The 57279-nt window shown below is 51.2% G+C and carries 57 protein-coding genes (2 of these 57 cut by a window edge); 30 read left to right on the top strand and 27 right to left on the bottom strand.

Annotated features, from left to right (window positions below):
* Positions 1-1642, bottom strand: partial view of an alanine--tRNA ligase gene (gene alaS / locus DRJ53_RS10805; protein ID WP_114235648.1) — the 5' portion only. It extends 1025 nt beyond the left edge of the window; 1642 of the gene's 2667 nt are visible here — the first part of the coding sequence; it begins with the start codon at positions 1640-1642; the stop codon falls past the left edge of the window.
* A gap of 209 nt (positions 1643-1851) precedes the next feature.
* On the opposite strand from alaS, the gene DRJ53_RS10800 reads away from it, so the two are divergent.
* The 5 genes from DRJ53_RS10800 to DRJ53_RS10780 all read left to right on the top strand — a co-directional run bounded on the left by DRJ53_RS10800 (position 1852) and on the right by DRJ53_RS10780 (position 4583).
* Positions 1852-2823, top strand: a complete 972-nt coding sequence (locus DRJ53_RS10800) for a M23 family metallopeptidase (RefSeq protein WP_114235647.1) — start codon at positions 1852-1854, stop codon at positions 2821-2823.
* Positions 2824-2865: 42 nt separating this feature from the next.
* A complete protein-coding gene (locus DRJ53_RS10795; RefSeq protein ID WP_114235646.1) occupies positions 2866-3084 on the top strand; it encodes a hypothetical protein in 219 nt (72 codons plus the stop codon).
* 42 nt (positions 3085-3126) lie between these two features.
* Positions 3127-3345: a hypothetical protein gene (locus tag DRJ53_RS10790; RefSeq protein ID WP_114235645.1), complete on the top strand. Its 219-nt coding sequence runs from the start codon at positions 3127-3129 to the stop codon at positions 3343-3345.
* Positions 3346-3425: 80 nt separating this feature from the next.
* Positions 3426-3923, top strand: coding sequence for a MerR family transcriptional regulator (locus tag DRJ53_RS10785; protein WP_114235644.1), 498 nt, complete (start codon positions 3426-3428; stop codon positions 3921-3923).
* A gap of 141 nt (positions 3924-4064) precedes the next feature.
* Positions 4065-4583 carry a thioredoxin family protein gene (locus DRJ53_RS10780; protein ID WP_114235643.1) on the top strand — a complete coding sequence of 173 codons (519 nt, stop codon included), beginning with the start codon at positions 4065-4067 and terminating at the stop codon, positions 4581-4583.
* Here DRJ53_RS10780 and DRJ53_RS10775 read toward each other — a convergent pair.
* From DRJ53_RS10775 to rsfS, 5 genes are all read right to left on the bottom strand, one after another.
* Positions 4580-5392: a hypothetical protein gene (locus DRJ53_RS10775; protein ID WP_114235642.1), complete on the bottom strand. Its 813-nt coding sequence runs from the start codon at positions 5390-5392 to the stop codon at positions 4580-4582. The two genes, DRJ53_RS10780 and DRJ53_RS10775, sit on opposite strands and share 4 nt — an antisense overlap.
* Complete coding sequence (locus DRJ53_RS10770) at positions 5386-6180, bottom strand: UDP-2,3-diacylglucosamine diphosphatase (protein WP_241558520.1); 795 nt, start codon at positions 6178-6180, stop codon at positions 5386-5388. The genes DRJ53_RS10775 and DRJ53_RS10770 overlap by 7 nt, the downstream gene beginning before the upstream one ends.
* A 141-nt stretch (positions 6181-6321) precedes the next feature.
* Complete coding sequence (locus DRJ53_RS10765) at positions 6322-6945, bottom strand: LutC/YkgG family protein (RefSeq protein WP_114235641.1); 624 nt, start codon at positions 6943-6945, stop codon at positions 6322-6324.
* A 13-nt stretch (positions 6946-6958) separates the two neighbouring features.
* A complete protein-coding gene (ftsH, locus tag DRJ53_RS10760; protein WP_114235640.1) occupies positions 6959-9016 on the bottom strand; it encodes an ATP-dependent zinc metalloprotease FtsH in 2058 nt (685 codons plus the stop codon).
* 80 nt (positions 9017-9096) lie between these two features.
* On the bottom strand, positions 9097-9504 hold the full coding sequence (gene rsfS, locus DRJ53_RS10755) for a ribosome silencing factor (RefSeq protein ID WP_114235639.1): 408 nt from the start codon (positions 9502-9504) through the stop codon (positions 9097-9099).
* 96 nt (positions 9505-9600) lie between these two features.
* On the opposite strand from rsfS, the gene DRJ53_RS10750 reads away from it, so the two are divergent.
* On the top strand, positions 9601-10353 hold the full coding sequence (locus tag DRJ53_RS10750; RefSeq protein WP_114235638.1) for a biotin--[acetyl-CoA-carboxylase] ligase: 753 nt from the start codon (positions 9601-9603) through the stop codon (positions 10351-10353).
* Positions 10354-10363: 10 nt separating this feature from the next.
* On the opposite strand, the gene DRJ53_RS10745 is transcribed toward DRJ53_RS10750, so the two are convergent.
* On the bottom strand, positions 10364-11542 hold the full coding sequence (locus DRJ53_RS10745; RefSeq protein ID WP_114235637.1) for an amidohydrolase family protein: 1179 nt from the start codon (positions 11540-11542) through the stop codon (positions 10364-10366).
* 69 nt (positions 11543-11611) lie between these two features.
* Between DRJ53_RS10745 and prfA the strand changes: the two genes are divergently transcribed.
* On the top strand, positions 11612-12676 hold the full coding sequence (gene prfA / locus DRJ53_RS10740; protein ID WP_114235636.1) for a peptide chain release factor 1: 1065 nt from the start codon (positions 11612-11614) through the stop codon (positions 12674-12676).
* Positions 12677-12983: 307 nt separating this feature from the next.
* Here prfA and DRJ53_RS10735 read toward each other — a convergent pair whose 3' ends face one another.
* From DRJ53_RS10735 to DRJ53_RS10720, 4 genes are all read right to left on the bottom strand, one after another.
* The gene (locus DRJ53_RS10735; RefSeq protein ID WP_162303854.1) at positions 12984-13346 is read right to left on the bottom strand and encodes a VanZ family protein; all 363 of its coding nucleotides are present in this window, start codon (positions 13344-13346) and stop codon (positions 12984-12986) included.
* 69 nt (positions 13347-13415) lie between these two features.
* Positions 13416-13793, bottom strand: a complete 378-nt coding sequence (gcvH, locus tag DRJ53_RS10730) for a glycine cleavage system protein GcvH (protein ID WP_114235634.1) — start codon at positions 13791-13793, stop codon at positions 13416-13418.
* Positions 13794-13916: 123 nt separating this feature from the next.
* Complete coding sequence (locus DRJ53_RS10725; protein WP_114235633.1) at positions 13917-14639, bottom strand: peptidylprolyl isomerase; 723 nt, start codon at positions 14637-14639, stop codon at positions 13917-13919.
* The gene (locus DRJ53_RS10720) at positions 14639-14983 is read right to left on the bottom strand and encodes a hypothetical protein (protein WP_114235632.1); all 345 of its coding nucleotides are present in this window, start codon (positions 14981-14983) and stop codon (positions 14639-14641) included. Before DRJ53_RS10720 ends, DRJ53_RS10725 begins: the two co-directional genes overlap by 1 nt.
* Before the next feature lie 22 nt (positions 14984-15005).
* Here DRJ53_RS10720 and DRJ53_RS10715 point away from each other — a divergent pair, with 22 nt between their 5' ends.
* The 7 genes from DRJ53_RS10715 (at position 15006) to yidD (ending at position 19861) form a co-directional block, all read left to right on the top strand.
* On the top strand, positions 15006-15458 hold the full coding sequence (locus DRJ53_RS10715) for a GNAT family N-acetyltransferase (protein ID WP_114235631.1): 453 nt from the start codon (positions 15006-15008) through the stop codon (positions 15456-15458).
* Positions 15459-15522: 64 nt separating this feature from the next.
* Complete coding sequence (gene serS / locus DRJ53_RS10710) at positions 15523-16791, top strand: serine--tRNA ligase (protein ID WP_114235630.1); 1269 nt, start codon at positions 15523-15525, stop codon at positions 16789-16791.
* An 82-nt stretch (positions 16792-16873) separates the two neighbouring features.
* Complete coding sequence (locus DRJ53_RS10705) at positions 16874-17911, top strand: M48 family metallopeptidase (RefSeq protein WP_114235629.1); 1038 nt, start codon at positions 16874-16876, stop codon at positions 17909-17911.
* Between the two features lie 169 nt (positions 17912-18080).
* Entirely contained in the window at positions 18081-18719 is a 639-nt protein-coding gene (locus DRJ53_RS10700) for an outer membrane beta-barrel protein (RefSeq protein ID WP_114235628.1), read from the top strand.
* Positions 18720-18960: 241 nt separating this feature from the next.
* Positions 18961-19116, top strand: coding sequence for a 50S ribosomal protein L34 (rpmH, locus tag DRJ53_RS10695; RefSeq protein ID WP_114235627.1), 156 nt, complete (start codon positions 18961-18963; stop codon positions 19114-19116).
* A 126-nt stretch (positions 19117-19242) separates the two neighbouring features.
* The gene (gene rnpA / locus DRJ53_RS10690) at positions 19243-19647 is read left to right on the top strand and encodes a ribonuclease P protein component (protein WP_114235626.1); all 405 of its coding nucleotides are present in this window, start codon (positions 19243-19245) and stop codon (positions 19645-19647) included.
* A complete protein-coding gene (gene yidD, locus DRJ53_RS10685) occupies positions 19631-19861 on the top strand; it encodes a membrane protein insertion efficiency factor YidD (RefSeq protein WP_114235625.1) in 231 nt (76 codons plus the stop codon). Before rnpA ends, yidD begins: the two co-directional genes overlap by 17 nt.
* A gap of 586 nt (positions 19862-20447) precedes the next feature.
* Here yidD and DRJ53_RS10680 read toward each other — a convergent pair.
* A complete protein-coding gene (locus DRJ53_RS10680) occupies positions 20448-21053 on the bottom strand; it encodes a superoxide dismutase (protein ID WP_114235624.1) in 606 nt (201 codons plus the stop codon).
* A gap of 170 nt (positions 21054-21223) precedes the next feature.
* On the bottom strand, positions 21224-21664 hold the full coding sequence (locus DRJ53_RS10675; protein WP_114235623.1) for a nucleoside deaminase: 441 nt from the start codon (positions 21662-21664) through the stop codon (positions 21224-21226).
* Between the two features lie 122 nt (positions 21665-21786).
* Between DRJ53_RS10675 and DRJ53_RS10670 the strand changes: the two genes are divergently transcribed.
* The 3 genes from DRJ53_RS10670 to DRJ53_RS10660 all read left to right on the top strand — a co-directional run bounded on the left by DRJ53_RS10670 (position 21787) and on the right by DRJ53_RS10660 (position 22914).
* Positions 21787-21984, top strand: coding sequence for a hypothetical protein (locus DRJ53_RS10670; RefSeq protein WP_114235622.1), 198 nt, complete (start codon positions 21787-21789; stop codon positions 21982-21984).
* 32 nt (positions 21985-22016) lie between these two features.
* Positions 22017-22532 carry a GNAT family N-acetyltransferase gene (locus DRJ53_RS10665; RefSeq protein ID WP_114235621.1) on the top strand — a complete coding sequence of 172 codons (516 nt, stop codon included), beginning with the start codon at positions 22017-22019 and terminating at the stop codon, positions 22530-22532.
* Between the two features lie 136 nt (positions 22533-22668).
* On the top strand, positions 22669-22914 hold the full coding sequence (locus DRJ53_RS10660) for a hypothetical protein (RefSeq protein WP_114235620.1): 246 nt from the start codon (positions 22669-22671) through the stop codon (positions 22912-22914).
* Positions 22915-22935: 21 nt separating this feature from the next.
* On the opposite strand, the gene DRJ53_RS10655 is transcribed toward DRJ53_RS10660, so the two are convergent.
* On the bottom strand, positions 22936-24306 hold the full coding sequence (locus DRJ53_RS10655) for an aldehyde dehydrogenase (protein WP_114235619.1): 1371 nt from the start codon (positions 24304-24306) through the stop codon (positions 22936-22938).
* A 99-nt stretch (positions 24307-24405) separates the two neighbouring features.
* Positions 24406-24918: a DUF2911 domain-containing protein gene (locus DRJ53_RS10650; RefSeq protein WP_114235757.1), complete on the bottom strand. Its 513-nt coding sequence runs from the start codon at positions 24916-24918 to the stop codon at positions 24406-24408.
* 168 nt (positions 24919-25086) lie between these two features.
* On the opposite strand from DRJ53_RS10650, the gene DRJ53_RS10645 reads away from it, so the two are divergent.
* Positions 25087-25536 (top strand): cytochrome d ubiquinol oxidase subunit II, encoded by a 450-nt coding sequence (locus tag DRJ53_RS10645; protein WP_114235618.1) that lies wholly within the window; start codon positions 25087-25089, stop codon positions 25534-25536.
* 79 nt (positions 25537-25615) lie between these two features.
* Here the strand turns inward: DRJ53_RS10645 and DRJ53_RS10640 are convergent, their stop codons facing one another.
* Positions 25616-29272, bottom strand: a complete 3657-nt coding sequence (locus DRJ53_RS10640) for a hypothetical protein (protein WP_114235617.1) — start codon at positions 29270-29272, stop codon at positions 25616-25618.
* Positions 29273-29774: 502 nt separating this feature from the next.
* Here DRJ53_RS10640 and DRJ53_RS10635 point away from each other — a divergent pair.
* From DRJ53_RS10635 to DRJ53_RS10625, 3 genes are all read left to right on the top strand, one after another.
* Positions 29775-30368 (top strand): glutathione peroxidase, encoded by a 594-nt coding sequence (locus tag DRJ53_RS10635; protein WP_114235616.1) that lies wholly within the window; start codon positions 29775-29777, stop codon positions 30366-30368.
* Between the two features lie 82 nt (positions 30369-30450).
* Positions 30451-30780 carry a DMT family transporter gene (locus DRJ53_RS10630; RefSeq protein WP_114235615.1) on the top strand — a complete coding sequence of 110 codons (330 nt, stop codon included), beginning with the start codon at positions 30451-30453 and terminating at the stop codon, positions 30778-30780.
* Between the two features lie 123 nt (positions 30781-30903).
* On the top strand, positions 30904-31590 hold the full coding sequence (locus DRJ53_RS10625; protein ID WP_114235614.1) for a hypothetical protein: 687 nt from the start codon (positions 30904-30906) through the stop codon (positions 31588-31590).
* Here DRJ53_RS10625 and dusB read toward each other — a convergent pair.
* A complete protein-coding gene (gene dusB / locus DRJ53_RS10620) occupies positions 31572-32609 on the bottom strand; it encodes a tRNA dihydrouridine synthase DusB (RefSeq protein WP_114235613.1) in 1038 nt (345 codons plus the stop codon). The genes DRJ53_RS10625 and dusB overlap by 19 nt on opposite strands.
* Positions 32610-32870: 261 nt before the next feature.
* On the opposite strand from dusB, the gene DRJ53_RS10615 reads away from it, so the two are divergent.
* The 4 genes from DRJ53_RS10615 (at position 32871) to DRJ53_RS21790 (ending at position 35376) form a co-directional block, all read left to right on the top strand.
* On the top strand, positions 32871-33836 hold the full coding sequence (locus DRJ53_RS10615; RefSeq protein WP_123893504.1) for a CPBP family intramembrane glutamic endopeptidase: 966 nt from the start codon (positions 32871-32873) through the stop codon (positions 33834-33836).
* Positions 33837-33838: 2 nt separating this feature from the next.
* Positions 33839-34696, top strand: coding sequence for a phosphatidate cytidylyltransferase (locus tag DRJ53_RS10610; RefSeq protein ID WP_114235611.1), 858 nt, complete (start codon positions 33839-33841; stop codon positions 34694-34696).
* Positions 34697-34877: 181 nt separating this feature from the next.
* A complete protein-coding gene (locus tag DRJ53_RS10605; protein WP_114235610.1) occupies positions 34878-35126 on the top strand; it encodes a hypothetical protein in 249 nt (82 codons plus the stop codon).
* Positions 35127-35241: 115 nt separating this feature from the next.
* Positions 35242-35376: a hypothetical protein gene (locus DRJ53_RS21790; RefSeq protein WP_277749273.1), complete on the top strand. Its 135-nt coding sequence runs from the start codon at positions 35242-35244 to the stop codon at positions 35374-35376.
* A gap of 61 nt (positions 35377-35437) precedes the next feature.
* Here the strand turns inward: DRJ53_RS21790 and DRJ53_RS10600 are convergent, their stop codons facing one another.
* From DRJ53_RS10600 to DRJ53_RS10560, 9 genes are all read right to left on the bottom strand, one after another.
* A complete protein-coding gene (locus DRJ53_RS10600) occupies positions 35438-36367 on the bottom strand; it encodes an NYN domain-containing protein (RefSeq protein ID WP_114235609.1) in 930 nt (309 codons plus the stop codon).
* Between the two features lie 353 nt (positions 36368-36720).
* Entirely contained in the window at positions 36721-40311 is a 3591-nt protein-coding gene (locus tag DRJ53_RS10595; protein ID WP_114235608.1) for an efflux RND transporter permease subunit, read from the bottom strand.
* 223 nt (positions 40312-40534) lie between these two features.
* Entirely contained in the window at positions 40535-41692 is a 1158-nt protein-coding gene (locus DRJ53_RS10590) for an efflux RND transporter periplasmic adaptor subunit (RefSeq protein WP_114235607.1), read from the bottom strand.
* A gap of 55 nt (positions 41693-41747) precedes the next feature.
* Positions 41748-43151, bottom strand: a complete 1404-nt coding sequence (locus tag DRJ53_RS10585; RefSeq protein ID WP_114235606.1) for a TolC family protein — start codon at positions 43149-43151, stop codon at positions 41748-41750.
* The gene (locus DRJ53_RS10580; protein WP_114235605.1) at positions 43096-43773 is read right to left on the bottom strand and encodes a TetR/AcrR family transcriptional regulator; all 678 of its coding nucleotides are present in this window, start codon (positions 43771-43773) and stop codon (positions 43096-43098) included. The genes DRJ53_RS10585 and DRJ53_RS10580 overlap by 56 nt, the downstream gene beginning before the upstream one ends.
* 372 nt (positions 43774-44145) lie before the next feature.
* Positions 44146-45834: a RagB/SusD family nutrient uptake outer membrane protein gene (locus DRJ53_RS10575; protein WP_114235604.1), complete on the bottom strand. Its 1689-nt coding sequence runs from the start codon at positions 45832-45834 to the stop codon at positions 44146-44148.
* An 18-nt stretch (positions 45835-45852) separates the two neighbouring features.
* Positions 45853-49047 carry a SusC/RagA family TonB-linked outer membrane protein gene (locus DRJ53_RS10570; protein ID WP_162303853.1) on the bottom strand — a complete coding sequence of 1065 codons (3195 nt, stop codon included), beginning with the start codon at positions 49045-49047 and terminating at the stop codon, positions 45853-45855.
* Between the two features lie 303 nt (positions 49048-49350).
* Positions 49351-50472 carry a FecR family protein gene (locus tag DRJ53_RS10565; RefSeq protein WP_114235602.1) on the bottom strand — a complete coding sequence of 374 codons (1122 nt, stop codon included), beginning with the start codon at positions 50470-50472 and terminating at the stop codon, positions 49351-49353.
* 81 nt (positions 50473-50553) lie between these two features.
* Positions 50554-51147: an RNA polymerase sigma-70 factor gene (locus DRJ53_RS10560; RefSeq protein ID WP_162303852.1), complete on the bottom strand. Its 594-nt coding sequence runs from the start codon at positions 51145-51147 to the stop codon at positions 50554-50556.
* A 184-nt stretch (positions 51148-51331) separates the two neighbouring features.
* Here DRJ53_RS10560 and DRJ53_RS10555 point away from each other — a divergent pair, with 184 nt between their 5' ends.
* From DRJ53_RS10555 to DRJ53_RS10540, 4 genes are all read left to right on the top strand, one after another.
* The gene (locus DRJ53_RS10555) at positions 51332-51976 is read left to right on the top strand and encodes a DUF502 domain-containing protein (RefSeq protein ID WP_114235600.1); all 645 of its coding nucleotides are present in this window, start codon (positions 51332-51334) and stop codon (positions 51974-51976) included.
* 72 nt (positions 51977-52048) lie between these two features.
* Positions 52049-53014 carry a zinc dependent phospholipase C family protein gene (locus tag DRJ53_RS10550; protein ID WP_114235599.1) on the top strand — a complete coding sequence of 322 codons (966 nt, stop codon included), beginning with the start codon at positions 52049-52051 and terminating at the stop codon, positions 53012-53014.
* Positions 53015-53069: 55 nt separating this feature from the next.
* Positions 53070-53285 carry a hypothetical protein gene (locus DRJ53_RS10545; RefSeq protein ID WP_114235598.1) on the top strand — a complete coding sequence of 72 codons (216 nt, stop codon included), beginning with the start codon at positions 53070-53072 and terminating at the stop codon, positions 53283-53285.
* Positions 53286-53422: 137 nt separating this feature from the next.
* Positions 53423-55333 carry a CocE/NonD family hydrolase gene (locus DRJ53_RS10540; protein WP_114235597.1) on the top strand — a complete coding sequence of 637 codons (1911 nt, stop codon included), beginning with the start codon at positions 53423-53425 and terminating at the stop codon, positions 55331-55333.
* A gap of 356 nt (positions 55334-55689) precedes the next feature.
* Here DRJ53_RS10540 and DRJ53_RS10535 read toward each other — a convergent pair whose 3' ends face one another.
* Positions 55690-56280 carry a DJ-1/PfpI family protein gene (locus DRJ53_RS10535; RefSeq protein WP_114235596.1) on the bottom strand — a complete coding sequence of 197 codons (591 nt, stop codon included), beginning with the start codon at positions 56278-56280 and terminating at the stop codon, positions 55690-55692.
* 333 nt (positions 56281-56613) lie between these two features.
* Between DRJ53_RS10535 and DRJ53_RS10530 the strand changes: the two genes are divergently transcribed.
* On the top strand, positions 56614-57279 hold the 5' portion of the coding sequence (locus tag DRJ53_RS10530) for a hypothetical protein (protein WP_123893497.1). Its footprint extends 132 nt past the window's final position; 666 of the gene's 798 nt are visible here — the first part of the coding sequence; it begins with the start codon at positions 56614-56616; its stop codon lies off the right edge, out of view.

Raw genomic sequence — 57279 nt, 5'->3', positions numbered from 1 at the left:
CGAAATGTACAATCAGGTCGCCTTCGCGTTTGGTATCAATAACTTTTAATTCCTGGCTGCCGGCAACCAGCTTGCCCGTATCGCCCACCTGTCCGCCGCTTTCGGCATAAAACGGTGTGCGGTCGAGCACCACCTGGAAAGCCTCTTTGCCCTTGGCTTTTACCTTGCGGTAGCGCAGCACGTTGGCAGATGCTTCCAGCAAATTATAGCCGACAAATTCGGGCAGCCCGCCCTCCTGCAGCACTACCCAGTCGCCAGCATCGGTGGCCGAAGCTGCGCGGCTTCGGTCTTTTTGCTGCTGCATTTCCCGCTCAAAACCGGGCTCATCCACCGTCAGGCCCCGCTCGGAGGCAATGAGCCGGGTAAGATCGACGGGGAAGCCGTAAGTATCGTAGAGTTCAAACGTTTCTTTACCACCAACCAGGCCGCCGCTCAGGGCAATGATGTCTTCGATGCGGCGCAGGCCTTTTTCCAAAGTGCGGAGAAAAGCTTCTTCTTCCTCGCGGATTACCCGGGCCACAAAAGCTTCCTGCTGGGCAAGTTCGGGAAACACATCTTTTAGCTGTGCTGCCAATACCGGCACCAACTGGTGCAACAAGGGCTGCTGGTAGTTGAGATAAGAATAATAGTAACGCACCGCCCGGCGCAAAATGCGGCGAATAACATAGCCGGCGCCGGTGTTGGCGGGCAACTGGCCGTCGGCAATGGTAAAAGTGATGGCGCGGATATGATCGGCATTAACGCGGATGGCAATATCGGCCTTGCTTTGCGAGCCGGTGTACGGTGTGCCGGTGGTTTTCGAAATGCTATCGATCAGGCCACTGAACACATCGGTATCGTAGTTGGAAGCCTTGCCCTGCAGCACCCGCACCAGCCGTTCGAAACCCATGCCGGTATCCACGTGTTTTTGCGGCAGCGGCTGTAGCGATCCGTCTTTGAGGCGGTTAAACTGAATGAATACGTTGTTCCAGATCTCGATCACTTCCGGGTGGTCGTTGTTCACCAGCGTTTTGCCATCTACGCTCAGGCGCTCCACGTTGGGGCGGGTGTCCACATGTATTTCAGTGCAGGGTCCGCAAGGGCCGGTGTCGCCCATTTCCCAGAAATTATCTTTTTTATTGCCCAGCAAAATGCGGTCTTCGGCAATCCATTTTTTCCACGATGTATAAGCCTCTTCATCGCGGGGCAGGCCTTCTTTTTCATCGCCTTCGAAAATGGTTACATACAGGCGGTCCACCGGAATTTTGAGCACCGAGGTAAGCAGTTCCCAGCTCCAGGCAATGGCTTCTTCTTTAAAATAATCGCCAAAGCTCCAGTTGCCCAGCATTTCAAACATGGTGTGGTGGTAATGGTCCACGCCCACTTCTTCCAGGTCGTTGTGCTTGCCACTAACCCGCAGGCATTTTTGCGTATCGGCGATGCGGGGCGATGGCGCCGGTTTGTTGCCCAGGAAATAATCCTTGAACTGGTTCATACCGGCGTTGGTAAACATCAGCGTCGGGTCGTTTTTTACCACAATTGGCGCCGAAGGCACAATCTGGTGCTGCTTGGAACGAAAGAACTGGAGAAAGGCGGCACGGATATCGGCTGCCGAATGATTACTGCCTTCCAGGTTGCTGCTGGAAATATCGTTTTGGGTCATAACGCTAATTTTGTGTGCGCCGCCACCGGTGCGGGTTGTTGCATTTTGGGGCGGTATCCACCCCTATATTTGTCCATTCCCGCCACAGCGGGGCAGCAAAGGTAACGACTGGGGAATTTTGGATGTACGATTTACGAATTACGAATGCATACCACCGGGAGAAAACCATCGTTAATCGTAGATCGTAGATCGTAAATCCATTTACGCCGATGAAGAAAATCAAGTATTACTACAACACCCATACGCTGCGCTACGAAAAGCTGATCACGCCCCTGCGGGTAAAACTGCTGCGGATCTTTGGCTTCCTGGCCGCCGCACTGGTTACGGCGGTGATCGTTTCTTATTTCGCTTTCCAATTTGTGGGCTCGCCCAGCGAAAAACTACTCCGCGCCGAAAACGAACGTCTGAAAATAAGCTACCAGGATCTGCGGCGCACCGTAAACGGGCTGCAGCAGCAAATGGTGGAACTGGAACGCCGCGACAACAGCGTGTACCGCTCCATTTTTGAAGCCGAACCCATACCCGACAGTGCCCGCGCCGAAGCTTTGGAAAAACAAAAGCAGGTGGCTATGGTTGAAGGCATGCAGGAAATGGAACTGGTGCGCTCCATCCGTAAAGACCTGCAGGTGCTGAGCAACCGGATTCTGGCGCAGGACAAATCGTACAAGGAGCTGGATAACCTGTTGCTGAACAAAGAAAAACTGATTGCCGCCACGCCGGCCATTCAACCCGTAAGCAACCAGGACCTGAACCGCATTGCATCGGGTTTTGGTTTCCGCATCGATCCCATTTACAAAACCATAAAAATGCACGCCGGACTCGATTTTTCGGCGCCGCAGGGCACGCCTATCTATGCCACGGCCAATGGGCGGGTAAAAATTGCCGGCTTTTCGGATGGCGGCTATGGCAACCACGTGGTGATCAACCACGGCTATGGCTACGAAACGCTGTATGGCCATATGGTGCGCATCAAAGCACGGGCGGGCCAGCAGGTAAAACGCGGCGAGTTGATTGGTTACGTGGGCTCCACCGGCAAAAGCACCGGCCCGCACCTGCATTACGAGGTGCATAAAAACGGCAACAAGCTGGACCCGGTTTACTTTTTTTACAACGACCTGGGCCCCGAGCAGTTCAACGAGCTGCTGAAACGGGCAAAGGCATCGAACCAGAGTTTTGATTAACGGCGCTTTTTATTACTGCCATTCGACAGAATTTTATTTTCCATGAGCCAACCCAGCAAGAACAACCGCGTTTTTATCCTGCTACTGTACGCCGCGTTTATTGTGTATAAAACCATTGATGCAGTAAAAGCCTACCGGCAAAATGATGATTTCCGACTGTACTGGTCGGTGGCGCTGGTGGCCATACTTACGGTGCTGTTTGTTGTGCTGTTGCTGCGTTATAAAAAGCAATCCGACGCGAACCGCAACCCGTTTCAATAAAAAACCAAAACCTTTTGGTGCATTAATTGCATTTGTGCCCGCATGAAAAAGGCACTACTACTCACCGGAATTGTATTTACCCTGATGAGCTGCGGCGACAGCAGCAACGGCACTACCAGCACCGATACTTTGGGCACCAGCCCCGGAGCTATTGATGAAGAAACCCAGCATCCCAGCGGTGTTTCCAATCAAAACGTGATCAGCACCGACACATCGGCCATGAACGTGGAAAAAATGAGCGACACCACGGGGAAACAGTAGTTTGTTGTTGGTAGTTTTTAGTTTGTCGCTGGGAAAATCGACTTTGAACTGGAGACTCATAACTGATTACTTTTGCCTCCATGGCCGGCCCGCTTTCGCAAATTTTATTCGACTTCTCCAACGAGGAGCCACAGCAGCCCAAAGAGTTTCTTTCGGGGGCGCCCCTGCCTGCGCCAGAGCCGACCAAAAGAACCCGCGGCCGCAAGCCGTTAAAGCCTACCGAAGCAGGCCCCGACAAAGTGCTGGTGCCGGAAGACACCATTTTGTTTCAAAAACAGTATTGGGGTATTTCGGAGGTAGCGGCCATGTTTGGCGTGCCCATTTCGCAGATCCGTTATTGGGAAAATGAGTTTCCGCAACTCAAGCCGCGCAAAAACGGTAAAGGCGACCGCCTGTTCCGCCCCGAAGATGTAAAAACGCTGGTGCTCATTCACGACCTTATCCGCCGCCGCAAATACACGCTGGAAGGGGCCCGCGAATACCTGAAGCGGGGCGCCCAGGCCGAAGAACAATTTCACATGATACAATCGCTGCAAAAGCTGCGGCAGTTTTTGTTGGAGGTGAAGGCGCATTTGTGATGTCGGATTGACGATTTCGGATTTCGGATTTATAGCACAAAGACTTCTTCTACTTCAATCGTAAATCGTTAATCTAAAATCGTAAATCTTCTTTAACGTGCCATTGTCTACCAAAATGCTCAACTGTTTTATATTTGAGTCATGCGCACTTCTGTAAAACACCTGCTGGCTACTGCTTTGGTTCTTTGCTCCACCACCCTTTTTGCCCAATCCGAAATTGGCCGCAGCACGGAAGGACAGAAAATCATCAAAGGTTTTTTAACCCCGGAAGTACTGACCAGCGATACGGCATTCAACTGGTTTGCGGCCAACCAAAAAGGCTACACGCCACAATCGGCAGCGTTGAAGGCGCTGACGACACAGAAAGACTCTGTGCATTTCCTTGTATTTGCCGGCACCTGGTGCCACGATACGCAGTTTATTTTGCCTAAATTCTTTGCCTTCGCCAACGCCGCCGGCGTGCAAAAAGATCATATTACCACTGTTGGCGTAGATGAATCGAAAAAAAGCCAATACAACCTCACTACCATTTTCAACGTAGACCTGGTGCCCACTATTATTGTGCTGAAAGGCGGCAAGGAAATGGGCCGCGTGGTGGAATATGGCCGCTATGGCATGTTTGATAAAGAAATTGGCGAAATACTGGCCGGCAAGCTTTAAGGAGTGGCGCTAAACAGTTTTACCACGCCGCCACAGATGGCCAGCCAGCCCTTTTCGCTCCAACGGATGGGCGCACAATCTTGCAAAATTGGGGGCAACGGCTGCGTGGCTTGCATCAGCGTAGCCAGGTTGTATGTATGGAAGCCGCCTTCCGAAATGCCCAGTACCACACTATCGGTTACCTGCAGGTGGCGCCAGCCGGCCACCGGTATCTTCCGCTTGAACGATCCAAAATAGTCAAAGGCAAACAGGCCCTGCGCTGAATCGGCGAGGTACACCCAGCCGTTGTGGTCGATGATCTGCTGCGGCTGCACGCCGCCGGCAAACACCTGCCGCAGGTCGGGGGTTTCCAGCAAAACCTTCCCCGCGTCATCCAGCTTTTTCAGCTGGTTGGTAACGCCGTCAAACACCCACACTTTATTGTCAAAACTCATGGCAGCAGCCAGCGGCTGCGTAATGCCCTGGCGGCGCAGGTCCAATGTAGCCTGCACGGCAAGCAGGCGGTCGAGCAGCACCACCTGGCCATAATCGCGGTAAAAAAGTAGTGGCCGCAATGGGTTCGAAACATCGAGTGTTTGCAATTTGCCGTTGCGCTGCACACTGTTGTACACCGAAATAGAATCGCCTCCGGGGCCGTATTTTTTTACCTGCCCATTTTCCGATACTAGGTACAAATTGCCCAGGTTATCCAACGTGGCATCTGCTACCGGGGCTGGGTAGCTGCGCAACAGGCGCAGCCCGCTGCCGCTTTGCGCAGCCGCTGCCTGTAGCGCTAGCAGCAGGCCAATAGTGAAAAAAACCCTTACCAATTGCGTACTATTTTATGTTCCATACCGGTATAAGATTGAACCGACACATCCGCCCCATCAAAAGTGGCGTAAGTGAAGTAACGAATCCAGTCGCCGAGGTTAATGTATCGGCTTGTACTATTCAGACGAAAATCGATGGGCAGGTGTCTATGCCCAAACACAAAAAAGTCGAAGTTTTTTCCTGAAGCCATCAGCTCCTTGCAGTAAGTGATCAGCCATTCCCGCTCTTCGCCCAGCCATACTTCTTCTTTACCGCCGCCTTTTGCGCGGCTTTTGCGGCTAAAATAATCGGCTACGCCAATGCCAATGGCCGGCGGAATCATGCCAAACAGTGTTTGGCAAACAGGGTTGCGAAATACTTTTTTCAACGCTTTGTATCCACCGTCGCCGGGGCCCAGGCCATCCCCATGCCCGATCCAAAACTTTTTACCACCCAGCTCAAATGCCTTGGGCTCAAAATAAACCGGGATGTTCAGTTCCTGTTGCAGGTAGTTGTTCATCCACATATCGTGGTTGCCCACAAAAAAATGAATGGGAATGCCGCTGTCGGTAAGCTGCGCCAGTTTGCCCAAAATGCGGGTGTAGCCGCGGGGCACCACCTTGGTGTATTCATACCAAAAATCGAACATATCGCCTACGATAAAAATGGAGGCGGCAGTGGGTTCAATTTCGTTCAGGAAACGCACCAACAACTTTTCGCGCTGCAGGCTTTGTTCGGCGTTGGGGGCGCCCAGGTGAAAATCGGATAAGAAGTATATTTTTTTGCCGGGAGAAATATGCATGCTCATGTACCAAAGGCCGAAAATAGGCAGGAATGTTTATTTACCCGAAAAGCCGGGCTGCCGGCCGCCTTGTTGATGGTGTTTACAAAAATGGCCTGCTCCCCTATTCAAGTAAACGGGGAAACAGGCCATCGATATTTGAATAGGTTATAGTCCTTCGTCGTCGATCAAAAAGCAATACACTTCCTTCGGACCGTGCACGCCCACCACCAGCGTTTTTTCGATATCGGCTGTGCGGCTGGGGCCGGTAGCCAGTGTAATGAGCGAAGGCAGGTTTTGGCCGTATTTACCCTGCGTTACATCCAGCGCATCGCTTATTTCGTACACCATTTGCGAGGTGCGGGCAGCACACACATGCACCGGTGCATACACACTGGCCACACGCCCCGCTGCCGAACTAAGCAGCATGCTGCCGGTGCGGGCCACCAGGCGTTCGCAACTGGTGAGCGATACATCGCAGCTAGCCACGTGGGGGTGCCACTGCATGGCCGGGAACAGGGCCATTAAAGCGGGCTCGGCACAATACACCTTTTCCCACTTGTTGGCGGCACACAACTGCACAAAGCTGCTGGCAAACTCGGCATCGCTGAGGCAAAAGCTAAACTTGCCGCCCAGGCCGGTAAACTGCTCCGCAAAAAGCACGGTTGGGTCTTCGGGCGGTGCAGGAAACAAGGGTTTATCTACCTGCTCTTTAAAAGGCAAAGGCGTTGGTTTTGCCAACGCCGCCTTTATTTTATCCAAAATGTTCTTTCTAGCTGAAGTCTCCTTCATATTCCGGAACGGATTACTGATTCAACACATTAGGGTTGTAGGGCGGAACGCCTTCCGAAATGCCACCGTCGGGATGCTTTTCGCCGGGTTCCACATCCAGCAGGTGCTTGTCCTGGAAAGGACGCGGCCCGATGAGGGCTTCCACATCGCTTTGGAACAGCACTTCTTTATCCAGCAGGGCCTCGGCCAGCTTTTCTACGTCGGCTTTTTTGCTTTGCAGCAATTGCTTGGTGCGTTCGTATGCACTGTCAATTACGGCCCGAACTTCCTCGTCAATCAGCTTCGAAGTTTCTTCCGAATAAGGCTTGGTAAACGATTGGTCCTGCTGTGGATCATAAAAGGAAATATTGCCCACTTTATCGCTCATGCCGTACACCGTTACCATGGCGTAGCCGATGCGAGTAATCTGCTGCAGGTCGTTTTGAGCGCCGGTGGAAATTTTACCAAAGAAAATCTCTTCCGAGGCGCGGCCACCCAGCGTCATGCAGATTTGGTCCATCAGCTGGTCGGTATTGTACAGGTACTGCTCTTTAGGTGTGTATTGTGCATAACCCAAGGCTGCGGTGCCGCGGGGCACGATGGTTACTTTCAGCAGCGGGTAAGCATGCTCGAGGTACCAGCCGCAAATGGCGTGGCCAGCCTCGTGGTAAGCAATGATCTTTTTCTCGTCGGGCGAAATGATCTTGTTCTTTTTTTCCAAACCGCCAATTACCCGGTCCACTGCGTCTTGGAAGTCTTCCATGTCCACGCCCTGCTTGTTTTTTCGGGCAGCAATCAGGGCCGCTTCGTTACAAACGTTGGCAATGTCCGCACCGGCAAAGCCCGGTGTTTGTTCGGCAATTTTATGGATGTTGAGGGTTTCAGAAACTTTAATGCCTTTGAGGTGCACTTTGAAGATCGCTTCGCGACCTTTCAGATCGGGTTTGTCGATGGTGATTTGGCGGTCGAAACGGCCGGGGCGCAGCAGGGCCGCATCCAGCACATCGGGACGGTTGGTGGCTGCCAGGACAATAATGCCGCTTTCACCGCTAAAGCCGTCCATTTCCACCAGCAACTGGTTGAGGGTGCTTTCCCGCTCGTCGTTGCTCATCATCATGTTTTTGCCACGGGCACGGCCAATGGCGTCGATCTCATCGATAAAAATGATACAGGGCGATTTTTCGCGGGCCTGCTTAAACAGGTCGCGAACCCGGCTGGCACCCACGCCTACAAACATTTCCACGAAATCGGAACCCGACATGGAAAAGAAAGGTACCTGCGCTTCGCCGGCCATAGCTTTGGCCAACAGGGTTTTACCGGTGCCCGGAGGGCCCACCAGCAGTGCGCCTTTGGGAATTTTACCGCCCAGCGCCGTATATTTTTTGGGATTTCTTAAAAAGTCAACGATCTCCATTACTTCCACCTTGGCTTCGTCCAGGCCGGCAACATCAGAGAAAGTGATGTTTACACGGGTGCCTTTGTCGAACAGGGTGGCTTTTGATTTACCAATATTGAAAATACCGCCCGGGCCGCCGCCGGCACCGGCGCCACCGCCCATTTTGCGCATCAGCAAAATCCAGATGGCAATAAAAATGAGGATGGGTAAAAGGGTAGTAATGATGGGGCTAAACCAGTCGCGTTCCATTTCCACGCTTTCCTTGCTTTGCACCGTTGGGTTGTCGGTGTAAAACTTGCGCATATCGTCTTTAAACGAATCGCCGGAAACGATCTTGAAAAAGTAGTGCGGGCCGGCTTCGTTGGTGGCTGCGGTTTTGCCCAGTTTGTTGGCATATTTAGGCAGCGCCTCTTTATCAAGCGTTACCCGAACAAGGCTGCGGTTGGGCACAATTACGTATTTGTCCACCTCGCCCTGGCGCAGCATGCTTTCAAATTCATCGCGGCTCAGTTCTTTTGCCGGAGTGGAAAAGGGGCCAAATACCTGAAAGCCGATCAGTATGGCAAAAATGATGGCGTATACCCAGTAAATGCTGAAACGCGGCCCGCGACGAGGGTTGTTGTCTTCGTCGGACGACCGGTTGGAGAATTTAGGTAAACGGGGCTTGTTGTTGTCTTTATATGGTTCCTGTGACATTTTCCTTTCTTAAAAATGATGGCGAAAACGCAAATGTAAGCGAAACAGGAGGAGGCCTCCCGTACAATTAACAATTGCGGCTACTCCTGGTTGTGCTCCTGTGCAGCGGCATCGCTCCACATTTCTTCCAGTTTATAAAACTTACGGGTTTCGGGAAGCATGATGTGCACCACCACATCCACATAGTCGAGCAGCACCCACTGCATGTTCTGGCGGCCCTCCTGATGGTAGGGGCTGTCGCCGCATTTTGCTTTTACCTCTTCCTCCACATGATCGGCAATGGCCCGTACCTGCGGCGCACTTGTAGCTTCGCAAATAATAAAGAAGTCGGCAACGGCTTCGTTTATTTTGCGCAGGTCAAGCGATACCACATGCTCGCCTTTTTTATCGCTGATGGCTTTGAGAATGGTTTTGAGGATTTTCGAGTTACGGGTCAACCGGGTAACGGTGCTGCGTTTGCGGTTGGCTAAAACATCTAATGGTTCCAAATAATCAATAAGTTTTAGTAAAAAAATGGGTGTTGCACAGGTTAAGGTAAGCCCGGTTTTTGGCGTGTTGTTTACTTTTGCCCAAATTTAGCGCAATTGTCCACCATCGCAAAACCCATCGGCTCGCCTTTTATAGAACTTAATTCGGTTGAAAGTACCAACAACTATGCCATGGCCCTGGTGCATGACCGGGTGGCACAGCATGGTACCTGTGTGTTTGCACACGAGCAAACCAAGGGCAAAGGCCAGCGCCAGAAAACCTGGAATTCGGCGCCCGGCGAGAACATCCTGATGAGCATTATCGTATCGCCATACGAGCTGGCGCCGTCGCAGCAGTTTAGCCTGAGCATGGCAGTTATCCTGGGCGTTTACCAATTCTTTAACCATTATGCCCTTTCCGAGGTCAGCATCAAGTGGCCCAACGACCTGTATTGGCGTGACAGAAAGGCAGGCGGCATCCTCATTGAAAACAGCATGCAGGGCACTGCCTGGCAATGGTCGGTAATTGGCATTGGCCTCAACATCAACCAAACCGATTTTAAAAAGCTCAATAAAAAAGCTGTTTCCTTAAAACAGATCACCGGCAAAACCTTTGACCCTGTGGCTATGGCGCAGGAACTAGTTGGCTACGTGCAACGCTCTATGGAACTGCTGGTGCGCAACGAGCAGGAAGTACGCCAGCAATACCGAGCGGCGCTGTACAAACTCAACCAGCCCGTGCATTTCCGGCAGGGCAGCCGCAGCTTTACAGGCACCGTTGCCGACGTAACGCCTACCGGCGAACTGGTGGTACAATCGCCGCTGGACGAACGCTTTGGTATTGGCGAACTGGAGTGGGTGCTGGAGTAACCGGGTTTTACTAAAAATCCATCCTGCTGGATGTGCCGGTAATGCTACCGCCTTCGTTGGTGTGCAAAAGGGTAAGCCCCGGCCGCAGGCCCGCTTCCAGCCGTCCTAAGTCGGTCCAGTCGAAAGCAGCGGCGCCGTTGTCGGTGGCTGCTGCCAGCCAAATCTCCAGAGGTACTTCGGGAAAATGATCGGCCAGCGTTTTTATTTCGGCAGCAATGCTCAGTTGCCAGTTGCTGCTGTAGCTGTCGGTGCCCAGCAGCAGGCTGGCGCCTTTTTCCAAAAACATCGTTGCAGGCGGCAGGCTGTCTTCAATATAGCGGTTGGCATTGGGACATAAACAAAAATGAACCCGCAGCCCATGCCGGGTGGCATGTGCCTGTGCAAAGGCAACATCTTCGGGGCTTGTATAAGTATTGTGCACCAAAATGATGGTTTGCCCTTCGGTAAAATGGGGCAGCCATGTTTGCAAACTGCTCCGCCCCGCTGGACCGAGCGGCGCTGTGCCGGTGAGTGCATACAACTGGTCAAAATCGCTTTTCCCCGTTACAAACAGCGCATCTTCTGCAGGCGTTTCCTGGTTATGCACCGATATAATGTTACCCGCGGTGGCTTTGTTGATGGCGTCAAACGTGGCGGCGGTTACACTGTACGGCGCATGTGGCGTAAGGGTGCTGCTGGTAAGGCCTGCGGCCAAATGGTCATCGAGCACTTGCTGGTTGTGCGCCATGCGGGGCGCAAGGGTTTCATCGGTAAAATTGAGCACCTCTACCAGGTTGTGCCAGCGCAGGCCCGAAGCCCGCTTTGTTTCAATGGCGTCGGCTGTGTTACAGATGTCACCAATGCCTACAATCCCGGCGGCTTTCATTTCGGCGGCAGCATTCGCAATCTGATCCCTTTTCAACTGCTCACCCCAAGGCTCTTTTCTTTTTCCTACCACCGAAAGCAGGAACTTAACCAAGCCGCCGCCGGGCGGGATGATGCCTTTAAAATGGCTCAATTCCAGGTGGCAATGTGCATTGATGAGGCCCGGAAGCAAAATGCCCTGCAGGTGCTGAACATCGCCGCCAGCATCGGCTGCTGGCACCAGTGCTTCAATGGTTCCGGCACCGCCTACAACCACCACGGTGCCTTTTTCCAAAAACCTACTGCCGTCAAAAACAAGGTCTGCACTGAACTTTTGCCGCTCCATGCGGGCTAAAATACGTCCTTAACGTTTGCATTGGCCGCGGGTACTTAATTTTGCCCTCCAATTTTCATCATGCTCGACAAATTAGAATCGATAAAAGCCCGCTTTGACGACCTGGGCGTGGCCCTGACCAACCCCGAGATCATTGCCGACAATAAACAGTTTGGCGCCCTCAGCAAAGAATACCGCAGCCTCGAAAAAATTGTAACCGCATATAACGATTACCGCAAGGTGCTGGACGATGTTGCTTTTTACCGCGAGGCACTCAACGGCAATGACGAGGAGCTGCGCGAACTGGCCAAGCTGGAGCTGCCCGAAACAGAGGAGAAGCAAGAAAAAATGGAAGCGTCCATCCGGCAGATGTTGATTCCAAAAGATCCGCAGGATGAAAAGAATGCGATCCTGGAAATCCGTGCGGGTACCGGTGGCGACGAAGCTTCGCTTTTTGCCGGCGACCTGGTGCGGATGTACCTGCGCTATTGCGAACGCCGCGGCTGGAAAACAGCCCTGCTGAGCGAAAACGAAGGCGCCGTGGGCGGATACAAGGAAGTGCAAATTGAAGTAACCGGCGATGATGTGTACGGCACACTGAAGTTTGAAAGCGGTGTGCACCGCGTACAACGTGTACCCGACACCGAAGCCAGCGGCCGTGTGCACACCAGTGCCGCAACCGTGGCCGTGATGCCCGAAGCCGAAGAAGTGGATTTTGAACTAAAGGAGAGCGATGTAAAAATGGAAACCTCCCGCAGTGGCGGCGCCGGTGGCCAGAACGTAAACAAGGTGGAAACAAAGGTGATGCTGACGCACATACCAACGGGTGAAGTGGTGATCTGCCAAACGGAACGCACCCAGCTGGGTAACCGCGAAAAAGCGATGCAAATGCTGCGTACCCGCCTCTACGAAGCACAAGTGCGCAAACAGGAAGAGGAAATTGCCCGCCACCGCAAAAGCCTGGTGAGCACTGGCGACCGCAGTGCCAAAATCCGCACTTACAACTTTCCGCAGGGCCGCATAACCGATCACCGCATTGGTATGACGCTGTATAACCTGCAGGATGTGCTGGACGGAAACATCCAGGAGTTAATCGAAGCCCTTCAATTTGCCGAAAATGCTGAGAAAATGACCACCCAACAATAGGGGCTGGTGTTTCAACTTATTTAAAAGTAAATTGTTGGTATAGTAGATCGGGAATAATGCGTTTGGTTATTTTATGACCGATAAAGCCATCCGGAAAACGGTTTTTGAAATTGGCACCATTTTTTCTAATTAATCAGCAGTTCTTACAACAGTATCGATCTTTTCAAATCTTGGAAGTTCAGATGTCGTTAACGGCGCGTTCCAATTTTTGGCAGCATATTTGCCATTAAGAAATTGTTCTTCTTAATAGCAGTCAATTTTCTCATAAGCAGTTAGTTTTGGTTGCGACCCCTGTTTCCACAGGGGTTTATTTTTTTATATACTGCCACCAAACAAAAGCCGCTGCAATGCCCACTGCATCGGCCACCACATCAAACACATCCATACTGCGATTTGCAACAAACTGGTCCTGCGCCAACTCCACCAGGCAGCCATATAAAAGGGCTGCAAATGCCAGCACCAAAATTTGCTTTCTTGTAGTGATGTTCAGCGCAACAATCCACAACGCACAAAGCAGGAAAAAAATCCCCACATGTACCCATTTGTCCACCTGGAGTTTGCCCATCCACCCGGCTGCCGGCAACTTATTGCCCGGCAAAAAAAACAGCACGGCTGTAATGAGGGTAAACAAAATAGCTGCGGGTAATGCAAACCTTTTTATCCGATCCACATCGATTGTTTTTGGGTCAATAAAAAAGGCCTTCCGAAGAAGGCCAATAGTGTATTTTAAAATGCTTGTTTATCCAACCAGGGAGCCGTAAGCTGCGGCATCCATCAGGCTGTCTACATCAGCAGGATCTTTCAGTTTAACACGTACCATCCAGCCTTCGCCATAAGGGTCGTTGTTCACCAATTCGGGATTGTTGTTGAGGCTGGGGTTAACACTGGCAATGGTTCCGGAAACGGGCAAATACAGGTCACTCACGGTTTTTACCGCTTCAACAGTACCAAACACGCTGCCGGCTTCCAGCTCCTGGCCAACGGTTTCAATTTCTACATAAACGATATCGCCCAGTTCGCCTTGTGCGAAAGAAGTGATGCCGATCACGGCTTCGTCACCTTCCAGTCGTACCCATTCGTGCTCCTTGGTATAGCGCAGGTTATCCGGAAAATTCATAGCTAAGTTTTAGGGGTGCAATATAGAGAGAAGTCGGGAAAGACGGAAGTCCAAGGTTGGAAGACGGAAGACATGAAAAGGTAATTACTATCAACTACCAACTGTCAACTATCAACTTTTCCATCATCGCCTCCGCTTCACCAGCCTTGCCTTTACAATCCGCACATCCTGCTCGGGGCGGTTGCCCAATGTAGCTGATACCGGCGCAGAGGCAATGGCATCCACTACTTCCTGGCCTTTTACCACGTAACCAAACACCGTGTACTGGTTATCGAGCTGCACAGTGCCGCCGGTGGTTTTGTACACTTGCCGGTGCGCATCGGGCACTTTTGTCTTAATGCGGATGGTTTCCAATGAATCAATCTGCGCATCCGTCCAGGTACGGCCGTGCACAATATAAAACTGCGCTGCACTGCTCCTGCGTTCGGGGTTTACATCATCGCCCATGCGGGCCGCAGCCAGTGCGCCTTTGTGGTGAAACAGGTCGCTGCGGATTTCGGCAGGCACCGTATAGCCCGGTCCGCCCGAGCCCAATGCTTTGCCTGCAGCTGCAGTTTTTGAAGTTGGGTCGCCGGCCTGGATCATAAAATTTTTCATGACGCGGTGAAATAAAATGCTGTCGTAATAACCCGTTTTTACGAGGCGCAAAAAATTATCGCGGTGCAGCGGTGTGGCATCGTGCAGGCGCAGCCGGATGGTGCCCACAGTGGTTACCAGTTCCACATCCCGCTTACGATCGCGTTTGCGCAGCCGGATGCTGTCCTGTGCATCGGCCGGTATAAGTAGCATTAAAAAAGCAGCAAGGAAAATGCACCGCAACAGTGCAGGCAGGCGTGGGCACAACATTAAAAATCCTGGTTTTGGAAATACAGCAAAATATGGTCTTTTAAAAATGCTTCCTGTTCAAACGGCGCCAGCTCGGGCATTGGCTTCAGTTGCTTGAAATGCGGCCAGCCATCGGCATCTACACGGTCCAGTTCGTAGTATCCGCTGGGCGACAGCACGGTGCAAATGGCCACATGCATCAGGTCCTGCTTTTGTTCTTTCGAAAATTTTTTCCGTATATCGCCCAGTTCCTGCACGCCAATGAGGAACAAAACACTTTCCACATCGGGCTTTTTGCCAAAGCGCTCCATCATTTTTTGCTCCAGTGCAAACCAGCGCACCTGCAGATCGTCTCCAAAATTCATATTTGCAAAACAACTCCCTTTTATGACATGGACAAAAGATGATTTTACCATCACTACCAGCAAAGACCTGATTGATGTTCCGTATGTGCACCGCTTTTTAAGCCGGTCGTACTGGGCACAGGAAATACCGGCGGAGGTGGTAGCCCGCTCCATCGAAGGTTCTTTGTGCTTTTCTGTATTTCAGCAAAATAACCAGGTTGGCTTTGCACGGGTCATTACCGATGGGGCCACGTTTGCCTACCTCGCCGATGTGTTTATTGACGAAGCTTTCCGGGGATTGGGCCTGAGCAAATGGCTGATGGAAACAATCGTTGCCCATCCATCGCTTACAGGGTTACGCAGGTTTTTATTGGTTACCCGCGATGCGCATGGATTGTATGAGCAATTTGGATTTACCCCCATTGCCCACCCCGAAAATTTTATGTCCATTCACCGCCCCGGATTGTACAGCGCCGGTGCGGGCAGCAATTCCTGAAAATCATGTGGCTGCTATAACCAGCGGTTTATCTTTGCAGCCTTTACAACAAATTAACCGATATATGCTGCAGGTAGCTTACATCAAACAGAACACGGAAGAAGTAAAGCGCAAACTGGCAAAAAAACATTTTGCCGAAACAGGCCTGGTGGACCTTATTGTGGCCAAAGATGAAGAACGCAAATCGCTTACGTTCCGGTTTGATGAAACAAAGGCAAAGATCAATGCAGCATCCAAGGAAATTGGTGGCCTGATGGCCAAGGGCCAGAAGGAAGAAGCCGAAGGCCGCAAGCGGGAAGTGGAAGCACTGAAAGCCGAACTGCAACCCGTGCAGCAACAATTGGATGAAGCCGAAAAAGCCGTGCACGACCTGCTGATTAAACTGCCCAACCTGCCAGCCGATGCGGTGCCCGAAGGCCGCACTCCTGCCGATAACGAGGTGGTGCGCACCGGCGGCTCCAAGCCCGAGTTGCCTGCAGGCGCTGTGCCACATTGGGATCTGGCCAAAAAGTACGATCTCATTGATTTTGAGCTGGGCAACAAAATAACCGGCAGTGGTTTCCCGGTGTATAAAAATAGGGGTGCCCGCCTGCAGCGAGCCCTGATCCAATACTTTTTGGATTACAACACCGCCGCCGGCTACACCGAGTTTATGCCGCCGCTGATGGTCAACGAAGCATCGGCTTACGGCACCGGCCAGTTGCCCGATAAAGAAGGCCAGATGTACCACGCCACGGCCGACAACCTGTACCTGATTCCAACCGCCGAAGTGCCGGTAACCAATATTTACCGCGATACGATTTTAAAAGAAGCCGAACTGCCCGTTAAAATGACGGCTTATACGCCTTGCTTTCGCCGCGAGGCAGGCTCGTATGGCAAGGATGTTCGCGGATTGAACCGCCTGCACCAGTTTGATAAAGTGGAAATTGTGCAACTGGTGGCCGCGGAACGCAGCTACGAAGTGCTGGAAGAAATGGTGGTGCATGTAGAAAAGCTGGTGCAATCGCTGGGGCTGCCTTACCGTATTCTTCGGTTGTGTGGCGGCGATATGGGCTTTGCATCAGCGCTCACTTACGATTTTGAAGTGTACAGCGCTGCACAGGAAAAATGGCTGGAGATAAGCTCGGTTTCCAACTTTGAATCGTTCCAGGCCAACCGCATGAAAATTCGCTACAAGAACAACGACGGTAAAACCCAATTGGCGCATTCGCTCAACGGCTCTTCGCTGGCACTGCCCCGCATCCTGGCCTGCCTGCTCGAAAATAATCAGACCGAAAACGGCATCCTGCTGCCACCGGCTTTGCAGCCGTATTTTGGCGGAGAAATGATTTAAGCAGTAGACAGTTGGTAGTTGATGGTTGGTAGTAAAACGCCACTGTCAACTATCAACTGTCAACTACCAACTTTCCCTTTTTATGAACGCCACCTACTACTGCAACGGCATTGAATACCCGGCTGCCATCAGGCTGGATAAAAAGCGTTTATCCATTGCCGTAAGAAGCAACAACAGCAACGAAGTATTTTGGCAATACGATAAAATAAAGCCCGGCACGGCACCGCGCAGTTTTATCTACGACGACTATCCGCCCCAAACACTGGAGGTGTTGCAATCATCGCTTTCGGCCGATTTATCGGCAATAATTACTGCACAAAAAAAGGGTGCGGGCCGCAGGCGCCTGGCGCCGTTTATCCGCGTGGCTGCAGCGGTCGTTTTGTTCCTGGTGTTCATGTTTGTGGCAGTGCTGCCCTGGCTTGCCGGTGTGTTGGCCAACCGCTTTCCACCCAGCTACGAGCAGCAGTTGGGCGACCAGTTGTTTGCCCAAATGAAAACCCGGTTTGCTATTGATGCACCGGCCACCCGGGAGATCAACCGGTTTTACAATGCATTGCAAATTCCATCATCATACCCCATCCGCATTACGGTGGTAAAAGATAATGTTGCCAATGCTTTTGCGCTGCCCGGCGGCCATATCGTGGTGTACAGCAAACTGCTCAATGGCATTGGCAGCTACGAAGAACTGGCTGCGCTGCTTACCCACGAGGCGGTGCATATTACCCGCCGACATACGGTGCGTACGTTGTTCAGGCAAATGAGCAGTGCCGTTTTTTTATCGCTGCTGATAGGCGATGCCGGTGCTATAACGGGCATTATTTTAAACAACGCCAACGAACTCAAAAACCTTTCCTACAGCCGCAGCCTGGAAACCGAAGCCGATACCGAAGGAGCCCGGCTGCTGGCGCAACGCGGCATTAGCTGCAATGGTTTTGTGCGCCTGTTTCAATTGCTGGGGGAGCAAAGCAGCGGGCCCGAACCCTCGGAGTGGCTGAGCAGTCACCCCGATCTTAAAAAGCGCATCCGGCAGGTAGCGGAAAACAAGGCTTGCGCCAATATTAACGCCAACACCAATGAACAACTGCGCCACATTTTTTTACAAATTAAAACCGCGGAGTAGTGAACACGCTGCATGTCAGTGAAGGCATTTTACAAACAAAACAAATAGCCTTGTAGATCCTACCTTCTTTCTGTTAACGCTTCCTTCTGAAAAATTGCTGTTAATACAAAAGATGCCTGATGCATGCAATGGGTGTTGCCGGCATCTTCGTTTTCCAAACTAATTTTTTATGAGCAAGTGTTACACCCTCGCAATCATTGCCTGCATTTTATCCATAGCCGCACAGGCCCAAATCACCAAAGGATCCGTTTTGCTGGGCGGCAGCATCAGCTTCGAAAACACCAATGAGGAACAGCGACTGGGCATCAATGAAACACGCTACTTTTCGATAGCGCCACAGGTAGGTATTGCGATAAAAGACAACCTTGTGGCCGGTGTATCTTTTGGCTATGGCGGCTACAGAAATACGGTGAGCGATGCACGGCAAACACTGGATGCTTTTGATGCCGGTGTTTTTCTGCGCCGGTATTTGGAACTGGGCAAAAGCTTTTACCTGTTTGGCGAAGCGGCTCTTGCTTACAGCGGCAGCCGGCAAAACTCCGACGAGCACAGCGCCAACAATACAGTGATCAAAACAAGGGGCGGCGAGCTATCCTTAACGCCGGGTGTTGCATACGCCATTAACCGAAAGTTGCACCTCGAAGGTGCCATCAACAGCGTGGCATCGGTGGGTTTTAACCGCCAAACCCGGACGGCCGACACCGGCACCGGTATTATGTTCAATCAAAAAGACCGGTTTACGGCCGCAACCAATGTTAGCGCCCAGTCACCGCTGTCGCTGGGCATACACTTGTTTTTTGCCCGATAAACCAGAGGGATTTTGGAATTACGATTTCAGATTGGCGGGCCGCTAAACCAGGCTTTTGCCCACAAATCGTCAATCCAAAATCGTAAATCGTAAATAAATCTTCCCTCCCCGTGTTCCCGTTTTAGAAAACTCCCTTACTTTTGCGGTCCTTTCACAAACTACGGGTGTGGTGACCTGTAGCGGACTGGAAACAACCCGTCTTCTCCACGGGCATTTAAAGAACGTAGAAAAACTAATTATAATGAAACGCACATTTCAACCGCATCGCCGCCGCCGCAAAACCGTTCACGGTTTCCGCAAACGCATGCAAACTGCCAATGGCCGCAAAGTACTGGCCAGCCGCCGCGCCAAAGGCCGTAAAAAGCTGACTATTTCCGACGAACGCAAGCTGAAATAAACAGCTGCAGGCCCAGCCTGCCGTTTCAACCTTTTTGAATAGCTCCGGCCTCCGGGGCTATTTGTTTTTGCATCTGTGTCAGCGGCTCAATTCGTCAATCCCAAATCGTCAATCGTAAATCACGCCATGCCTCCGCGCTACGGTTTTCCCAAGAGTGAACGGCTGAAAAGCCGCAAGCAGATCGATGGGCTTTTTGCCGGGGGCAAAAGCTACAATGCCTTCCCGGTGCGGATGGCTTACCGGCTGTTTGCCTCCCCGGAGGGAACACAACCGGCGCTGCTGGTAGGTGTATCGGCGCCTAAGCGGCACTTTAAAAAAGCGGTGCACCGCAACCGCATCAAACGCCTGCTGCGCGAAGCTTACCGCTTGCAAAAGCCCCAATTGCTGGCCTTATTGGAAGGCGCCAATATTTCGGGGCATGTTTTTTTTCTGTATACCGATAAGTTGCTGCCCGATTATGCCACCATCGAAACATCGGTGGGCAAATGTTTGCAACAGCTACAACGCAAAGCGCATGAAATCACTGCTTAAAATACTGGCCCTGCCGTTTATCTGGATCATCCGGTTTTACCAACTGGCCATTTCGCCGTGGCTGGGACCCTCGTGCCGCTACACGCCTACCTGCTCGCAGTACGGGCTGGAGGCATTTAAAAAATACGGCATCTTCAAAGGGTTTTGGCTGACGCTGAAACGCATTGGCCGCTGCCATCCGTGGGGCGGCAGCGGGTTTGACCCGGTGCCTTGATCGATCGGTTTCCTTTTTAAAATTTGGGAGGTTAATGGTCGGCACTGTGCATCAATTTATATCGCACAATGGGATGACTCTTGGTTTGTCATGCTGAGCGCAGCGAAGCATCTGAGGGATGCTGCTAGAGAGCCTGGTGTAGAAAAGGCAGACTACTTGTTTTTTCTATGTTTGTGCTGGTGCAGGCTCAGATCCTTCGCTGCGCTCAGCATGACAGGGGCAAAAGCGTGATGGGTGGGCAAATGCATGAGAAGGAAAAAACATAATAACTGCAGCAGTGTAGGTCGCTTTTTATACTCGGTGTCTGTCATGCCGAACTCCATTCGGCATCCCCTTATATTTTCAACGACGCTGCTAAAAGAAGGAGATGCCGAATGGAGTTCGGCATGACGGCTGATAAAGAGCAGCAGTTAACTACAATTGCATAAGTATAGCACCATAGCAACACAGAACGTACAAGTGTGCGACGCAACAGCAGCCCGATAGCAATGCAAAAGCTGGTTACATAAAAAAAGCCACCCCGATGGGAGTGGCTTCGTTATAAAAGAGTATTTCGCACTTAAGTTCCCCTTCAGGGAACAGGGCGTTACTTTGCCGCTTCGTACAGTTCGTTCACCTTGCTCCAGTTCACCACGTTCCAGAACGCACCGAGGTACTCCGGGCGGCGGTTCTGGTACTTCAGGTAATAAGCGTGTTCCCACACGTCCACACCCAGGATGGGCGTGCCTTTTACTTCGGCTACATCCATCAGGGGGTTGTCCTGGTTGGGGGTGGAGGTTACTTCCAGTTTGCCGTCTTTTACAATAAGCCAGGCCCAGCCCGAACCAAAGCGGGTGGTGCCGGCAGCGTTGAATTTTTCTTTGAACGCATCAAAAGAACCAAAGGTGCTGTTGATGGCTTCGGCCAGTGCGCCGGTTGGCTGCCCGCCGGCGTTGGGGGCCAGTATTTCCCAGAAAAAGGTGTGGTTCCAGTGGCCGCCGCCGTTGTTGCGTACGGCAGGCGAAATAGAACCGGCAGCTTTTACCAGCTCTTCAATGCTTTTGCCTTCGTGTTCGGTGCCAGCAATGGCTTTATTGAGGTTGTCTACATAAGCCTGGTGGTGCTTGCCGTGGTGGATCTGCATGGTTTGCGCATCGATGTGCGGCTCCAGGGCTTCATGCGCATAAGGTAATTGCGGTAAGGTAAATGCCATAACAATTGTGTTTAAGAGTGAACAATGTATTATCTCGTCTATTGTTTCCGTAGGAAGCACGAATTTACACCGGATTGGGGATAGAAACAGAAGCGATAGAAACTAGTTGACAGCCGATAGACAACAACAAGCCCCGCAGTGATCAACTTTCGGCGCTGTATAACCGAATTTTATCTTTTCGACCGGAAGAACTCGCGGATGAGGCTGCTGCACTCCGCCTCCAGCACACCGCTTTGCAGCTCTGTTTTGGGATGAAATGGCGAGATGCCCGGCTGCACCCTGCTGAACCCGTTTTTGGGGTCGGAGGCGCCCCACACCACGCGGCCTATTTTGCTCCAATATAATGCGCCGGAACACATCACGCAGGGCTCCACGGTTACATACAACGTGGCCTCGGGGAGGTATTTGCTACCCAGGTAATTAAATGCCGAGGTCAGCGCAATCATTTCGGCATGCGCAGTTGGGTCGGCCAGTTTTTCTACCTGGTTGTAGCCCCGCGCAATGATGCGGCCGCCCAACACCACGATGGCGCCCACGGGTACTTCATCTTCGTCAAAAGCTTGCTGGGCCTGCCTCAGGGCCTGCCCCATATAATGTTCATCGTTGTGCATACAGCGCAAAGGAAGGAAATATAGGCAAGGAAAAACAAGGGCGGTTGGCGGCAAAATGCGATTGCAGAAATGCGGCGCCGGCACATGGCAGGAAAATTGAACCGGCAGCACTAAAATTTTGTATGAAAAAAATAGTTTGCGCCCTGGCCACGGTAGTGCTGCTGGCCGCCTGCGGCAATGATGCCGATACCACCGATGCCGTTTCCGATTCGGCTAATACCACCATCCGCGGTGTGGAAAATGTAAACGGAAACATTCCCGACACTGCTGCCACCGGTGCACAGCCCAATGCCAGCATGCATACCGACTCGGCACAATAATGCATTTGCCCTTGTTGCACTAAATTGAACCAATGAATTTTTCCATCAGGGAAGCTACCGTGCAGGATGCGGCCCTTGTCGCCGACCTGAGCCGGCAAACATTTTACGACACGTTTGCAGTGCACAATACGGCCGCCAACATGCAACAGTTTCTCGACCAGCAGTTTACCCGCGGCCGCTTGATGCTGGAAGTGGGCCGTCCGGGCAATATTTTTTTGCTGGCTTATTTTAACGATGAAGTAGCCGGTTATGTAAAGCTTCGCGAAACGCATACGCCGGCAGCGCTGGTGGGCACGCCGTCGCTGGAGATTGCGCGGCTCTATGCCTGCGAGCAATTTATTGGCAAAGGTGTGGGTAACCTGCTGATGCAAAAAAGCATTGACCTGGGGCGCCAAACAGGCAAAAAGCTGGTGTGGCTTTGTGTTTGGGAAAAAAATGAACGTGCCATCCGCTTTTACCAGCGCTGGGGTTTTACCCGCTTTGGCGATATTGATTTTATACTGGGTCAGGATGTGCAGAACGACTGGATGATGAAACGGGATATTTAGCTTAAACGGCATTTGTCGTTTTTGCTTTGCTGGCTGTTGGTGCCGTCAGTTAAGTGCATTGGTCGGGCAAATAAACTGCGGCCGTAAGCCTCTGGCAACTTATTTGCCTGTGGTAACTGCATTAAAAATTGTGGATATGAAAAAGGCTTTGTTGATCACTTCTGTGGCATTCCTGGGTTTGATGAGCTGTAATAACGATGCAAACGATGGCGATGCCACCACCGATACCATGAACTCGTCGGGCACGGTACCCGAAAGTGCAGCGCCTTATGGCGACACGGCCCGCGACGTAAACAACGAGGGCACGCAAACCGACATGAACATGCGTACCGATGTGGACAGCATGGCCAACCGCACAGGCGACAGTTCGGGCAGGCAGTAACAAACGAATGGCTGCTGCCTTTTACCGCAATACTTTTTTAAACAGGTTCAGCTTGCCTTTGAACGGCGGGTATTTCAGCGCCGGATCAAACCAGGTGGGCGTTTTCATGATGCCTTTAAGGTGGCTGAACGTGTTGAACGAAAAGGCACCGTGGTAAGCGCCAATGCCGCTGTTGCCGCGGCCGCCAAAAGGCAGGCGATGGTTGGTGAGGTGCCAACTGCAGTTGTTGATGCACCCACCGCCAAAGGCCACGTTGTGCATCCACCAGTTGGCCGTTTCGCTATTTTCTGTAAATACATATAGCGCCAGCGGGTTTTTGTTTTGTTCAATAATGCGCAGCGCTTCTTCCTTTGTGTTCCAGGTAAGAATGGGCAGCACGGGCCCAAATATTTCGTCCTGCATTACCCGTGCATTGGGCCGCACCTTGCCCAGCAGCGTTGGTGCCAGGTGCAGTGTGGCCGCATCATAATTTCCCCCGGCCCATATTTCACCTTCTTCCAAATATTGCAGCAGGCGGCCAAACTGCTGTTCGTTGATCACTTTGCCAAAATGATAATTCCGCACGCCATCGGCGGCATAGAAATCTTGGATGCTTTTTTTCAAATGCGCCAAAAACGGCTCCAGCACCTGCTGGTGTACCAGCAGGTAATCGGGGGCTACGCACATTTGTCCTGCGTTGGAAAACTTGGTCACCGCAATGCGGCGTGCCGCCACTTCCAGTGCTGCATCTGGCTCTATAATGCAGGGACTTTTTCCACCCAACTCCAGGGTTACCGGCACCAGTTTTTTTGCCGCCAGCCCGTACACCAGGGTGCCTACTGCGGTGCTGCCGGTGTAAAACACATGATCGAATCGGAAGGCCTCCATCATTTGCGGGATCACCACGGCACCATCGCCCTGCACCAGGGCCACTTCGGCCGGATCAAATGCATCTTTTACAATTTGCTCCAATACGGCAGCTGTTGCAGCAGCATACTCACTCGGTTTTAGCACTGCACAATTGCCGGCAGCCAGGGCGCCCACCAGTGGCGCCAGCACTAGTTGCAACGGGTAGTTCCATGGCCCTATAATGAGCACAACGCCCAGCGGCTCGGGCTGCAGGTAGCTGCGCGATGGAAAGTTGAGCAGGTTGGTGCCCACACGCCGCGGCTGCATCCACCGTTTCAGGTGCTTCAGCGCATAGTTTATTTCGGAGATCACAAAACCTATTTCCGTGATCCAGGCTTCTTCGCGGTTCTTTTTCAGATCGGAGTACAAAGCCGTGTAGATGGCAGCTTCGTGGCGGAGCAAAGTTTCCTTAAGGCGCAACAGCTGCTGGCGGCGCCATTCGTAGCTATGGGTATGGCGCCGTGCTGCAGACGCCTGCAAAGCTTCCAGTTGTATGTGCTGCATGGGGCAATTTATACAAATAAAAATGGCTGCACCCGAGGGGCACAGCCATTGAATAGAATGTTGCGCAACGGATTATGTACCGCCGTTGTACGATGTATTTTATTTCACCGAAACAGGCACTTCCAGGTCGCCCCATGCCAGTGTAAAGCCGTCTTTGCCTACGTTGTAAGCGAGGCGCTCATTAAACGAAGCGGCCTTGCGTGGCTTGGCAGTAACACGCAGTGCATCCTGTCCCTGGTCGTAATTAAAAGCGCCCCACTGCTTCGATACTTTGTTGAATACAATGGTCCACTCGTTTTCCTGCGGAATAGCAAACAAGGCATATTTGCCGGCGGGCAGGGTTTTACCTTCTACCTGCACAGCCGATGATGTTTCAAAAGTGGTAGCATCGTTGGCACCGGCACGCCATACTTTGCCATATGGCACCAGTTGGCCCCAAAGGGTACGGCCTTTCACGGCGGGGCTGCTGTAGCTGATGGTTACATCGGCGTTGCCTAATTTGCCTTTAGCGGTTTGCGCCGGGCTGGCAGGTGCATTTTGCGCCTGTACTGTCGATCCACATAAAAATGCAATGGCAAAAAAGAATGCGGAAAGAACAAAAAGTTTTTTCATGGTTCTGTATTTAAAGTAATGGATGTAATAATACAAAAATACGTGCAGCCGGGTTGGCAGTGGCCGCATATAAATTTAGCCACATACATTTTAACAGCTGCATGCATGCACGTTTTTAAAATGCTTCGTTAAGTTTCATACATTAAGCCCTCAATCTATGTTTATCGCATGAAGAAAACTTCTTTTTTGCTCCTGCTGACCGGTCTGGCGGTGCTTACAGGCTACCTGTTGTCCAAAGCAACGTTGATTGGCCGTACCGGCATTTCGCTGTTTTACAAACAATATACTTTTTTAAAAACCTGGTGGCAGGGCGCCGGTGTGGTGCTGGCAGTGTGGCTGTTGCTATTTTGGCTGCACGGGCTGGTGCAGGCACGTGCAAGGGCAGCCACTGCCCGGTACATCCATGTGTCGGCCATTATTGCGGCGGCCATCGGACTGTTCATTACCTACCAGGATTTTCGCAATACACTCTCGTACCGCCTCATGGGCGAACGTTTTCATTTAGGTGCATACCTGTTCTGGATCGGGTGGATGCTGGTGAGTTTGTATTATTTAATGACAAGGAAGCCGGTACAGAGGATAGACAGTAGACAGCAGGCAATAGATGTTAGACGATAGATTTTAGATAATAGATAATAGACAACAGCCATCTATCGTCTGTCGTCTATTATCTATTGTCTATTGTATTTCTCCCAGCCTATTCAAACACGATTTTAAACACCTGCCGTTCGCCGCTGATGCGGTTGGTGCAATGCAGCAGGTACACGCCGGGTGTAACTAGAGCAGGGCGTTGCAGCGTGTATTCCCGCTGGTCAAAAGGCTCGATGCGCTGGCTGTGCACCCGCTGCCCTACTGCGTTGTACAGTTCCAGTTGGTAGGCATCCTGCACGGGATCTTTCCAGGCAAGGCGCAGGAAACTTTTGGCCGGGTTGGGCAATACTTTTACCAGCGTAGCAGGCACCCCCGTTTGGATAATGTTGGAGTATTTCTTTTTACCACCTTTACCGGTGATGCGTAACCGATATTGTACTTTACCGGCACCTGCGTTTTTATCTTCATAGCTGTAGCTTTCCAGCACCTGCGAGCCACGGGCCTGCACTGAATCGATCAACCTGAAGTTGGTGGCGTTATTGAGTTTGCGTTCAATGCCGTACCAATATACATCCTGCTCTTCGGTGGCATCCCAGTACAGTTGCACTGCAGTTTCGCTGGTACGGCGGCCACGCAGTTGCACGGACACTGGTAACGTAGCATCATCGCATTTACCGGTAAGGTTAAATGTAGCCACACGGGTAATACAATCATTGTTTACCGAGATATGGCAAACATATACGCCTGTTTGCTCCGGCATTAAAAACGGGATGGTAAAACCGGCGTTGGTATTGACCAGCACACTGTCTTCATCGCTTTGTTTTAGGTACCATTTATACGTGGCATTCGGGATGGGATCAACCGTAAGCTCCACATCTTTATACAGGCAGGTTTGTGTGGCGGTAACGGCAATATTTTGCAGCGGCAACACGCTGATGTCGTTGAGCGTGGCATTGCCGCAGGCATCTACCGAACGCAGGCGCACCAGCGAATACACGGTGCCGTTGTTGATGGAAAATACGGCGCTGTTTTGCGGCGCGGTAATGATGCTCGGCGTTTCGGGCAGGCTGCCAATAATCTCGTATTTAAAAGGCCCCACGCCACCTTTCACCGAAGCACCAAGGCTAAAGCCATTGTCGTTGCACTGGTAAATAGCCGAACGGTCCTGCACCGGGAATGTATAAGGCGGCACCACCACGGTTTGCTGCTCTTTGGCAGTGCAACCTTGCAGGGTATATTCCACCAAATAAGTGCCGGGCTCCAGCGATGCAAATACAAAGTTGTTGCCTGTGTTGGTAGAATAGGATCGATTGAATGCTGCACCGTCCTTTGAGATGATGGCCGGCGTTACCAATGCTTTATTTGAAAAGCAGGTTACCAACAAATCGCCAGAGCCATCTTGCGAGGTAGCGCTGGGGCATTTTGGCGCTACCGATGCCGAACGGGTAATAACGGTAGCATCGGGCACAACGGTTTTTTCATCACCTTGTCCGCAGTTGTTGGTGCCCACCACGCGGTATGCAGCACCTGCAGGCAGTGCAGGCAGGTTGGCCAGGTTGATCATAGCCGTGTTGGCCGTTACTTCCCGCACCAGCGAGCCATCGGGGTGGTACACCTGTACGGTAAACGGACTGCCGCTGCCGGCAAACTGCACCAGCATATCGGTGGCGTTGAGCGTACAGGTTTTGCCGGTGAGCACCGTGAACGATTGCGGGTTGCTAAAGGTTTGGCACCTGCGCAACTCCTGGTTGGTGCAGCCATCTTTTACAACAAAACAGTAATAACCATATCTCAGGTTGTTGAATACATTGGATGTACCTGTAAATACCAGGTTATTCCCGGCATCATACACATAATAAGTAGGCGCTGTTAAATTGGTACCGGTAACCGTTGCAGTAAATGTAGCGCAGGTTGCGTTGGAAGTGCCAATGGTAGCGTCGATGGCAGGTGTTGGCCGGGTGGCGGATACGGTGCGTTCGATAGTTCCGGTAGCGCAACCACCGGTGATGCGTATGGTGTAATTGCCATAAGCGAGGTTATTAAATACGCCGGTAGTATTGCAGTCGCCAACCTGCACGCCACTGCTGTTAACAATACAATACTGTGCGTTGGTGAGGTATGTTTTATTGGTAACCGTTGCGGTAAAACCGCTGCAGTTGAGATTGCTGGTGCTTACTCCCGGGTTGGGCACCGGAGCATTTTGTGTAAAACACCTGTCGGCAGTTACATCGCCGCACGAAGTGGTTGCCCGGATGCAATAGCGGCCATAAGGAATATTCGTGAACAGGCCGGTGTTGTTGCAGTCAATTCTATTTCCTGCATTATCGTACAAACAAAATTCAGGATTGGCCTGCAGGTTGTTACCGCTTGCCTGCACGCTAAATGTAGAACAGGTTTGATTAGATATGCTGTGGTTATTGACAACAGGCACCGGCTTGGTTCCTGTAACACTTACCGGCACAACAGCATTGGAGCATGCATCCTTTACCTTGATGGAATAAGTGCTGTAAGGAAGGTTGTTAAAAATGCCTGTGCTGTTGCAAACGCCCACTTGCACGTTGCTGCTATTGAACAAACAATATTCTGGGTTGGTAAAATTCTGTGTTCCTTTTACTGTAGCTGTAAAGGTGGTGCAAGTATATGCGCTTATTTCCACTGCGCTGGTGATTGCAGGCACAGCCGCCGATGCAGAAAAGCTGCGAACAATTGTGGTATCATAACAAAGATCCCGCACCTGCATGGTATAGCTGCCATAAGGCAGGTTGGGGAAGCTGCCCGTGGTGTTGCAAACACCCACTTGTACGCCACTGCTGTTGAACACACAGTATTGCGGGTTGGTGAGGTTAACCTGTCCCGACGCTGCAGCAGTAAAAGTAGAGCAGGCCCTGTTGCTAATGCCAACATTAGCGCCCATTGCAGGTATGGTGTTGGCGGCAATATCTGCGGTTTTTGTGCGCACATTATTGCATGCATCTTTTGCCACCAGTGTTACACTGCGGCGTTTGCCCAAAACGAACCTGAAACTGCGCTGCGTGCCCCACAAAGTATCGCCAACAGCTTGTACCACGCCGTATTTAAACCCATTGAATGTTGTGCCCGATGTGTTGGTGTTGCCTTTATGATCCTTGAGGGTAATTACGGCATCACCATCGGTACATCCATTTCGGATAAGCGTCGCCGCTTCCAACCACCAATTGTAAGCTTCAATGCGGATGGTACGCACCTGGATGCCGCCGCATGAATCGGTGAGGCGGATGCTGTATTCACCGCCCGGCAAGCCGGTAAATTTACCCGAGCTGTTGCTGGTACCCACACCGGATGGTGATGGTGCAATGATGGTGTAGGTAAAAGGCGAACGTCCGTTTTGCAACCCATTGGCTGTTATCGATCCATCGTTGCCGGCACAGGTGGCATCAGTGGCCTGCAGTCCAAAACGCGGATCGGAGTAAGAGCCGGTTACCACCACATTTGCAACCTCTATTTCTTTGTTGTGCACCACATCTTTTACTACCACCGTATACGTGCCTGCCTCAAGGCCGGTGATGGTGCTGGAAGAGGTGAATGGTGTGGCAATGGGCCCGACAGCCTTGTAGTTGTAACTGCCCGAGCCGCCTGTTGCAGCAATGGCAATGGCCCCGGTAGAACGGCACCTCGATTCAAATGTGGCATAAGTGGCGCTCAGCCCCGCCGATTGTGCCCAGGCACCGGAGGTGCTGGCAAAAAGGGTGAGCAGTAACAATAAAATGGGGTAAAGATTTTTCATGGGCTATGGATATTAGAAAGCAGTTAGGGTAAACAAACACCAGGAAAATGGCGATGAAGATGGCCGTTGGGCGGCCGTAGCGGTGTTGAGCAGGCGGCATGTGCCTGCATGCAATTGGGGTTGCTCATTTTCATGGGATTTGGAAGGCAGCTTGCTGTGCAATCCGCCACGGATACAAGGGGCAAGTTATTCAATTTAAACCTGATTCGTGCAGTAAGCTTACTACGGAAATATACGCCCCGCAACAATTTCCTGCCCATACATGTTTTCACAGGCAGGCGGTGCAGGTTTGTACTTAATAAACGGCGGTGCGCAATAAGTAAAATGTGGGCAGGCAAAACCCAAAACCGCGGTATGTGCTCGGTCGTTGCACCGAAGGTTTGCATTTCACTAAAGGAAATGCGGCCGGTTTTGGAGTATAAATTGCAGTTAATGCTTTGAAAAGCATTAGCAATGCGACATTGGCCGCTGCACATTTTGCTTAGGCATTAAAATAAAAGACATGAATGCGAAACAGCGTTTTTTAAAATGGATTTACCCGCTCCTAATGAAAACCGCAGGCAGCACCGAAAAGCATGGGCGCAAGCTGACCAACACCACGGGCAAACAACCCACACAACCGCTGTACGACCTTGATATAACCCTGAACAACGGCACCACGCTGCCGCTGGCATCGTTAAAAGGCAAAAAGGTATTGCTGGTGAATACCGCGTCGGAATGCGGCTATACCGGCCAGTACACCGAGCTACAGCAACTGGCCGACCAATACAAGGGCAAGCTGGAAGTGATTGGCTTTCCCGCCAATGATTTTAAGGATCAGGAAAAGGCCAACGACGAGGAGATTGCACAGTTTTGCACCCGCAATTTTGGCGTGCAGTTTCCGCTGGCCAAAAAGACCAGCGTCGTGCCCGGTCCCGGCCAGCATCCGCTGTTTGCATGGCTCAGTCACGCCGACCAAAACGGCTGGAACAACCACCCACCTGATTGGAATTTTTCAAAATACCTGATCGATGAACAGGGCCGACTTACCCATTATTTCGGCCCGGCCGTGTCGCCGCTGGGCAGCGAGGTATCTGGGGCCATCAAAACGCAGTAACTTTTTGCCCACCAAGCTTTTAACAGCCCTTTGGTTGCCATGTGGCGCTGATGCCTTTTTTTTGTGCCTTTAATGCAGCAACATGAACTGGATCATCCTGATTATTGCCGGGTTGTTTGAAGTGGGCTTTACTACCTGCCTGGGTATGGCCAAACAAACCAAGGGCATGACGGCCAATCTTTGGTACGGCGGCTTTTTCTTGTCGTTGATCTTGAGCATGCTGCTGCTCAACAAGGCCGTACAAACCTTGCCGCTGGGCACCGCCTACGGTGTATGGACGGGCATCGGTGCCGTGGGCACTGCCCTCATCGGGATTATATTGTTTAAAGAGCCCGCGCATTTCTGGCGCATCTTTTTCATTCTCACCCTCATCGGTTCCATCATCGGGCTCAAGGCCGTTTCGGCGCATTAGTTTGCTGCTGGTGCTACTGGTCAGGCCACTTGGAAAAGACTTAAAAATACAAAGTACTCTAACCAGTGGCCAGACCAGTAACCAGCACTTGCATTTCTACCCGCAAATAGGTAGTTTCCGCCCATGCACTTCGAACCAAAACTACCTTACCACGTGTATAACCGTGGCAACAACCACCAACGCATTTTCTTCCGCCCCGAGCACTACCTGTTTTTCCTCCGGAAAATCAGGCGCGAATGGCATCCACACTGCGATGTATTGGCCTGGTGCCTCATGCCCAACCATTTTCACTTTGTGCTGGCACCCAAGCCTGCAGGCTGCACACTTTTACTGCAAAAAGGAAAAGAAGTACACCTGCAGGCACTGGCCTATGCCATTGGCAAAACCCTGAGTTCTTACACCAGGGCCATCAATAAAGAGCAGGATAAAACCGGCGTTCTTTTTCAGAAAAAAACCAAGGCAAAATGCCTGTACCAGGAAGAGTTGAGCAACTGCAGCGACCAATATCTCTTTAACTGCATTTGCTATGTACATCAAAATCCCGTGGAGGCAGGGCTGGTGGCCGCCGCTGCGGACTGGCCATTTTCTTCGGCAGCGGATTATTTAGGTAAACGGGCCGGCACGCTGTGTAATAAAGACCTGCTCTATACTTTGGGCGGATTTACAGAGCAGGATCTGCAGCAAGCTGTCGGATACAATGCTGATCTGTGGCGGAGCTACTGGTCAGGCCACTTGAAAGAGACTAACAGTACAAAGTACACTGCCCAGTGGCCAGACCAGTACCGCACCGATCAACTATCGCAGCTATAAGCCATCGCATCCATATTTAATTGCCGCGGCGTAAACTCGTAGCCATTATACTGCCGCACCACTTCATCCAGCACCGCATCGATTTCTTCCACCGAAGGCAGTGTTACCAGCCTGGTGCGGAAGTCGCGGATATTAGGCAGGCCACGCAGGTAATTGGTGTAATGCCGGCGCATTTCATTAATCCCCGGCTTTAGCCCCTTCCACGCCACCGATTGGTGCAGGTGCTGCCGGATCACTTCCACACGCTGCTGAATGGATGGCGGCGGCAGGTGCTGGCCGGTTTGCACAAAATGCTTGATCTCGTTAAAGATCCACGGGTAGCCAATGGCGGCCCGGCCAATCATAATGCCGTCCACGCCGTACCTGTTTTTGTATTCCAACGCCTTTTCCGGCGAATCAATATCTCCGTTGCCGAAAATGGGAATCTGGATGCGGGGATTATTTTTAACCTTGGCAATATGGGTCCAGTCGGCCTCGCCTTTGTACAACTGGGCACGGGTACGGCCATGTATGGCCAGCGCCTTGATGCCCACATCCTGCAGGCGTTCGGCCACTTCTTCAATGTTGATGCTGTCGCCATCCCAGCCGAGGCGGGTTTTTACCGTTACGGGCAGCGAGGTGGAATTCACCACAGCTTTGGTCAGGCGCACCATCAGGTCCACATCGCGGAGCACGCCGGCACCGGCGCCTTTGCTCACTACTTTTTTTACGGGGCAGCCAAAATTAATATCGAGCAGGTCGGGGTTTACGGTGTCCACAATTTTGGCGCTGAGCGCCATGGCTTCTTCGTCACCGCCAAAAATCTGGATGCCCACGGGCCGCTCGGCTTCAAAGATGTCGAGCTTTTGGCGGCTTTTGATGGCGTCGCGGATGAGGCCTTCCGAGGAGATGAACTCGGTGTACATCAGGTCGGCGCCATTGACCTTGCACACGGCACGAAAGGGCGGATCGCTGACGTCTTCCATAGGCGCCAGCAGCAGCGGGAAATCGGGGAGTTGTATATTGGCTATCTGTACCAAAAGGTTGGGTTTATAAATGAGCACTTAACTTGCAGCCTTTTACCCGGTGTTTTAGCCCCGCTCGTTCGCTTTAATTGCCCTTGTGGGCAAACGCAGTAAACGCAGGTGTTGAACAAGGGATCGGAACCCTGAACGGAGCGTCGCAACGGCGGTTCCATCAGGGTGCTGCAGCCCGTTTACACACCTGTTTTTGTTCTGCAAAAAAAGCTGGGCAGGCAAATTCACGGGCACGCAAAAATACGGTACCTAATTGGAGGCGCTATGCAAACGTATCTTAAAACAAAGCCCATAGGGGTGCAACTGCTGCTTTTTGTGGGCCTGGCTATAGGCCTTTGGGTCATTATTTCCTTGATGGCCATGAGTTTTGGCGCACAGGCGGCAGGTATCAACCTGGCCGAATTGTCGAACATGAACAAATGGGACAGCTCGAACCTGGCCAACAAACTGCTCATCATCCGCAGCGGGCTCGTTGCACAGTTCCTGGGCATGTTTGTGCTGCCCTCGCTCCTGTTTGCCTACTTTTCCGACCCGCAGCCACGACAGTACCTTGGTTTGCGGCAGCCGGCACACGGCGCATACTGGCTGGTTGGATCGCTGCTGTTGCTGGTGGCGCTGCCGCTGGTGGAATACACCGGCATGCTGAACCAGCAACTGGACCTGGGCCCCGCCCTGAACGAATGGATGCACCAACGGGAAGCGGAGGTGAGCAATGTGCTGAAGCTGGCGTTTGTGGAAAAAACCACCACCAACCTGATTGCTAACCTTGTGTTTATTGCGCTGTTTGCCGGTATTGGCGAGGAGCTATTTTTCCGTGGCATCATCCAGCGCATGATGATTCGCGGCACCCGCAGCCCCTGGGCAGGCATCATCATTACAGCGTTTCTTTTTTCCTTTTTTCATTTCCAGTTTTTGGGTTTTGCGCCGCGGCTGATCCTTGGCGTTTTGCTGGGGCTTCTTTACTGGTACAGTGGGTCGATTTGGGTGGCTATTCTTGCCCACTTTTTATACGATGCTACGCTGGTAACGATCCTGCATTATAACCCGCACCTGCTGAACCAAACCAGCGGCTTTTTGCCACAGGCCACTTTACCCTGGCTGGCCCTGGGCAGTGTGGCCCTGCTGGCAGCCATTGTGTGGTGGATGAAACGCAACAGCGCCACCTACACCCCCGACGAGCCGGTAACCGTTGCGCCGCCACCTAATTCAACCAACGACTTTATTGCTTAAGCATGGCTTTTAATTGGCAAACCTTTCGTACCCGTGCCCTTTCATCGGTAGTGTTTGTAGCGGTGATGGCCGCCGGGTTACTGTGGAACGAATGGTCGTTTCTGCTGCTTTTTTCAGCAGTGCATTTTGGCTGCTGGTGGGAGTATTACCGCTTGGTGAAACACATGCATCAAAGGGAAGACGACGGCGCTAAATCCCTCATGTTTTGCTTTGCGCTACTGGGCTGGGGCCTGATGCTCATTTTTACCCAAATGCAATTGCCGGCGCTGCTATACCCCCTGCCCGAAATAGGGCTTGGTATGGTGATGGCTGCACTGGCGGCAGCGCTGGCCATGCTGGTGTCGCGTAAGAATAAATACGGGAAAATGGTACCGGCATTTTTTGCGGGCCTGCTTTATATTTCCCTCAGCCTCGCCCTGTTGATGGGGCTGCGCACCAGGCAGGATTATCCGCAGGCAGCTTATGCACTCATCATTCCGCTGCTGGTGATTGTTACCAACTGGATCAACGATACCATGGCGTACATCGTCGGGTCATTGATTGGTAAAACGCCGTTCTCACCTATTTCGCCTAAAAAAACATGGGAAGGCACCATTGGTGGCGCCGTGCTGGCCGTGCTTACCATTAGCCTGGTTGCTTATTTCAGCGGACTGCTGCCCGTAGGCCATGCTGCTGCACTGGCTGCGTTGGGCGCCATCAGCGGTACCTACGGCGATCTTTTTGAAAGCAAGCTGAAACGCATGGCTGGTGTAAAAGACAGCGGCACCATGATGCCCGGCCACGGCGGCTTCCTCGACCGTTTCGATTCGCTGCTCCTTTCCGCCACCGTTTGCGCAGTGTATGTGGGGGTGGTGATGTAGGGAAAGTCGGAAGACGGAAGTCAGAGGTCCGAAGAACTTTGCACTTATTCAAATGGGACTGTATTAATACGCAAATTTTTTTTGGCAAGGTGAAAAAACCTAGTAAACAGCCGGCTCGTCTTCGGACGGCCGACTTCCGTCTTCCAACTCTTCTGGCACTCTATTAGCGGCACCTATCCCTATGAAAATAGGCGGTCAACTACTGAAGAAACTGGCCAAAAAATACGAGCCTTCGAGCATGGTGCACACCCACTTTCGCGATTACGACCTGGCTATGAAGACCGATGAAGAAGGCAATCCCGTTTTATTATTTATCGGCACGGCCAATGAGGAAGGCATCATCAAAGGCGACCGATATGCCCGCAGGCTGTTGAAAGATGCTGAAGGAAAAGTAGTGAAGGACCATTGGGATTACAAGGGCAAAATATAGGTCAACCGTCGATCAATTTGAATCCTGTTCAATGACTAATGCAGTTCCAAAACGCAGCAAAAACCGCCACCTTTTGGCATGATATTGCAAGCCATAATTGCCTAAATCTTAGGTTATGATGCTGTTTATCATTGTGCTGAATTTGTTTCTGGTGGGCCTGGGTACGTTTATGGTATTTGCAGCTAAAAAAGAGAAAGGACATGGCAGTCTTGGCGATCCAAACGCCGGTACCCAACGCGGTCCACAGTAGTGATGGAACGGCGGGCTGCAGAACACACAAATTTGTTTGCTGCAGCCCGCCGTTTGATGTTTTAATTGCGATACACCCGGCACGCAAATTCCTGCCCGTCTTCTTTTTCACCAATCACAAAACGCACCGGGTCGCCGGGACGTAATTCTTCAAAATTGCAATCCTGCAGATTGGTGTAATGAAAGAACAAATTGTTGGGTGGATGTTTGATAAAACCAAAACCATCCTTCAGCGAAAACACATAGCTGCTGTGCAACTCGGCATCTTCATACACCACTTCTTCCTCCTCTTCGGTTTCATCGGCTTCAAAACTGCGGTCGGTATTTTCGGCTCTTGATTTTTGCAAAAACAACTGGTTGATAAAATCTTCTTCGGAGCGCCGATCATTAATTAATTCGTGCATGCGCACCGGGTAAGTAGCTTCGTTCAACAGTTCGCGGCTAACGCGGTGCTGGTACCTTGCGCCTTCTTCATCCGTGTATTCATAATCCCAACCCAGCACCATCACCCGCACGCCCAATGTATTGAGTTTGCGCACCAGCGGCACATAATCACTGTCGCCCGACAGGAGCACCACCATCGTAAACTTTTTATACACCGCCATTTCAAACGCTTCCAGCGAAAGCCATACATCAATGCCTTTCTCCAAGCGCTTTGAAAATTGTTCTTTTACCGGCAGGTAATGCGTGGTTACGCCTTCACTCATCAGGATATCATCAAACAGCCGCTCGTAGTACAAAAGCTTTCCTTTTTGCGCTGCTTCCTGCGCCGAGAGGCGGCCACGGAAATAATGGGCATCTACAATATGCGATAGCGAAGCAGGCGTGCCCAATGCAGTAGCCACCTGCTCTTTTATAAAACTGTGCAAGCCGCGAATAGAAATGCGGCGGCGCAATGAATGCTGGTAATTGTAAAAATTAGAAACGCCGGAAAAATAGTTTCCATCGTAAAAAACCCCGATGCGGATCAGGTTCTCAAATCCATTGGTCATAATAAAAATATTATCTAAGTAAAAATGCAACCGTGCCGGTGCATACTTGTCCTCTGGAGCGATAGTTCTGGCGATACGGATCAGTGAGCACTAAAACATGCTATAAAAACGACATCTGTAACCTTGCTATATATCAACATGCCTGCGCAAAAGCAGCGGCATACTGCGTAAAAATTCTATATCTGTATACTTACAAATGTAACAAAAAAGCGCCCCGAGTCAGAACCGGGGCGCTTTTTTAACCTATTCCTAATGCAGGATAGGACGACGTTACAACATTTAAGTAAACACGATCATTCCATTTTCGTTTAACCACAAACGTTAGTTTGCACGTTCACCCATCCTGCATTTTACTAAAACCAACTACCGATAAATGCTTCATTTACATCCTTGCCTTTAAGCCTGCGCCGGCGGCGGCGCACTGCTCTTTGGTGCAGCAACATGGTTACTACCATCAGCGGAATAAACAACAGCGTAAGTGGCGGTATACCCAGGAACGAAATCCATTTGCCACCATACTGCCGGCGCATGGGCCTGCGCAGCCGTTCGGCAATAAGGTACATACCGGGCAGTATAAACAAGGTCATGAAAAATGCAAAGATCAACCCAAAGATGAGCGTCCATGCAAGTGGTGCCCAAAACCGTGCACTATCGCCACCAAAGAACAGGTGTGGATTCAATTCCGAAAACAGCGTAACGAAATTGAGGTTGAGGCCAATAGCCAATGGAATCAATCCAAAGATGGCTGCCAGCGCTGTAAGCATTACCGGGATGATCCTTGTTTTGCCTGCCTGTATAATGGCTTCACGTATACGCAAGCCACGCATCCGCAATTCTTCGGCAAACTCAATTACAAGGATGCCATTTTTTACTACAATACCTGCAAGCCCCACAATGCCCAAGCCTGTAAATACACCCGATACACTGAAGCCTGTAATGCTGAAGCCAAGCAACACACCAATGATGGAAAACAGTATTTCCGTTAAAATGATCACCGGTTTTGAAATAGAGTTGAATTGCAGCACCAGTGTAAGCAAAATGATCATCAATGCAATGACCAGCGCCTGTCCTAAGAAGGCCACTGTTTCGGCTTGCTGTGCGGCCTCGCCAGCCTGTGCAATGGTTACGTTATCGGGCTTATTTTGAAAGCGGTCGAGGTGGCCTTGCAGTTCGGTGTTTACCGCCTGCGCCGTATACCCCTGCGATTCCAACACATTCGATCGCAAGGAAATCAAACGCTTGTAGTTCTTACGTTTTACACTGCCCTGCGTGCTGGTATAATCTACTTTTACCAACGATGAAATCGGGATGCGTTTTACCTGCCCGGTGGCCATATCCCTGAACGTGATGGTCATGTTCAGCAGGTCGGAAAGATTGTTGCGCTGCAGCTCCTGGTTGCGCAATTGTATCTTGTATTCATCTTCACCGTCTTTGATCTTCGATACCTCGCGACCAAACAATGCAGTGCGAATTTGCATACCAATTTGTGCACTGCTCACACCTTCCGCCAGTGCCCGGTTTCGGTCAACCATCAACGTTATCTCCGGGTTGCTCAGGTCCACATCCATCTTTAATTCCTCTATGCCCGGCACCTGTATCGAATCAAGATAGTTTTTCAAACTTACCGCGGTCTTGATCAGGTCGTCAATGTCTTCGCTGGCCACCTCAATATTCACCGGCGGATCGGTGGGCGGGCCGCTGCTTTCCTGTGCCACCGATATTTCCGCACCGGGTATGCCTTTCATTACTGCACGGATGCTATCGAGGTACGGCGCGGTTGATTTGCCGTGGCGTTTTTCAAATTCCACAAACGACACCTGTATGCGGCCCAACTCGGAGCGGGTACTGCGGTCGCCGCTCATGGGGTCGGCAGCGCCTACCGCAACGTTGGAGATTACACTTTCCACCAACGGGTTTTCCTTGCCGCCTTCCATGTCCAACACTTTGTACACCCGTTTTTCCAACAGGTTGGTAATGGAGTCGGTGTATTCCACATCGGTACCAACCGGCAGTTTGATGTAGGTGTAAATAAAGTTGGGATCGGCGTTGGGAAAGAATACCACTTTTACCCATTGCGTATATGTAGCAATGAAAAAAACAATCAGGCTAAAAATAAACAACCCGAATGTTGCCAGCAGCAGCCACACCGGCCGCCAGCCTTTTAAAGCCCAACGCAACAGCTTTTCGTAACGGCGCATGAGGCCAGGTAAAAAGCGGTTTTGAAAACTGTGGATCACATCGTTGAGCACATACCTGTTAAATACCACCAGCAGTACAATGAATATAATCAGGTTGCCAAAAAATGTAAACCCAATGATGTCGAGCAATATGCCCAACCCCAGTCCAATCCAAAAGCCTTTCTTTCTAAAGATCGCCGATTTTGGCTCACCGCCTTCCTCGTCATGATTCATGAAATCCACTGCAAAAACAGGGTTCATGATAAAAGCAACGATAAGCGATGCAGTGAGGGTAAAAATGAGCATCGTAGGCAGGTAAATCATAAACTTACCAATGATGCCCGGCCAGAATAACAGGGGTAAAAACGGCGCCAGCGTTGTAAGCGTACCAGCAAGTACCGGTATGAACACTTCGCCGGCAGCCATCATAGCGCTTTTTTCGGCAGAGATGCGGCCACGGCCTTCTACAAAAATGCGATGCGTGTTTTCAATCACCACAATGGCATCGTCTACAATGATGCCGAGGCCAAACAGCAAGGCAAACAACACAATGAAATTGAGTGTTACATCAGAACCTGCAATCACTTCGGCACCAGGTATAAACAGGAAGGCCACAAAGATGCTCAGGGGCACACTCAGCGCCACAAAAAACGCATTGACCACACCCATAAAAAACATCAGGATCACCAACACCAGTATAAAGCCAATGACGATGGTGTTCACCAACTCGTTAAACGAGTTGCGGGCATTGATGCTTTGGTCGCCGGTGATCACTACATCGAGGTTGGGCGGGAACACCGACTTTTTTAATTCGGCTACTATGTTGTTCACGCCTTCGGCCGTTTCAATCAGGTTTTCGCCGGAGCGCTTTACTACGTTGAGTGTAATTACGTTTTTACCATTGAGCCGCGCATAGCTTTCCCGCTCTTTAATCGTATCCCGCACATTGGCCACATCACGCAGGTAAACCGGTGCGCCAACGTTGTTGCGTACAATAATGTTTTCAATATCCTGCTCTGTTTTCAGTTGTCCTTTCAACTGCAGGTTGCGCCGCATGTTACCCACTTCCAGTTGCCCACCCGATATGTCCAAGTTTTCCCGCGCCACGGCATTGGCCACATCATCGAAGGTGATGCCGGCAGTTTGCATGCGCAGGTTATCTACGTTGATCTGGAACTCCCGTTCCGGTGCACCTACAAGATCCACGCGGTTTACCTGTGGCAGTTCTTCCAGCCGGTCCTGCATTTCATCGGCGTATTGCTTTAGCCGTGCAGGGTCGTAATCGCCGCTCAGGTTTACATACATAATGGGCTGCTCCGATAAGCTTACTTCCAGCACCACGGGTTCCTGCGTTAGGTCGGTGGGCAGGTCCTGTTTTGCTTTGTCCACCGCATCTTTTACTTTTTGCAACGCAATGTCCGTATCCACATCCGTGTCGAACTCAACGATGATGATGGAAAAATCCTGCTGCGATGTGGATGTAACTTTATTGAGCTTAACACCGGTGATGCTTTTGATCTGTTTTTCGATGGGCTGCGTTACCAGGTTCTCAATATCGCGGGGCGTGTTGCCTGCGTAAATCGTTTGTATGTAAATGTTAGGTATAACAATGTCCGGGAACTGTTCTTTAGGCAGCGTTATAAATTGAAACACACCCGCCAGGCTCACAAACAGCATCAGCAGGTAGATGGTGGTTTTGTTCAGGATGCTCCAGGTGGTGGGCCTGAAGTGCTTGAACGGTCCGTTGGGATTTTCTAAAACACTCATGGTTTTTATTTGGAGAAGAGGCGGTTATGAATGTCGAACAGATGAACAAGGAATGTCGAACAGAAGAAGTTTGTATAAAATATCGAGCAAGGATCAAGGAATTTCGAATGATGAATTAGGGACTATGAATCCGGAACAACTTCAATAATTAATAATCCATAATTAATCATTCATCATTCTACTTCGACATTCATCTGTTCCTTGTTCGTCTGTTCGATACTACTTACGCTGTTTTAATCGGCTGGCCGTCGTACAGGCTTTGAAAGCCGTCGATGATCAACTGCTCGCCGCCCTGCAGCCCGCTTTTCACTTCCAGTTGGTTCTGGTATAGTTCGCCCACCTGCACATATATTTTGCGGGCAATCATGCGGTCGCCTTCTTTAATGGCCACCATCACGTATTTGCCTTTATCATCGTTTTGCAGCGTATTTACCGGGATGGTTACGGCGCCGGTGCGGGTATAGTCCTGCACCTTTACAGAGGCCACCTGGTTGGGCTTCAGCCCGGCACCCGAGGGCACTGGCGCTTCAATGTAAAAGGTACGGCGTGCCGCATCAATCGTTTGGCCGGCCACATTCACTTTTGTTTCAAAACGCTTGTCAACATCGGGCAGTTCCACTTGCAGTTTGCTGCCTTTACCAATGCGGCCAATATAATTCTCCGGCACTTCAGCAGTGATCTTCAAGCTGCCGGTGTTTACAATGCGGATCTGCGGACCTGCAACGCTGGTACCCGTAAACAATTCGCCTACCCGCACATTCACTGCATCGGCCACGCCGCTGCTGGGTGCGGTTACGGTCATCAGGCCGGCTTGTTTTTGCAAAATGCCAATTTGCTTGCGCAGCGTTTCCACTTGTGTTTGTGCAGTCAGTACTTGTTGGTAGGTACCAATGCCTTGGTCAAACAAATTTTTGGTGCGTTTGTACGTGTCTTCTGCAGTAGTAAGTTGTACCCGCAGCGGCTCAATTTGCTGGCGAATCAACTGGTCGTCGAGGCGTGCCAGCACCTGTCCTTTGCGCACCGCATCGCCTTGTTTTACATACAGCGCCGTTACCACACCGCCCTGCCCATTGGGCGGCGCCACGTACGAAATATTGGTGGCATCAACCCGGCCCTGCAGGTCTACATAGTGTACAAAATCAGCCGGCTGAATGGGGCTCAATGTTACCAGTTTTGCATTTTGCGCAGCGGCTGTTGCAGGGTCGGCATCACCCACTTCTTTTTCCAGCGCATCTATTTGCGCCGTCAGCTCTTTTTGCTCTTTACGCAATTTTTCAAGCTGCACTTTTTTATCGTTGATGTTTCCTTCTGTATCTTTTTTCGCATTGCCGCAGGATGCAACAATTATTGCCAACAGCAATGCGGTGATGATCCGGTTCATTGATTTATATTTTGTGGTTGTGTGGTTGTTGTTTGCTGGTAAAAACAGCGCTTGTTTACAGCTTACCCGTGGCTCTTAAAAAATCGACCTTTGCATTGATGGCATCATACAACGCCAGTATGTAGTTGCTTTGTGCTACCTGCAAATCGGTTTGCGCCGTTGAAATTTCCGTTGCCGATCCAAGACCTTCTTCCTGTTTCAATTTGGTTTGGCTATACACCAGTTCGGCCAGTTCTATATTGCGCTTTTGGGTTTCCAGCGTAGAGAGTGCCGACCGGTAATTGTTCAATGCTGCCGCCACATCCTGGTCGATGCTCAGACGCAAACCTTCCATTTCGTTTTCGGTTTGCTGCAATTGCAGCTGCGCCCTTTTGATGCGTGCCGCCCGTGCAAATCCATCAAATATGGGCACCGAAATATTGAGCCCGATGGACGATGCCGGGAACCATTGCGCCCCGCTGAAATAGTTGAACTTATTGGTTTGCGTCAGCCGTGAATAGGAGCTGGACAGTGCAACGGTTGGGAAATACGTAAGCTTGTAACGTTTGATGTCGTATTGACGCAGCCGCTTGCCCAGTTCGGCCAGCTGGTATTCCTTGCGGTTGTCGTAATTGTATTGCGTGTTCTCAAGTACACCATCGCGGATCTGCGCTTCCGTTACCGAATCGGTCAGCACCAGCGTATCGCGTATGGGCATGCCCATGAGCAGTTTCAAACCGAGGTAGCCGTTTTCGATCGTGTTCAGTGCCCGCTGCTTTTCGGTTTGCAAGTTGGCCAGTTGCACGGCGGCACGGTTTACATCCAGTTTTTCTGCAAAACCATTGTCGTACATGATCTGGAAATCGTTGCGCAATTTTTCGAGCCGTGCAATGTTGGCATCCAGCAATTGCAATTGCGCTTTGCTGGCCGAAAGCTGGTAGTACACTTTGTAAATATTGGCCTTGATGCCTTCCTCGGTTACCTCCACATTTTTTTGCTGGAAAGCAATGGAAGTAGCCCGCGCCTGCAACCCTACAAACACCTGCCCTTCAAACAACAACTGCTGCAACGATACACCTGCCGATGCGTTGAACTTGGTACCAAACGCTGCTGCCACCAGTCCAAAATCGTTAGGCGAAACAATGGGTGCACCGCTACCGTTTTTTACTCCTTCATTTTGCAACACACCATAGGTAGCTGCGGCAATAAAGTTGGGAAACTGCTGTACCGCCACCCGTGGGTTGTAGCCAAAAGCGGCGTTACCATTGATCTGCGGGTAAGCGCTGGCCGTTATTTCGCGGTTGGTTTGCTGCTGTATCTGCACATCCAGCAAAGCGTTCTTTACCTGTGCATTGTTTTTTTGCGCATAAGCCACTGCTTCGGTTACCGAAAGGCTGTGCCGCTGCTGCGCATATGCATCGCCGTTAACAGCCAGCAGGCCTGCCAGTATGCCTATTGTTATGCTCCATCCGGGTTTCATTGTGGTTGCCTTTTTTTGTGCGTTGATGTTGATACTTCTGAAGCAGCCTGCGGCCTTTTGTGGTGGCCAGTCCGTTCAGAAACAATTCCAGTAACTGGTGTTCGATGTGAACAAGATGGGTGCGGTTGTTGGGAAATACTTCAGCATTAAAGGCCAGCATCATGCTGTGGATGCGGTAACGGGTCAGCACATCAATGTCAATCTCCGGGCGGTACAATTCTTCGGCAATGCCCCGTTGCAGGTTCTGGCGAATCATGTGGTACAAAAACCCGTCGCGGTACTGTTTGAATTGCTCAAAAGCGCCGGGGTGGTATTTCTCCATTTCGAAGAGTACGGAAGGATTCATTTCGGCAAACATTTCCTGCACCATATCGAAGGCGAGAAACACTTCATGTAGGGCATTTTCGGCCCTGCTCCGGTCCTGCTGACACTGGCACTGGTTGTGCGTCATGATGCCGTTGAATACGGCGCAAACCAGTTCATCTTTATCGGCAAAATACAGGTACACCGTTTTTTTGGACATGCCTACCTGTGCAGCAATTTCATCCATAGAAACCGAACGGATGCCGTAGCGGTTGAACAGCTCGTGGGCCTTTTGCAGGATGCGCTCTTTTGGTTCCATAAAACAGGGGCAAACTATGGAAACTTTTTTCGGAGCCAAAGTTTCCGAACCATATTTTGGGATAAGTGGCAATTATTTGTGGTGAGTGGCAACAGTAAATCCTAACACAGCCAAGCTTGAACAAATAACAATTTTGCCTCTATATCAAACCACAATCAACTCCCATTGTTGAATTTTCGAGTTGTCATGCCGAACTTGTTTCGGCATCTCCTGCTGCTTTAGTAAACTCCGCAGATTGAAGGAGATGCCGGAACAAGTTCGGCATGACATGTATTACTGAACAGACGCTTGTGTAATGGCGGCCCGACATATCCCACAAATGAAAGGGCGCCTGGAAAGGCGCCCTCTTTTCTACTATTGCGTCAACTTCACCTATTCGAAACCGTTAGGCTCCAGCAGCGGGTTGGTGTTGAGCTGCCTGGAGGGTATGGGAAATGCGGTCCGGTCTTTTGCATCCTTTGGTTTGGCCCACCATTCGTCGCCAAACTTGTCCCAGCGTACCAGGTCGGTGCGGCGGCGATGCTCGCCAATAAACTCGCGGCCCCATTCGTCAACAAACTCGTTGTCGGTAAGCATGGCCGGGTTTTGCACATAGCTGTGTGCCGGCCATGCAGCATCGGTAAAATTTCGTTTACGCACCGCATCGAGCAATTGTGCTGCGGTTGCTTTATCACCACTGCGGTACTTACATTCGGCCAGCGAATAATAAATTTCCGCCAGCCTTATCTCCGGTGCCGAGTTGAACTGGAACAGGTTAGCCGTCATCGACAGCCACGGGAATTTCAGCAGCCGCACCCCCGAGTTTTCCTCGCCGGTCGTTACGTTCGAGCCTTCGTTCCAGCGGCCTCCGGGCCTTTCTGAAAAACGGCCTACCTGGTCAACAAACGCAAGTGGTTTACCATTGTATTCCTCTGTGCCGTTTACCATTTTGGTACTGTCAAAACCGTAACCCCGCGATTTGTTGAACTCGTATTGCTGGCCAATCAGGAAAAAGCCTTCATACTGCCCATCGGCCGATGTGGTGCGGAACGGTTGTTTGCGTTTATCGGCTGCGGCGTATTTTTCAAAAGGCTTGCCCAAGTTGTAAGTAAGCAGGTTGCCGTCCAATCCCCTCGATGGTGTGAGGTGAATACCGTTCCAGCCACCCCAGTCGTTATCCAGCGAGTAGCGGGCCTGGTAATGCATCATCGAATTGTAAATCCAGCCAAACTCGTAGATGTTTCGGGCATGTGGAAACTCGAACAGGTTTTCCGGCGAACGATAGGCCCTGATGCCCGAACGGAAAGGCCCGCGGTAATCGGCATCGATGCTGTAGGTGCCATAAGCACCGTCAATGATCTGCTGCGCCACCTGTGCACACTCGGTGAACTTTGGCGTGCCGGTCCATTTTTCTGCATTCAGGTACAGGCGCACCAGCAGCGCTGCAGTAGCAGCCTGGTTCCAGCGGCCTACTTTTCCTTCTTTAGGCAAACCCGGGATCGATTCTTTTACTTCTTTTTCAATAAAGGCAAACACTTCCTGCGGGCTCGACTGACCTACCAGTTGCTGCGGCTCGGTGATGATGGGTATTTCGCGGAAAAAGTCGATGAGGAACAGGTAAAACCAGGCACGCAGGGCACGCAGCTCCGAAAGGTGTTGTGCCTTGTCGGCCTCGGTGAGGCCATACTTGGTGTAGTCCAGTGCGCCAAGGTCTTTTAAAAACACGTTGCACTGTGCAATGCCCTGGTAGGGGCCCACCCATCCGCCGTTCACGTGATTATCGTCTACGGTCCAGTCGTGTGCATGCAGCCGCACCCAGTCGCCGCCATCGTAGCCGTGTTTGCCTTTTTGTGTCCACACAAACTGGTCGGCGGTCAGCTCCTGCAGCAGCCAGCGGTCGCCGTCCCATGCGTTCCAGTGGGCATGTTCGTATGGCCGCAGCACCGCGGCAATGATGGAATTTTTATCCTGGAAATAATTTTCCGAAGGCAGGATATCGAATGCTTCTTCATCCAGCTTGGTGCACGAAGAAAGGAGCACTGTTGCTGCCAGTGCGATGTATAGCGATTTTAATTTGTTCATGTCAATGCAGTTTTTCGGTTAGAAATTAACCTGTGCGCCAAATGAAAAGTTTCGGGTGATGGGATAAACATTCAGGTCGCCATAGCCGGGTGTAAGACCGGTGATGCCTACCGTGGTAGGATCGAGGCCCGAATACTTGGTGATGGTAAATACATTGCGCACCGTGCCGTACAACCGCAGGCTGCTCACCACTTTCGAGTTGATCTTGGGCGACCATCCCAGCGTCAGGTTGTCCAGTTTGAAGTAGTCGCCTTTTTCGAGGAAATAATCCATGATGACCTTACCCGAAGTGATCTGGCCATTGCGTTCATAAGCATCACGCAACAGGTTTACGTTGGGCTCTGCCTGCAGGCCGTAATACATCTGGTACAGGTTGAGGATATTGTAATCAAACCGGCCGCGGAAAAACAACGTAAGGTCGAAATTGCGGTAACCGAGTGAGTTGCCCCAGGCCAGCTCGTAGTGCGGTGCACCGTGGCCAATATAAGTGCGGTCGCGGTCGCGGTTGGCTTCAGATGTAAGGATGGCTTCTTTGCCCACCTCGCCATCTTTCCACACCAGTATTTTGCCTTCGTTGTTTACGCCAGCATATTTATACCCGTAAAACGAGCCCAGTTCCACACCATCTTCCATGCGGAAGGCAGGGCCGGGGTTACCGGGAGAAGGCAGGTCCTGCAATTCGGTAAACTCGCTTTGGAAACGGTCGTTCGACCAGCTATCCAACTTTGCCTTGATGTATGAAGCGGTTACGTTGGTGCTGTACGAAAAATCTTTGCGTTTTACTGCATCCCAGTTCAGGTTCAGCTCCACGCCACGCGATGAAGTGGTACCCACGTTTACGGTCATGCGCTCATGCAGGTACGGGCCCACAGGCACGCCATAATCAGAGATGAGATCGCTGCTTTTGCGTACAAAGGCGTCGATGCTACCACTTACACGGTTGCGGAACAGGGAGAAGTCGACACCCAGGTTATAAGCAATGGCTTTTTCCCACTGCAGGTCGGGGTTGTAGTTGTTGGCCGGTCCGTACACACGGGTCCAAACGCCTTCATCGTTGGGATACTGGCCATAACCGGTATAACGTGCCAGCGAAGTGTAGCGGCCAAAACCAGAGCGGCCGGTAACGCCGTAGGATACCCGAAGTTTCAGGTCGTTGATGGCATCGGAGTTAGCCAAAGCATCGAGGCTGGAAACACGCCATGCTGCCGACACCGCGGGAAACAAACCCCACTTGTTGTTGACACCAAATTTGGTGTTGCCTTCGTAGCGGAACGAGCCGGTAAGAAAATAGCGGTCGTTGAAATTATAAATGGCGCGGCCTAAAAACGCAATGGTTTTTTCCTTGCTCCGCCAGCTGTCCATACCCAGGCGTCCGTTTTCGCGGTTCCAGCTGCCCGCATCCAGGTTGTTCCAGTTAAAGGCATCGGACGGGAAATTCATGTTCTCGGCAAAAAACCCCTGGTTGTTGAACTCTTGGTACGAGTAGCCACCCATCAGCCGGATGTCGTGCAGTTTGATGCGGGTGTTGTAATTGGCGGTCCATTCCAATGTATAATCCGTCCATTTCTCGCTTTGCACACGGGCACGGCCTGTGCGGTTGCTGTTTACCGATTCGGCGGCAGCGGAAGTGTAATACTCACGGCGCAGCAGCTCCTGTCCCTGGCGGGCCAGCTTTAGTTCGGTCGACAGGTTGCGCAGCAAATTCAGACGAACGTTGAAGTCAACGATCGAGTAGTTTCGGTCGGCACCGTTTTCCCTTGCCAACAGGTCCTGCACCGGGTTGTAGGTATCAAAACCCTGCAGCGTATTCCATTTTGCCGGGTCGTTGGGGTTCATGATTGGAATGGTAGGATTGAGTTTTACCGCCTGCTGAAAAGCACCATAGTTGGTGTACTCTTCGTTGGCTACGCGTTGCGATAAATTGCCCGAAAATTCCAGCACGCCATCGAGTGCTTTTTGCAAAAAGTTGGCGCGGTAACCATATTCTTTGCGGTCCGATGCAATATCGATCGCGGTCTTTTTGCGGTAGTTGCCAGAGAGGCGGAATTGCGTGTTTTCGCTGCCGCCCGAAACAGTCAGAAACTGGTTTTGTCCAAAATTGTTTTCACGGATCAACTCATCGTACCAATTGGTGCGGGCACCACGGTCCACATCGCGGTTGCGGGCCAAAAACTCTTCCGCCGAAAGAATGTCGGGTTTGTTGGCAATGCGGTCGTGCTCAATAAAGCTGTCGTAAGTAACCTGCACCCGGCCGGCACGGCCCTTTTTGGTTTGCACCAAAATAACGCCGTTGGCACCCCGCGAACCATAGATGGCCGCGGCTGATGCATCTTTCAACACCGTGATGGATTCAATGTCCTGTTGCGCCACGTTGCGCAGGTCGCCACCAGGCATGCCATCAATTACAATCAGCGGGCCGTTGCCTGCACTCAGCGAGGCAGCACCACGCACCTGCACATCGGCACCGCGGTTGGGATCGGCGGCAGCGGGGTTGGAAATAACCACGCCGGCCACTTTACCTTCAATCAGTTGCAGCGGGCTGTTTACTGCGCCTTGTATAAAATCCTTGCTGCGGATGGTGGTTACTGCACTGGTCAGTTCGCGTTTTTGCACCGAACCATAACCCACTACCACCACCTCGTTCATTTGCTGGTTGGAAGTTTGCAACTGCAGGCTGATGGAGCTTTGATTGCCCACGGTTATTTCGCGGTTTTCAAACCCAACAAAAGAAACCACCAGCACCGATGACGGGCCGGCTACATTTAGTGAAAAAGATCCATCCTCGCGGGTGGTGGTGCCGTTGCTGGTACCTTTTTCCAACACCGATACACCGGAAAGCGGCTTGCCTTCGCTGTCGGTGATTTTGCCGGTAACAGGCACATCATACACCACTTCCTCGCGGGGTTCATCAGCCCTTGAAATCACCACCAGCCGATCGTTCATTTGCCGGTAGGTAAGCGATGTATTTTTCAGCAGGTTGGGCAGCACTTCGTTGAGCGGTGCATCCTGCACCTGGATGCTTACTTTTTGGCGGCGCGGCAAAATTTCATCTTTATATACAAAGCGGTAAAAGCCCTGTGATTCGATGGCGTGCAGCGCCTGCTTTATGTTCACCTTATCCAAGTCGAGGCTGATATTGTTTTGCGCATGGCCTTCATGTGCAAACGACTGAAAGGTGCAGGCAATGATTAAAAGCAGCGTAAACTTTGTCATCAATAAATATTTGACGCATAACCTAACGCTCCCCGCAGGGGCGTTATGTCCAAATGATTTCATACTTTGGGTTTGTAAGGTGATGATGAATGGGTTTCCGCCCAGTGCGGGCAACCCTTTGTCAAAGCATAACAGCGGGGCATGTTGCAGCATGTTCCGCTTTCTTTTTTTGGGGCGTCAGGTAGCAGGAGCTTGTTTCATATGCAGGCAATTAAGGTGATAAAAGCAGTATCCTACCATGCACCGCAGCGCAGGTAATCACTAGTTGACACTTAGTATTAAAGGGTAGCTATAGTAACGGCATCAGGGCATGATGCGCACTTCTTTTTTATTAATTGTAAACGAAAAGTCGCCTGAGGAAAAAGCTCCTGCATATTTCAAAGCGTTCAGTACATCTTCCAATGATTCGCCTTCAAACGTGGCTTTATAACGTTCCTTTTTCAGCCCTTCGTCGGTAATGGTGATGCGTACATCGTACCAGCGTTCGAGCTTTTGTGCAATGGTTTCGAGGCTTTCGTTTTCAAAAATCAGTTTGTTGTCCACCCAGCTGGTTTCCAGCACCGTGCTGTCCCTCTCCAGGTTGTGCACTTTCGATATTGTTACCAGCGGAATGGCTTCGCTTGTGGCCCGTTGCGGCCTGGCTTCAGCCGTGTCCTGCTTATTTTGCACCACCAGTTTTTCGCTGGGCTTGAGCACTATTTTCTTATCCGGGTTGTGCAGCAGCATTACCTCCACCGAGCCGCGGATCAACGCCGTTTCTGTAGTTTGTTCATCGGGGTAGGCCCTTACATTAAATGCCGTTCCCAGCACTTTGATATCCACCGCATCGGTGTGTATGATAAACGGCCGGTCTTTGTTGTGCGCCACATCAAAAAACGCTTCGCCACTCAGCCGCACCTCGCGGATCTTTCCATTAAATGCCTGGTCGTAGGTAAGCAGGCTGCCAGAGTTGAGGTGCACCACCGTACCATCGGGCAACTGCACTTTTGATTTAGATCCGAACCGGGTGCTCACTACGTTTTGCGACGGCAGTTTGCCGCCTTGCTCCTTTCCCGGCATAAAGAACAACACCACACCAATCAGCAGCAATGCAGCCACGCCACCCATCCACCACCATCGGGTACTGCGTACCGGCGCTGCCACTTCTTCTTCGGGCCATTGCGGCGTTTCGTTCTGGGTGTATTGCAACGCTGGCTCCGACAAGTGGTTGCTTAGCCGCTGCAGGTGCCTGCTGTATGCTTCGTTGATCTTTTGCTGCGGCAGCTCTGTTCGTTGCCGCCACAACTTTTCCAACTGCTCTACCTGAAACACCGCTTCCGGCGCCTCTTTCAATAGCCGGTCCAGCTCGGCCAGGTCGTCCGGACCTGCCTCGCCAGAAAGCTTGAGGCTTACTAAATACCAAAGATGTTCGGAAGAAGGCTGCATTTCATTAAAAGAAAGACACAGTATTTAACTGCATGTACCAAAAGGGCACAAAAAATTTTTTACAACAGTAAAAAAAGCCAATCAGGAGCGGGAAAATTTATCGGTGCTGGCAAATTGCCGCCGGAGGCTTGGCGGCAGTGCAGCTGCAATTTTGCGCACCGCAATAGACATTTGATTGCGTACGGTAAGCACCGAAAGTTGCAGCACTTCGGCCACTTCGCGGTACTTCAGGCCATCTTCCCGCACCAGTTGGAAAATAATGCGGCACTGCGGTGGCAACTGGCGGATGGCTTCCTGTATGCGTTGGTGCATATCGGCCGAAATGGCTAATTCTTCGGGAGTTACGGGGTTCATAAAATCGGCTTCATCAAAAGCCTCCAGCGACTCCCAGTGATGCTTGTGGTTGCGGGTAATATAGTTCAGCGAAAAATTGCGGGTAATGGTGTAGAGGTACACTTTAAGCGCGGCCACCTTGCCCAGCTCGTTGCGCATTTGCCAGAGCTTGATGAACACATCGGAAACAATTTCTTCGGCCGCTTCCCTGGACCGCACCATAGCATAAGAAAAATGAAACAGCCGGCTGAACAAAAGTCCATACAGTTCCTGGTAGGCCCGCATATCCTCGTACAAAGCAATGCGCTGCTGCAATGCGGTAATGGTGGCAAGTTCGTTCATGGTCAGGTAGGGTGCAATATTTCGGTATGAAGGTATCAGTTTACCAAAAAGAAACCAAGTGCACCGCGCTGTAAATTGTTGATGCCGCAACATTAAGTTTTGATCAGCCAGTATTTACAAACGCATATTATTTGCTATAACTGGCGCCAAACCACCCAACACCAAACTCTCCTACTTTTGCAGCATGAATGGTGGCAATCAGTCCAACAGGTTTCAGTTCAGCAGGTTGTTCCAGTATTTTCTGCAGGGGCTTTTGGTCATTGCACCCGTAACCATTACGGCCTATACCATTTACTGGGTGGTATCATCGGTTGATAGCCTGGTGCCCATTTTTACCGAAAACGGACCTGGCGGCCGGGTATATGTACGCAACTACGGGCTGGGCTTTGTGGTGGTTATTTTATCCATCTGCATCATTGGCTACCTGTCCTCTTTTTTCCTGAAGCTGCGCCTGTTCAACCTCTTTGATTCTTTCCTAGAAAAAACGCCGGGAGTGCGGCTTATTTACACCACGGTAAAAGATTTTTTTGAGGCTTTCGCCGGTGAAAAGAAAAAATTTAACCGCCCCGTGCTGGCCAATGTGGACGACAACGATGTGTGGCGTGTAGGGTTTGTTACCAGCGATGATGCGCATGAACTAGGTATGGATGGCTATGTGGTGGTGTACATTCCGCTGTCGTACTCCATTGCCGGCAATGTGTATGTGCTGCCCGCTAACCGCATCAAACCCATCGAAAAAATAACCGCTGCCGAAACGATGAAGTTTGCCATCAGCGGAGGCGTTACCAACGTGGAAGAAGGCAAGAAAGAAGTAAAAATTCAAAAGTAAAAAGGGTAAAACGGGCACAAACAAGCGCTGCGATTGTTGACTTTTTGCCTTTTACTTTTTACTTTATGGTGCATGAAACCAAAACTACTGGCGGCACTCCTGTGCCTGTGTACTTACACGGCGCAATGCTGGGGTTTTTATGCACACCGGCAAATCAATTACTACGCGGTGTTTTTGCTGCCGCCGCAAATGCTGCAACTATACAAACCGCATATCCTTTTTTTAGCCGACCACGCCGTGGACCCCGACAAACGCCGCTACGCCGTGCCCCAGGAAGCACCGCGACATTATATTGACCTAGACCGGTACGGCGCATTTCCATTTGACTCGCTGCCCCGCGGCTGGAACGCTGCCGTAACCCGCTACACAGAAGACACACTGCAGGCGCATGGCATTGTGCCGTGGTGGATTGCCATAATGCAGGCAAGATTGACCGAAGCCTTCCGGCAAAAAGACGCAGCCCGCATCCTTAAACTATCGGCCGAACTGGGCCACTACGTGGCCGATGCACATGTGCCGTTGCATGCTACTGCCAACTACAACGGGCAGCTTACGGGGCAGCAGGGCATTCATGGTTTTTGGGAAAGCCGGGTGCCGGAGTTGCTGGCCGCATCCGAATGGAGTTTTTATTTAGGCAAAGCAGTGTACATAGGCAACCCGCAAGCTTTTATCTGGGAACGGGTGCTGCAAAGCGCTGCTGCCGCCGACACTGTTTTGCGCACCGAAAGAGATTTGAGCGCCGCTTTTAACCCCGATCAGAAATTTGCATTTGAGCCGCGTAACGGCACATTGGTGCGGCAGTACAGCACCGCGTTTACCAAGGCATTTAACCAACGCCTCAATGGCATGGTGGAGCGCCGCATGCAGCAGTCCATTGCCGCAGTGGCCTCGCTGTGGTTTACGGCCTGGGTGGATGCAGGGCAACCTGTTTTGCAAACCGGTGCACAGCCCCTGTTTACCTTGGAAGATGAGCAGGAATGGGAACAGTTGAACAATGCATGGAAAGGCGGCGGAACGCTGCAGCGGGCACACGAATAAGGGGCGCAACGAACGATTACAAGACTTATATTTGTAAGCGAAACGAAGAACCGATATGCAGCCATCTGAAACCACCCTGAACAAAGCCGCTGTTAAAGCCCCCGAACACCGCGACGAGTGTCTTTCTTTTTCCGAACTATCGCAAATTGTGGGCAACCGCACATCACCATTTGCCATGGAAGAATGTGCCGCCGACCGGCCAGCTCCCAAAAGGGCCTGGGCACCTACAGCCGACGAAAATGCATTTACACTGATTGCTGCCGGCAGGTAAGCAACGGCTGTTTTTATTGCTGTTTTATCAGCGCTGTTGGTGCAGTTTATTTGCGCTTAAATGGGCTTGTGCCCGGCCATATAAACTTTTTACTGCACCTGTTTCCGCACTATCTTAGGTGTTCAAATGGCACCTAAATGAAACCACTGATTGTTCTGCTGCTGTTGCTTTTGAGCACGGCTTCTTTTGCGCAACACGATACTACTTACAAACTGCGCGACCACTACGACAAAGCCGAATATTTTATTCCTGCACGGGATGGCGTAAAGCTGTTTACCATTGTGTACACGCCCAAGGATAAATCAAAGTCTTATCCCATGCTGATGAACCGCACTTGTTATAACGCTTCATCGTATGCCAATTTTAACACGCAGGGCCACCCTTCAGATTACCTGGTGAAAGATGGATACATTCTGGTGTTTCAGGATGTGCGGGGCCGATATATGAGCGGCGGGCAATTCAACAACATGACGCCCAACATACCGGGCAACAACCCCAAAAATAAAAAGGACATCGATGAAAGCTCCGATACCTGGGACAGCATTGATTGGCTGGTAAAAAACATCCGGGGCAACAATGGCCGCGTGGGCATTTTCGGCATTTCCTATCCCGGCTTTTACAGCGCCGCTTCGCTGCCCGATGCACACCCTGCACTAAAAGCAGTGAGCCCGCAGGCGCCCATCTCCGATTTTTTCTTTGATGATTTTCACCACATGGGTACGTACCTGCAAAGCTACACGCCGGCCTTCCCGGTTTTTGGTGTGCAGAAAAAGGACACCACCCGCCAGGACTGGTACATGCCGCAGCTGATGAAGATGTACCAGAACCAACCCAAGAATGCCTATGATTTTTACCTGGCAAAAGGCCCGCTGAAAAACATCACCAAGCAGTACTACGACAGCAATTTTTTCTGGCAGCAAATTATTGATCATCCCAACTACGATACATTCTGGCAAAAGCGGTCCATTTTGCCGCACCTGAAAAGCGGCATCAAACCCGCGGTGCTTACCGTTGGTGGCTGGTTTGACGCCGAAGACCTGTATGGCCCGCTGAATATTTACAAAACCATTGAAGCCGGAAACCCGGGCACTAAGAACCGCATTGTGATGGGCCCCTGGGCACATGGCGACTGGGCCAACGAATCGGCAAAGGCCATTCACAACCACATTTATTTTGGCGATTCCATTTCATCTTTTTACCAGAAAAATATTGAGCTGCCGTTTTTTAATCACTACTTAAAAGGCACCGGCAGTGATACGCTACCCGAAGCATGGATGTTTAACACGGGCACCAAGCAGTGGCAGCAGTTTGATGTGTGGCCACCCAAAAATATTCCACCGGTGCAATTGTATTTTGGCCCCAACGGGCAGTTGTCTATCAACAAACCTGTTGATCCCAATGCGAAGTTTGAATACATCAGCGACCCCGCCAAGCCGGTGCCTTACACCTCGCAGATTGAAGGACTAACGTTTACGCCCAGGCGCTTTATGAGCGACGACCAGCGCCACGCCAGCACCCGCCCCGATGTGATCACATTCCAAACCGAGCCGCTGGCAGATGCAGTAACCGTGGCTGGCGAAATACTGGCAAAACTAAAAGTAGCACTCAGCACAACCGATGCCGATTTTGTGGTAAAACTGATTGATGTGTACCCCGACAATCATCCGCAGTACGAGCACAACCCAAAGAACATCATTATGGGCGGCTACCAGCAGTTGGTGCGGCACGAAGTGTTCCGGGGCCGCTTCCGAAATTCGTTTGAAAAACCCGAGCCTTTTGTGCCCGGTCAGCCCACCGATGTGGCCGTGCCGCTGCAGGACATTTTACATACGTTTAAAAAAGGCCACCGCATCATGGTGCAGATCCATAGCACCTGGTTTCCTTACATCGACCGCAACCCGCAGCAGTATGTTGAAAACATCTATAAAGCCGATGAAAAGGATTTTATCAGGAGCACCATTCAGGTGTTTGGCTCATCGACTGTTGGTGTTGGCGGCGCACAACACAATAGCACCAACACCAGCACTACACCGGCTAAAACGTTTTAGGAAACATTGGTGAAATAACTACGGTTGTGTAATGATGAATGGATAAAGCGTTCAACACAATTAGCCGCTGTCATGCCGAACTTGTTTCGGCATCTCCTACTATTATCGGAGTTTACCAAAATACAAGGAGATGCCGACACAAGTTCGGCATGACAACACTGGTAGTGCATATTTTAATGAATGAGGATAAAATAAAATTCAGTCTTGCATGAAGTCTTAACCCATTACGTATTTAAAGATTCATTCCAATAAAAAATCCCGCAACCGTTGTTGCGGGATTTTTTATTGATAAACTGCAAATGAAAAACTACACATCTAAGGCAACAGCATTCACTTACTGTTTTTCTTCAATTGCTTTATCCCATTTGCTGCGCCATTGCCGGTGCGGCTTTGGTTTCGCCCAGGCAGCCAAACACCTCGCGGTAAAACTCGGGGTGTGATTGCCAGGTTTGGCCTGTAACAATGCGGCCATCACGCACCGCCTGCTGGTCGGCAATGTAGTTGCCGCCGGTGAGCTCAATTTCGCTGCGCACATGTTCATAAGCCGTCACGTTGCAGCCCTTTGTAAGGCCCGCGGTCACCAGTATCTGCACGCCGTGGCAAATGGCAAACACCCATTTGCCTTGCTGGTGAAATTGCTGCACGGCTTGCAGCAATTGCTGGTTGTGGCGCAGGTACTCGGGTGCACGGCCGCCCAGTAAAAGGATAGCGGTATAATCTTCGGGAACAATTTCCGAAATGGTGATTTGCGCTTCCGAAACATAGCCGGGCTTTTCGATGTATGTGTCCCAGCCGGGCTCAAAATCGTGTATCACCAGGTTGAGCCTGCCGGTGTGGGGCGCCGCCATTACTGCCGGGATGCCGGCTTCGGCAAAACGCTGCACCGCGTAAAGCGCTTCAAAACTTTCTCCGGCATCGCCGGTTACAATCAGGATCTTATGTTGCATGATGGTGGGTTTTAAAAGTGTACAATTTAATTTTCCGGCGCACCTATTTTGCAGGCAAAGCCTGCGCTTTTGTAAATCCGTGCTGCTAAAACCTACAAAGCAAAAAGAATGGCCCGCCGAAGCTTTTTGTTGCGCCTAAATACAAAAGCCGTTTGCTTTTAGGCGCATTGAATATAGCCAACCGGCGGCGCACCGAAAAATCTGGTGGGCATAAATGCCAATTTTTCCACAAATGGCCTTTGCTGCACCACCGTTGGAAATAAACCGCCACACTTGTCGTTACTGCCCTTGGTCCGCTGTTGCACACCGGGAAAAAACACCGCCGCTAGTTTGATGATGAACAAAACGTTTTGCCTGCTGCTGGCAACTTTTGCCGCCTTTTCGCTCCATGCACAGGAGCCACTCCAGTTTGCACTGCCGCAGGAAAACCTGGGTGCCGCCGGCAAATTGCTGCTGCCCAAAACCACGCTGCGCCAGCACAACTACGGCGCTATCATTGGTTTGCAAAAAGGCAGCTCCACCGCCATTGAGCTGGGCTACGAAATGCACTGGCGGAAAATAGGCCTCAAAAAACCAAATATCTGGGGCGCCACCGCCAACCTCGAATACAGTTTTTCCAACAACATTATTGGTTATAAAGCTGGCGTTTGGCGCAAGCAGGGCCGCATCAACCTCACCTACGGCGGCAACCTCGTTTATTTTTCCGACTTCAAGGGCGGGCAGCAATTTGGCATCGGGCCGGCCGTTGGCTTCCGGCTACTGGGGCTGCACCTGGTAAACGGCTACAACATTTTGCTGGGCGATATGAACCGCACCAAAAGGGGCATGCCCGTGGGCGCCAACACGCTGTACATCAGCCTGCGCTATTATTTTCCTACGCACAACAAATTTGTTTGGGACCGCAACGGCGAAAAAAGCCAGGGACTCATACCCCGCCGCAAGAACAAGGAGGACCGTAAAGGGCTGTTTGGTAAACGCGAAGAGGAAGAGCAGCGCAGC

This window comes from Paracnuella aquatica (genome assembly GCF_003332885.2).
Lineage (GTDB): Bacteria > Bacteroidota > Bacteroidia > Chitinophagales > Chitinophagaceae > Flavisolibacter > Flavisolibacter aquaticus.
The sequence above is the reverse complement of the archived record's forward strand: the minus strand, read 5'-3'. Positions and strand labels throughout refer to the sequence as shown.

Coding starts and splice junctions, on each gene's coding strand:
- DRJ53_RS10800 (WP_114235647.1), top strand. CDS start 1,852: ATGAAGAAAATCAAGTATTACTACAACACCCATACGCTGCGCTACGAA.
- DRJ53_RS10795 (WP_114235646.1), top strand. CDS start 2,866: ATGAGCCAACCCAGCAAGAACAACCGCGTTTTTATCCTGCTACTGTAC.
- DRJ53_RS10790 (WP_114235645.1), top strand. CDS start 3,127: ATGAAAAAGGCACTACTACTCACCGGAATTGTATTTACCCTGATGAGC.
- DRJ53_RS10785 (WP_114235644.1), top strand. CDS start 3,426: ATGGCCGGCCCGCTTTCGCAAATTTTATTCGACTTCTCCAACGAGGAG.
- DRJ53_RS10780 (WP_114235643.1), top strand. CDS start 4,065: ATGCGCACTTCTGTAAAACACCTGCTGGCTACTGCTTTGGTTCTTTGC.
- DRJ53_RS10770 (WP_241558520.1), bottom strand. CDS start 6,180: ATGAGCATGCATATTTCTCCCGGCAAAAAAATATACTTCTTATCCGAT.
- DRJ53_RS10765 (WP_114235641.1), bottom strand. CDS start 6,945: ATGAAGGAGACTTCAGCTAGAAAGAACATTTTGGATAAAATAAAGGCG.
- ftsH (WP_114235640.1), bottom strand. CDS start 9,016: ATGTCACAGGAACCATATAAAGACAACAACAAGCCCCGTTTACCTAAA.
- DRJ53_RS10745 (WP_114235637.1), bottom strand. CDS start 11,542: ATGGAGCGGCAAAAGTTCAGTGCAGACCTTGTTTTTGACGGCAGTAGG.
- prfA (WP_114235636.1), top strand. CDS start 11,612: ATGCTCGACAAATTAGAATCGATAAAAGCCCGCTTTGACGACCTGGGC.
- gcvH (WP_114235634.1), bottom strand. CDS start 13,793: ATGAATTTTCCGGATAACCTGCGCTATACCAAGGAGCACGAATGGGTA.
- DRJ53_RS10725 (WP_114235633.1), bottom strand. CDS start 14,639: ATGTTGTGCCCACGCCTGCCTGCACTGTTGCGGTGCATTTTCCTTGCT.
- DRJ53_RS10720 (WP_114235632.1), bottom strand. CDS start 14,983: ATGAATTTTGGAGACGATCTGCAGGTGCGCTGGTTTGCACTGGAGCAA.
- DRJ53_RS10715 (WP_114235631.1), top strand. CDS start 15,006: ATGACATGGACAAAAGATGATTTTACCATCACTACCAGCAAAGACCTG.
- serS (WP_114235630.1), top strand. CDS start 15,523: ATGCTGCAGGTAGCTTACATCAAACAGAACACGGAAGAAGTAAAGCGC.
- DRJ53_RS10705 (WP_114235629.1), top strand. CDS start 16,874: ATGAACGCCACCTACTACTGCAACGGCATTGAATACCCGGCTGCCATC.
- DRJ53_RS10700 (WP_114235628.1), top strand. CDS start 18,081: ATGAGCAAGTGTTACACCCTCGCAATCATTGCCTGCATTTTATCCATA.
- rpmH (WP_114235627.1), top strand. CDS start 18,961: ATGAAACGCACATTTCAACCGCATCGCCGCCGCCGCAAAACCGTTCAC.
- rnpA (WP_114235626.1), top strand. CDS start 19,243: ATGCCTCCGCGCTACGGTTTTCCCAAGAGTGAACGGCTGAAAAGCCGC.
- yidD (WP_114235625.1), top strand. CDS start 19,631: ATGAAATCACTGCTTAAAATACTGGCCCTGCCGTTTATCTGGATCATC.
- DRJ53_RS10680 (WP_114235624.1), bottom strand. CDS start 21,053: ATGGCATTTACCTTACCGCAATTACCTTATGCGCATGAAGCCCTGGAG.
- DRJ53_RS10675 (WP_114235623.1), bottom strand. CDS start 21,664: ATGCACAACGATGAACATTATATGGGGCAGGCCCTGAGGCAGGCCCAG.
- DRJ53_RS10670 (WP_114235622.1), top strand. CDS start 21,787: ATGAAAAAAATAGTTTGCGCCCTGGCCACGGTAGTGCTGCTGGCCGCC.
- DRJ53_RS10665 (WP_114235621.1), top strand. CDS start 22,017: ATGAATTTTTCCATCAGGGAAGCTACCGTGCAGGATGCGGCCCTTGTC.
- DRJ53_RS10660 (WP_114235620.1), top strand. CDS start 22,669: ATGAAAAAGGCTTTGTTGATCACTTCTGTGGCATTCCTGGGTTTGATG.
- DRJ53_RS10655 (WP_114235619.1), bottom strand. CDS start 24,306: ATGCAGCACATACAACTGGAAGCTTTGCAGGCGTCTGCAGCACGGCGC.
- DRJ53_RS10650 (WP_114235757.1), bottom strand. CDS start 24,918: ATGAAAAAACTTTTTGTTCTTTCCGCATTCTTTTTTGCCATTGCATTT.
- DRJ53_RS10645 (WP_114235618.1), top strand. CDS start 25,087: ATGAAGAAAACTTCTTTTTTGCTCCTGCTGACCGGTCTGGCGGTGCTT.
- DRJ53_RS10640 (WP_114235617.1), bottom strand. CDS start 29,272: ATGAAAAATCTTTACCCCATTTTATTGTTACTGCTCACCCTTTTTGCC.
- DRJ53_RS10635 (WP_114235616.1), top strand. CDS start 29,775: ATGAATGCGAAACAGCGTTTTTTAAAATGGATTTACCCGCTCCTAATG.
- DRJ53_RS10630 (WP_114235615.1), top strand. CDS start 30,451: ATGAACTGGATCATCCTGATTATTGCCGGGTTGTTTGAAGTGGGCTTT.
- DRJ53_RS10625 (WP_114235614.1), top strand. CDS start 30,904: ATGCACTTCGAACCAAAACTACCTTACCACGTGTATAACCGTGGCAAC.
- DRJ53_RS10615 (WP_123893504.1), top strand. CDS start 32,871: ATGCAAACGTATCTTAAAACAAAGCCCATAGGGGTGCAACTGCTGCTT.
- DRJ53_RS10610 (WP_114235611.1), top strand. CDS start 33,839: ATGGCTTTTAATTGGCAAACCTTTCGTACCCGTGCCCTTTCATCGGTA.
- DRJ53_RS10605 (WP_114235610.1), top strand. CDS start 34,878: ATGAAAATAGGCGGTCAACTACTGAAGAAACTGGCCAAAAAATACGAG.
- DRJ53_RS21790 (WP_277749273.1), top strand. CDS start 35,242: ATGATGCTGTTTATCATTGTGCTGAATTTGTTTCTGGTGGGCCTGGGT.
- DRJ53_RS10600 (WP_114235609.1), bottom strand. CDS start 36,367: ATGACCAATGGATTTGAGAACCTGATCCGCATCGGGGTTTTTTACGAT.
- DRJ53_RS10595 (WP_114235608.1), bottom strand. CDS start 40,311: ATGAGTGTTTTAGAAAATCCCAACGGACCGTTCAAGCACTTCAGGCCC.
- DRJ53_RS10590 (WP_114235607.1), bottom strand. CDS start 41,692: ATGAACCGGATCATCACCGCATTGCTGTTGGCAATAATTGTTGCATCC.
- DRJ53_RS10585 (WP_114235606.1), bottom strand. CDS start 43,151: ATGAAACCCGGATGGAGCATAACAATAGGCATACTGGCAGGCCTGCTG.
- DRJ53_RS10580 (WP_114235605.1), bottom strand. CDS start 43,773: ATGGAACCAAAAGAGCGCATCCTGCAAAAGGCCCACGAGCTGTTCAAC.
- DRJ53_RS10575 (WP_114235604.1), bottom strand. CDS start 45,834: ATGAACAAATTAAAATCGCTATACATCGCACTGGCAGCAACAGTGCTC.
- DRJ53_RS10570 (WP_162303853.1), bottom strand. CDS start 49,047: ATGACAAAGTTTACGCTGCTTTTAATCATTGCCTGCACCTTTCAGTCG.
- DRJ53_RS10565 (WP_114235602.1), bottom strand. CDS start 50,472: ATGCAGCCTTCTTCCGAACATCTTTGGTATTTAGTAAGCCTCAAGCTT.
- DRJ53_RS10560 (WP_162303852.1), bottom strand. CDS start 51,147: ATGAACGAACTTGCCACCATTACCGCATTGCAGCAGCGCATTGCTTTG.
- DRJ53_RS10555 (WP_114235600.1), top strand. CDS start 51,332: ATGAATGGTGGCAATCAGTCCAACAGGTTTCAGTTCAGCAGGTTGTTC.
- DRJ53_RS10550 (WP_114235599.1), top strand. CDS start 52,049: ATGAAACCAAAACTACTGGCGGCACTCCTGTGCCTGTGTACTTACACG.
- DRJ53_RS10545 (WP_114235598.1), top strand. CDS start 53,070: ATGCAGCCATCTGAAACCACCCTGAACAAAGCCGCTGTTAAAGCCCCC.
- DRJ53_RS10540 (WP_114235597.1), top strand. CDS start 53,423: ATGAAACCACTGATTGTTCTGCTGCTGTTGCTTTTGAGCACGGCTTCT.
- DRJ53_RS10535 (WP_114235596.1), bottom strand. CDS start 56,280: ATGCAACATAAGATCCTGATTGTAACCGGCGATGCCGGAGAAAGTTTT.